This is a genomic window from Enterococcus sp. DIV0170, from assembly GCF_051710765.1.
In the GTDB taxonomy this organism is placed as follows: Bacteria; Bacillota; Bacilli; order Lactobacillales; family Enterococcaceae; genus Enterococcus_A; species Enterococcus_A raffinosus.
The window spans coordinates 2,760,072-2,817,742 of record NZ_JBIOLG010000001.1; the positions used below are offsets into that span (position 1 = coordinate 2,760,072).

The 57,671-nt window shown below is 40.6% G+C and carries 46 protein-coding genes, 1 other RNA gene and 1 pseudogene (2 of these 48 cut by a window edge); 13 read left to right on the forward strand and 35 right to left on the reverse strand.

Annotated elements, in window-relative coordinates; all coding sequences use genetic code 11:
- The 5 genes from IGI50_RS13255 to IGI50_RS13275 form a co-directional block, all read right to left on the reverse strand.
- Positions 1-580, reverse strand: the start of a protein-coding gene (locus tag IGI50_RS13255) for a VWA domain-containing protein (protein WP_438777270.1). It extends 2,198 nt beyond the left edge of the window; only the first 580 of its 2,778 coding nucleotides appear in the window; its start codon is at positions 578-580; its stop codon lies off the left edge, out of view.
- Between the two features lie 567 nt (positions 581-1,147).
- Positions 1,148-4,348, reverse strand: coding sequence for a SpaA isopeptide-forming pilin-related protein (locus IGI50_RS13260; protein ID WP_438777271.1), 3,201 nt, complete (start codon positions 4,346-4,348; stop codon positions 1,148-1,150).
- A gap of 429 nt (positions 4,349-4,777) precedes the next feature.
- Entirely contained in the window at positions 4,778-8,044 is a 3,267-nt protein-coding gene (locus tag IGI50_RS13265) for a SpaA isopeptide-forming pilin-related protein (protein ID WP_438777272.1), read from the reverse strand.
- A gap of 646 nt (positions 8,045-8,690) precedes the next feature.
- Positions 8,691-10,124: a 6-phospho-beta-glucosidase gene (locus IGI50_RS13270; protein WP_438777273.1), complete on the reverse strand. Its 1,434-nt coding sequence runs from the start codon at positions 10,122-10,124 to the stop codon at positions 8,691-8,693.
- 21 nt (positions 10,125-10,145) lie between these two features.
- Positions 10,146-11,537, reverse strand: a complete 1,392-nt coding sequence (locus IGI50_RS13275; protein ID WP_438777274.1) for a 6-phospho-beta-glucosidase — start codon at positions 11,535-11,537, stop codon at positions 10,146-10,148.
- A gap of 218 nt (positions 11,538-11,755) precedes the next feature.
- Here IGI50_RS13275 and IGI50_RS13280 point away from each other — a divergent pair, with 218 nt between their 5' ends.
- Positions 11,756-12,673, forward strand: coding sequence for a MurR/RpiR family transcriptional regulator (locus IGI50_RS13280; RefSeq protein WP_438777275.1), 918 nt, complete (start codon positions 11,756-11,758; stop codon positions 12,671-12,673).
- 44 nt (positions 12,674-12,717) lie between these two features.
- Here the strand turns inward: IGI50_RS13280 and IGI50_RS13285 are convergent, their stop codons facing one another.
- From IGI50_RS13285 to IGI50_RS13295, 3 genes are all read right to left on the reverse strand, one after another.
- Entirely contained in the window at positions 12,718-14,625 is a 1,908-nt protein-coding gene (locus IGI50_RS13285; protein ID WP_438777276.1) for a beta-glucoside-specific PTS transporter subunit IIABC, read from the reverse strand.
- A 134-nt stretch (positions 14,626-14,759) separates the two neighbouring features.
- Positions 14,760-15,602, reverse strand: coding sequence for a BglG family transcription antiterminator LicT (licT, locus tag IGI50_RS13290; RefSeq protein WP_222225954.1), 843 nt, complete (start codon positions 15,600-15,602; stop codon positions 14,760-14,762).
- A 336-nt stretch (positions 15,603-15,938) separates the two neighbouring features.
- On the reverse strand, positions 15,939-16,790 hold the full coding sequence (locus IGI50_RS13295) for a leucine-rich repeat domain-containing protein (RefSeq protein ID WP_438777277.1): 852 nt from the start codon (positions 16,788-16,790) through the stop codon (positions 15,939-15,941).
- A gap of 124 nt (positions 16,791-16,914) precedes the next feature.
- Between IGI50_RS13295 and IGI50_RS13300 the strand changes: the two genes are divergently transcribed.
- The gene (locus tag IGI50_RS13300) at positions 16,915-17,427 is read left to right on the forward strand and encodes a type 1 glutamine amidotransferase domain-containing protein (protein WP_438777278.1); all 513 of its coding nucleotides are present in this window, start codon (positions 16,915-16,917) and stop codon (positions 17,425-17,427) included.
- A gap of 29 nt (positions 17,428-17,456) precedes the next feature.
- On the opposite strand, the gene IGI50_RS13305 is transcribed toward IGI50_RS13300, so the two are convergent.
- From IGI50_RS13305 to IGI50_RS13325, 5 genes are all read right to left on the reverse strand, one after another.
- Complete coding sequence (locus tag IGI50_RS13305; RefSeq protein ID WP_438777279.1) at positions 17,457-17,780, reverse strand: hypothetical protein; 324 nt, start codon at positions 17,778-17,780, stop codon at positions 17,457-17,459.
- Positions 17,781-17,875: 95 nt separating this feature from the next.
- Positions 17,876-18,190 (reverse strand): hypothetical protein, encoded by a 315-nt coding sequence (locus IGI50_RS13310; protein ID WP_438777280.1) that lies wholly within the window; start codon positions 18,188-18,190, stop codon positions 17,876-17,878.
- A gap of 33 nt (positions 18,191-18,223) precedes the next feature.
- Complete coding sequence (locus IGI50_RS13315) at positions 18,224-18,373, reverse strand: hypothetical protein (RefSeq protein WP_438777281.1); 150 nt, start codon at positions 18,371-18,373, stop codon at positions 18,224-18,226.
- 407 nt (positions 18,374-18,780) lie between these two features.
- The gene (locus IGI50_RS13320; RefSeq protein ID WP_438777282.1) at positions 18,781-19,245 is read right to left on the reverse strand and encodes a hypothetical protein; all 465 of its coding nucleotides are present in this window, start codon (positions 19,243-19,245) and stop codon (positions 18,781-18,783) included.
- Positions 19,246-19,335: 90 nt separating this feature from the next.
- A complete protein-coding gene (locus IGI50_RS13325) occupies positions 19,336-19,641 on the reverse strand; it encodes a hypothetical protein (RefSeq protein WP_438777283.1) in 306 nt (101 codons plus the stop codon).
- A 176-nt stretch (positions 19,642-19,817) separates the two neighbouring features.
- On the opposite strand from IGI50_RS13325, the gene IGI50_RS13330 reads away from it, so the two are divergent.
- Genes IGI50_RS13330 through IGI50_RS13345 form a run of 4 tightly spaced genes read left to right on the forward strand, consistent with a single transcriptional unit; the run spans position 19,818 to position 22,672 of the window.
- Positions 19,818-20,405, forward strand: coding sequence for a TetR/AcrR family transcriptional regulator (locus tag IGI50_RS13330; RefSeq protein WP_438777284.1), 588 nt, complete (start codon positions 19,818-19,820; stop codon positions 20,403-20,405).
- A 2-nt stretch (positions 20,406-20,407) separates the two neighbouring features.
- Positions 20,408-21,265 (forward strand): ABC transporter ATP-binding protein, encoded by an 858-nt coding sequence (locus IGI50_RS13335; protein WP_438777285.1) that lies wholly within the window; start codon positions 20,408-20,410, stop codon positions 21,263-21,265.
- On the forward strand, positions 21,262-21,975 hold the full coding sequence (locus IGI50_RS13340; protein ID WP_438777286.1) for a hypothetical protein: 714 nt from the start codon (positions 21,262-21,264) through the stop codon (positions 21,973-21,975). Before IGI50_RS13335 ends, IGI50_RS13340 begins: the two co-directional genes overlap by 4 nt.
- Positions 21,959-22,672 carry a hypothetical protein gene (locus tag IGI50_RS13345; protein ID WP_438777287.1) on the forward strand — a complete coding sequence of 238 codons (714 nt, stop codon included), beginning with the start codon at positions 21,959-21,961 and terminating at the stop codon, positions 22,670-22,672. The genes IGI50_RS13340 and IGI50_RS13345 overlap by 17 nt, the downstream gene beginning before the upstream one ends.
- Positions 22,673-22,717: 45 nt before the next feature.
- On the opposite strand, the gene metG is transcribed toward IGI50_RS13345, so the two are convergent.
- Positions 22,718-24,727, reverse strand: a complete 2,010-nt coding sequence (metG, locus tag IGI50_RS13350; protein ID WP_438777288.1) for a methionine--tRNA ligase — start codon at positions 24,725-24,727, stop codon at positions 22,718-22,720.
- A 135-nt stretch (positions 24,728-24,862) separates the two neighbouring features.
- Between metG and IGI50_RS13355 the strand changes: the two are divergent.
- Positions 24,863-25,003: pseudogene (locus tag IGI50_RS13355) on the forward strand (type II toxin-antitoxin system prevent-host-death family antitoxin); the annotation flags it as partial.
- A gap of 251 nt (positions 25,004-25,254) precedes the next feature.
- Here the strand turns inward: IGI50_RS13355 and IGI50_RS13360 are convergent.
- On the reverse strand, positions 25,255-28,449 hold the full coding sequence (locus tag IGI50_RS13360; RefSeq protein ID WP_438777289.1) for a MucBP domain-containing protein: 3,195 nt from the start codon (positions 28,447-28,449) through the stop codon (positions 25,255-25,257).
- Between the two features lie 410 nt (positions 28,450-28,859).
- On the opposite strand from IGI50_RS13360, the gene IGI50_RS13365 reads away from it, so the two are divergent.
- Entirely contained in the window at positions 28,860-29,921 is a 1,062-nt protein-coding gene (locus IGI50_RS13365; RefSeq protein ID WP_438777290.1) for a glycosyltransferase family 1 protein, read from the forward strand.
- Between the two features lie 198 nt (positions 29,922-30,119).
- Here the strand turns inward: IGI50_RS13365 and IGI50_RS13370 are convergent, their stop codons facing one another.
- From IGI50_RS13370 to IGI50_RS13420, 11 genes are all read right to left on the reverse strand, one after another.
- On the reverse strand, positions 30,120-31,043 hold the full coding sequence (locus IGI50_RS13370) for a dimethylarginine dimethylaminohydrolase family protein (RefSeq protein ID WP_438777291.1): 924 nt from the start codon (positions 31,041-31,043) through the stop codon (positions 30,120-30,122).
- 130 nt (positions 31,044-31,173) lie between these two features.
- Positions 31,174-31,518 carry a DUF2200 domain-containing protein gene (locus tag IGI50_RS13375; RefSeq protein ID WP_438777292.1) on the reverse strand — a complete coding sequence of 115 codons (345 nt, stop codon included), beginning with the start codon at positions 31,516-31,518 and terminating at the stop codon, positions 31,174-31,176.
- Positions 31,519-31,534: 16 nt separating this feature from the next.
- The gene (locus IGI50_RS13380) at positions 31,535-32,086 is read right to left on the reverse strand and encodes a helix-turn-helix domain-containing protein (protein WP_438777293.1); all 552 of its coding nucleotides are present in this window, start codon (positions 32,084-32,086) and stop codon (positions 31,535-31,537) included.
- A 66-nt stretch (positions 32,087-32,152) separates the two neighbouring features.
- Positions 32,153-33,328: an NAD(P)-dependent malic enzyme gene (locus IGI50_RS13385; protein ID WP_438777294.1), complete on the reverse strand. Its 1,176-nt coding sequence runs from the start codon at positions 33,326-33,328 to the stop codon at positions 32,153-32,155.
- Positions 33,309-34,691, reverse strand: coding sequence for a class II fumarate hydratase (gene fumC / locus IGI50_RS13390; protein WP_438777295.1), 1,383 nt, complete (start codon positions 34,689-34,691; stop codon positions 33,309-33,311). The genes IGI50_RS13385 and fumC overlap by 20 nt, the downstream gene beginning before the upstream one ends.
- Before the next feature lie 439 nt (positions 34,692-35,130).
- A complete protein-coding gene (dtd, locus tag IGI50_RS13395; protein ID WP_010745396.1) occupies positions 35,131-35,577 on the reverse strand; it encodes a D-aminoacyl-tRNA deacylase in 447 nt (148 codons plus the stop codon).
- A gap of 17 nt (positions 35,578-35,594) precedes the next feature.
- Entirely contained in the window at positions 35,595-37,802 is a 2,208-nt protein-coding gene (locus tag IGI50_RS13400; protein ID WP_010745395.1) for a RelA/SpoT family protein, read from the reverse strand.
- Between the two features lie 73 nt (positions 37,803-37,875).
- Positions 37,876-38,619 (reverse strand): 16S rRNA (uracil(1498)-N(3))-methyltransferase, encoded by a 744-nt coding sequence (locus IGI50_RS13405; protein WP_438777296.1) that lies wholly within the window; start codon positions 38,617-38,619, stop codon positions 37,876-37,878.
- 1 nt (position 38,620) lies between these two features.
- Complete coding sequence (prmA, locus tag IGI50_RS13410; RefSeq protein ID WP_438777297.1) at positions 38,621-39,568, reverse strand: 50S ribosomal protein L11 methyltransferase; 948 nt, start codon at positions 39,566-39,568, stop codon at positions 38,621-38,623.
- Positions 39,569-39,654: 86 nt separating this feature from the next.
- Positions 39,655-40,131, reverse strand: a complete 477-nt coding sequence (locus tag IGI50_RS13415) for a DUF3013 family protein (protein ID WP_010745392.1) — start codon at positions 40,129-40,131, stop codon at positions 39,655-39,657.
- 1 nt (position 40,132) lies between these two features.
- Positions 40,133-40,759 carry a DNA-3-methyladenine glycosylase gene (locus tag IGI50_RS13420; RefSeq protein WP_438777298.1) on the reverse strand — a complete coding sequence of 209 codons (627 nt, stop codon included), beginning with the start codon at positions 40,757-40,759 and terminating at the stop codon, positions 40,133-40,135.
- A gap of 935 nt (positions 40,760-41,694) precedes the next feature.
- Between IGI50_RS13420 and IGI50_RS13425 the strand changes: the two genes are divergently transcribed.
- Complete coding sequence (locus IGI50_RS13425) at positions 41,695-42,972, forward strand: replication-associated recombination protein A (protein WP_438777299.1); 1,278 nt, start codon at positions 41,695-41,697, stop codon at positions 42,970-42,972.
- Between the two features lie 14 nt (positions 42,973-42,986).
- Here the strand turns inward: IGI50_RS13425 and IGI50_RS13430 are convergent, their stop codons facing one another.
- The 3 genes from IGI50_RS13430 to IGI50_RS13440 all read right to left on the reverse strand — a co-directional run bounded on the left by IGI50_RS13430 (position 42,987) and on the right by IGI50_RS13440 (position 48,776).
- Positions 42,987-44,393 carry an MDR family MFS transporter gene (locus tag IGI50_RS13430; RefSeq protein ID WP_438777300.1) on the reverse strand — a complete coding sequence of 469 codons (1,407 nt, stop codon included), beginning with the start codon at positions 44,391-44,393 and terminating at the stop codon, positions 42,987-42,989.
- Between the two features lie 280 nt (positions 44,394-44,673).
- Positions 44,674-45,141, reverse strand: a complete 468-nt coding sequence (locus IGI50_RS13435; protein WP_010745388.1) for a MarR family transcriptional regulator — start codon at positions 45,139-45,141, stop codon at positions 44,674-44,676.
- 95 nt (positions 45,142-45,236) lie between these two features.
- Positions 45,237-48,776: a hypothetical protein gene (locus IGI50_RS13440; protein ID WP_438777301.1), complete on the reverse strand. Its 3,540-nt coding sequence runs from the start codon at positions 48,774-48,776 to the stop codon at positions 45,237-45,239.
- Positions 48,777-48,896: 120 nt separating this feature from the next.
- Between IGI50_RS13440 and ssrS the strand changes: the two genes are divergently transcribed.
- The 3 genes from ssrS to IGI50_RS13455 all read left to right on the forward strand — a co-directional run bounded on the left by ssrS (position 48,897) and on the right by IGI50_RS13455 (position 49,967).
- Positions 48,897-49,090, forward strand: a non-coding RNA gene (ssrS, locus tag IGI50_RS13445) — 6S RNA.
- A 66-nt stretch (positions 49,091-49,156) separates the two neighbouring features.
- Complete coding sequence (locus IGI50_RS13450; protein ID WP_438777302.1) at positions 49,157-49,441, forward strand: hypothetical protein; 285 nt, start codon at positions 49,157-49,159, stop codon at positions 49,439-49,441.
- Between the two features lie 58 nt (positions 49,442-49,499).
- A complete protein-coding gene (locus tag IGI50_RS13455; protein ID WP_222225975.1) occupies positions 49,500-49,967 on the forward strand; it encodes a universal stress protein in 468 nt (155 codons plus the stop codon).
- Between the two features lie 45 nt (positions 49,968-50,012).
- Here the strand turns inward: IGI50_RS13455 and fucO are convergent, their stop codons facing one another.
- The 6 genes from fucO to IGI50_RS13485 all read right to left on the reverse strand — a co-directional run bounded on the left by fucO (position 50,013) and on the right by IGI50_RS13485 (position 57,249).
- Positions 50,013-51,167, reverse strand: a complete 1,155-nt coding sequence (gene fucO, locus IGI50_RS13460) for a lactaldehyde reductase (RefSeq protein WP_060789560.1) — start codon at positions 51,165-51,167, stop codon at positions 50,013-50,015.
- A gap of 378 nt (positions 51,168-51,545) precedes the next feature.
- Positions 51,546-51,857 carry an L-rhamnose mutarotase gene (rhaM, locus tag IGI50_RS13465; RefSeq protein WP_438777303.1) on the reverse strand — a complete coding sequence of 104 codons (312 nt, stop codon included), beginning with the start codon at positions 51,855-51,857 and terminating at the stop codon, positions 51,546-51,548.
- Entirely contained in the window at positions 51,854-52,687 is an 834-nt protein-coding gene (gene rhaD, locus IGI50_RS13470; RefSeq protein ID WP_438777304.1) for a rhamnulose-1-phosphate aldolase, read from the reverse strand. The genes rhaM and rhaD overlap by 4 nt, the downstream gene beginning before the upstream one ends.
- 60 nt (positions 52,688-52,747) lie before the next feature.
- Positions 52,748-54,025, reverse strand: a complete 1,278-nt coding sequence (rhaA, locus tag IGI50_RS13475; protein WP_438777305.1) for an L-rhamnose isomerase — start codon at positions 54,023-54,025, stop codon at positions 52,748-52,750.
- 36 nt (positions 54,026-54,061) lie between these two features.
- The gene (gene rhaB, locus IGI50_RS13480; RefSeq protein WP_438777306.1) at positions 54,062-55,519 is read right to left on the reverse strand and encodes a rhamnulokinase; all 1,458 of its coding nucleotides are present in this window, start codon (positions 55,517-55,519) and stop codon (positions 54,062-54,064) included.
- Between the two features lie 11 nt (positions 55,520-55,530).
- Positions 55,531-57,249 carry a purine-cytosine permease family protein gene (locus tag IGI50_RS13485; protein ID WP_438777307.1) on the reverse strand — a complete coding sequence of 573 codons (1,719 nt, stop codon included), beginning with the start codon at positions 57,247-57,249 and terminating at the stop codon, positions 55,531-55,533.
- A gap of 121 nt (positions 57,250-57,370) precedes the next feature.
- Between IGI50_RS13485 and IGI50_RS13490 the strand changes: the two genes are divergently transcribed.
- A protein-coding gene (locus IGI50_RS13490; protein ID WP_010745378.1) for an AraC family transcriptional regulator crosses the window boundary here: on the forward strand, positions 57,371-57,671 show its start. It continues 665 nt past the right edge of the window; the window shows 301 of its 966 coding nt (coding positions 1-301); the start codon lies at positions 57,371-57,373; the stop codon falls past the right edge of the window.

Here is a 57,671-nt window from a genome sequence, read left to right on the forward strand (position 1 = left end):
AGTTTTCAAATGCCCCTTTATCAATACGCTCTAAATTGTTTCCATCCGCAAATGATAATGTTTGTATTTTAGTATTGTCTTTGAAAACGCCAGCATAAATATGAACAACCTTGTATGTTACTCCATTGTGCACCACTGTGGCAGGGATAATAACATTTTGGCTTATGCCTGTTTTACTAGCAGCGGAAACTCCCGCCTTACCATCCGACCATACTTGATAAGTGAGCCCATTTTGGGGCACAGTTCCTATAAGGCTCCCCAAAGGTGTAATGCCATCATTTAATGCGGCTAAAGGAGAAGCTGTGAGACTATTTTTTTGATTACTTGTAGTCTTGGCTGCCTCTTTACTATCTTCAGTTTCTTTTGACTCAGAACTAGCTGAGCTTTTTTTAGTTTCTGCCTTCCCTAACGACGGCTTTGTCGTCTCCTTCATAGCGGTCACACTTGATGAACTAGTAGCAGTAGTCTTTTTTGCAAGTGTTTCGAATGAAAAAAAGAGCATAGTTTGTAAAATCAATAGGAAAGATAGTACCACTCTCATCCCTTTATAACGTTTTCTTTTCCCCTTTTTCTTTAACATTTTTTCCACCTTCCATTTTTTATTTTCTTCTCTACACCCGACGACCAGCATATAAAATGGAAAATTAATTTCCTATCACTCTGCAATGTAACTCTTTTCTTATAGAGATCATTATCTAAGAGTGCACACAAATGAACCCTATCTATAAGATGAATTTTTTGCGCTTTCTATTTCAAAAGATAGTTTTAGTATGCCTTTTATGAGTATTAGATTTATTTATCCCTCTATTCGCTCACTGTTTTCTCATATTTATTAACAACCACATAATACCAGATATTAATTCTATCTTTTTTTTATTTTTTTCTACTAATTAAGTTATTAAAATTCGATGCAGCATCATAACAAGAGGATTTGCTTTTTGAAAACTGTTATATAGCTCTTTTCTTTAAGATATTTTTAAATTATTTGTTAATCATTTTTTTAATAATAAATAGAATAGACGAATTGACATCTTCAAAACTAGTATATAAACCACAGATCTTCGCAAATAATACGATTTTTCCCGACTTCATGAATAACTCATCACTTCTGTTACTACATTTGATTGCTATACTTACTATTTTCTATTTATTTTTTTCTGTTTTTTACAAATTCTTTTTTACTTGTATAATAATAGAAACTTCCTACTGTTACGCCTGTAGCTATCAATATTCCCGCGATTAAGAAAAATCCCTTGATTCCTAAATAGCCCGTACTAGGTAAGATTCCTGGTTTCACTTTCTGATTCGTGACTTTCAGCTTGATTGTATTATTGGTACCTATACCACCACTGGAATCACTAACATTTGGATGATTGCTCACCGTAAAACTTCCATCTTGATTAATCACAAACGCAATAGGCTCTTGAATTCGTTGATAGCCTTCAGGATTATCAACTTCTTTTAAAGAATAGATTCCCGGACGTAAGCCAGTAAAAGTGAAGGTCGATCCAGTGCTGATTGTTTCATCATATCCATTCGGCCCTGTTAATTTGAACACTGCTCCCGTCAGCGGATTATCGCTAGGATCAATTTTTTCTACTTTTACCGAAAAGTCTTTCAAGCGATTGGTCGCATGATGATCGTCTGTACTACCGTTCACCTGAAATACAAGGGACGTCGGTGGATTATTTTCGGTCACCGCAATCTCAAAGTCAATCATCTTTTGGAAGCCTTCCGGCACATGGGTTTCTTCTACCGTATAGGTGCCGATCGGAAAATCATTGATGGCAACTTTGCCTGAGGTATCTGGTGTTAGATTCTCCGCTAGTACTTTGCCATCACTGCGTGTTACCTTGAACTTTGGTAAATCTCCTGTAAACTTGGTCGTACCATTCTCCATGAATTTCCAGAACTGATAACTTCCACGTAAAAGTTCATTGGTAATCTTTATTCCATCAGAAACTATAGTCTCAGAAGTGAAACTTGCTTGATTTATAGATGGTTGCATATAGCCAGTAGTTCGGCCCGGTTCAATGACGCGATACGTATTGGCTGTTCCTCCTTCAACTGGCAAGAAAATTCCTTTCCAATGATGCGCTGCATCCAGATCGATGGACTCAACATTCTGCCAAGTTTCCCCCTTTTGTTTTTGAAGAGCGACTGTGACTTTATCTGGTCGCAACGCCCAGTAGTCCGGCTCATCTTGGTGACTATCCCTCCATACTTTTTCAACAGGGATAACAAAATCGTTTTTTAACACCCTTACAGATGGACTCCCAAACTCTATGCGATCTGTCGTACGTTCTGGTGTTGGTTCTAGTATTGTTGTTTCATTTGTTGGATACCATTTGCCAGATTCTGCCGCTGCTTTCACTTTGACTGTATACGTTATTTCTATTTCCTGTTTACCAGTCAGATTAATGTTACTGGTTTCAATCGTACGTTTTCCGTCCTTTAGCTGTGCTGTTGGCATATCCTTACTTTCAATGGTTATCGCTCCATTGTTTACTTGCGTGATTTTAATGGTAGAATCGGGCGCGTTTTTTTCTACTATGTCCACCATATCCCCTAATGGATCATTGATTATCCCTTTGTCTACCGTTCGGATTACTGTGTCATACCAGTTCTTAAAGACTTCTGTCAATTCATCGGGATTACTTACGTCATAATAGAAATAATCCGAAGCCGTATCACTTTCTCCCGTATTGGCTTTCTTTGTCGACATACGGTACAACCCTTTAACTAGCTGATCTGTCGGGTGATCGCCAGAAGCTCCAGCAATATTTACACCGATCGTATGGATTTGGATTCCCTCAACCTCTTTAAGAACCTTCGCTGTCGAGTTTGTTGTTGTAAGGTGACTCGTCAATCCATTGTATGCCGAAGTAAATTTCGTGGTATTCCCTGTCCGGAATGTTGAGTAGCCGTAATAATTCGCTTTTATTCCCATATCGAACTTGCTTACGTATAATTTATCGAAATACATGGTTGGATCAGAGGCTATCGTTTGAGGCAGCCAGCTTCTATTGGGTGCCCCATCTGTTAAAACGAACAATAATTTATATCGCTGACCGATATCTGGCGCATTTTGAAAAATGTCCGCTGCTTCTCTTAATCCTCTTTGGGTGAATGTATGCCCGACAACAAAGGCATTCTTATAATTTGTGACAATTCGATCCCAATCACTATGATTTTTCGACAATTGAGAAGTCGGTTCAGTATCCCCTATGTAATCCGAGAAAATATGTGAACCTATCCGAATCCCACCCTGATTGTCAGGATACAATTCTTTTAATTTTGTAATAATCCTCTCTAAAGCCGCATCAGTATTTTTCTTTCTTGACAGGACTGAACCAGAACCGCTATTCAGCATCGAGGAAGAGGCATCCAATAAAAATACCACGTCAACACCTGGTTTATAAGACGTGTTCCCTTTCACATTCAGCTTAATTTTGAATTCATCAGCCTTCGCTGTTTCTTGGGCATACTTGCGTATACTAATATTAGGATCAGTCGCATCCTCTCCATACTTAATATAAGACTTTGTATGATTATCTGATGAAACGTCCCAAGAACTATCACTGTCCCAGCCTAATTCTCCAGCAATCCCGCCTCGATGATTGATTACATTTGTCTGTCCAATGGGTTGCCAAGAATATGTCGGGTACTTGCCATTCTCGTTATCTTCATATTCAGGAATCTTATTCCCGTAAAGTGATCGATAAGCAGCAGTTGTCGCAGTCATTTGTGGCGCTTCTACTATAGGACCGATAAACGATCCATGTATTGATGAAGTTATTTCACTTTTTCCCTCACTACTAGAAACTTCTACAGATGACTTCGTTGTTTCTTCTACCTTACTCGATGTCAAGATGAACGGTGTTTCTTGTTTCAACGTGTTCTCTTCAATATATTTTTCTCCATCAGCATTTTCTTTTTCGGATGCTTTCTGTTTATCCAATTGTATATAGAGCGTCAATTGTCCTATTGACTTAGAAAGATTAAGCACGAGCTGCTCTTCCTTTTTCTCTGAAAAGTCCTTTTCCATCCACCAACCATCATTTTCAATCATATTCGGCAGCTCTGGATAACCAATGGCTTTATTATTTTCATCAAGAATTTTGAACTTTATCCTTCGTCTTTCCTCCTTTTCACTCTGGTATTTATAGTTCACATTCCATTCATTTGCTTCTTTTTCTTCATTAACGTAGTAGGAAAGAGTTAAATCCTTTTTGTCCATTAATACAATTTCATTCGTCTCAGCATTAACAGGCATAACTTCTAGTGCTATTTTTATAACAATCGAAATAAATAGTACTATTAATAGTAATAGACCAATTTTTCTCATCTTAACTCCTCTTTATTCCACTAAAAAACACTAAATTTAATAGTATTTTCTAATTCACCCGTTGCACCGTCTTTTCCACCCACTATTTACTCACTCCATATTAGCAATCCAATCATAGCAAAAAGTATTTCCGCCTATTTTCTAAACATTTTCCATAAACTTCGTTATTAAAATTAACAGAAACATATTGATACAAAGAATTCATTTTACGAAACCGTTATATATCTCTTTTTTTTTAAATATTTTTAATTTAAATGATACTCATTTTTAAAATAATAAATTTTCAGAATGAATTTTTTTCGCTTCGCTACATGCAGGATCAAATAGATAGTCTTCTGAACATTTAAAAGAAAAAAATAGCCTGAAAGCAGATTTATCCACTTTCAGGCTAGCTATCTCGATCAACAAATTGTCTTAAATTTTGATTGTTTATTTCTCATTCATTTTCTCTCTTGTTTTTACAAGTTCTTTTCTCACTTTATAGAAGCAGAACCCACCTACAGTGCCTCCTGTGACCGTCAGCATTCCCGCAATTAAGAAAAATCCCTTGATTCCAGAATTACCAGTTCTCGGCAAGGTTCCTGGCTTCACCTTTTTGTTTGTCACTTTCAGAGTGATCGCATTATTGGAGCTCGTGCCACCGCTCGAATCACTAACATTTGGATGACTACTCACATTGAAGCTTCCATCTTGATTAATCACAAACGCAATAGGCTCTTGAATTCGTTGATAACCTTCAGGATTATCAACTTCTTTTAAAGAATAGATTCCCGGGCGTAAGCCAGTAAAAGTGAAGGTCGATCCGGTGCTGATTGTTTCATCATACCCATTCGGCCCTGTTAATTTGAACACTGCTCCCGTCAGCGGATTATCGCTAGGATCAATTTTTTCTACTTTTATCGAAAAGTCTTTCAAACGATTGATCGCATGATGATCGTCTGTACGACCGTTCACCTGAAATACAAGGGACGTCGGTGGATTATTTTCAGTCACCGCAATCTCAAAGTCAGTCATCTTTTGGAAGCCTTCCGGTACATGGGTTTCTTCCACAGTATAGGTGCCGATCGGAAAATCATTGATGGCAACTTTACCTGAGGTATCTGGTGTTAGATTCTCCGCTAGTACTTTGCCATCACTGCGTGTTACCTTGAACTTTGGCAAATCACTCGTAAACTTGGTCGTGCCATCCTCCATGAACTTCCAAAATTGATGATTTTCTCGTAGAAGTTCATTGGTGATCGTGATGCCTCCACTCGCGATATTCTCAGAGGTGAAGCTCTGCTGATTCACGACAGGTGCCTTATACCCTTTGGTTCGTGACCCTTCGACTACGCGATAGGTTTTATCGTCACCGCCTTCTACTGCTGAGAAATTCCCTTCCCAATCATTTGAGGCTGTCAAATCCATTGACTCCACGTCTTGCCAATTAGAACCTTCCATTTTTTGTAGCGTGGCGGTTACTTTTTCTGGCCTCAACCCCCAATAGTTCTCTTGATTTTGATGCTTATCTGACCAGATCTTTTTAACTGGAATAACGAAATCGGCTGTTTTTAATCGGACCGATGGAATCCCAAAGTCTAATTTGTCCCCCGTCCGTTCCGGTGTCGGCTTCAAGGTTGTTGTCTTATTCGCTGGATACCAAGTACTGGAGACAAAAGTAGGATCAGAGGTTTTTAAGCGAACAGTATATTCGACCTCTATTTCCTGATTCGCCGTCAGATTAATATTCTTCACTTCAATCTTTCTTCGATCCGAAGAAACTGTGAATTGCGGTTCAGCATCGGCTTCAATAGGCTTCCCTGAGGAGTCTACTTGTTGCCATGTCGGATCACCAACGAGCTCAACCATATCTCCTAACGGATCAGAGATCACTCCTCTATCGACTGTTCGAATAACTGTTTCATACCAATTTTTAAAATAGTCGGTTAAATCATCCGCATTTTCTACATTGTAGAAATGAAAATCTGAAGCCACATCATTCAATGGACCATTTGTCGAATTTGCTTTCTTGGTCGACATTTTGTATAGACCTCGCATCAGCTCCGCTTCTTTATCTCTTTCGTTTACATTAACTGTTAATTCTACAGCAATCGTGTGAATTTCAATCCCTGCATTTTTGATATCCATTGCCGTTGAATTTGTGGTGGTGATATGACTACTGATCAGTCCACGATATTTTGGATAAATTGTTGTCTTAAAGCTACCGGCCCCCAGATCACTTCCAGCATTGTAAGCTCCTTTCGGCCCAGTGTTAAAATTTTCAAAATGAAGCTTATCCACATACATATCATTATTGGGTGTTCCATTATGACTAGTGGTCCAACTAATGTTCGGTGCTCCATCCGTTAGAACAAACAACAATTGTTGGCGACCTGTTGTATCGCCAGCATCATCAAAAATATCTTGCGCCTCTTTTAGTCCACGTTGTGTAAATGTTGACCCCATGGCCTCAGCTCTATCATATTCTCTATACATATTATCCCAGGCGGCAGTACTACTAGATAGAGGAAATGTTCTTTTCTCTCCTTGATCATATCCCCAAGAATTACGTCCATAATCTGAAAAAATATGTGCACCGATCCGAATGTTCTGTGCTGAAGGAACATACACCTCTTTCAGTTTGTCAACAATCTTTCTCATTGCATTTACCGCATTTCTTTTTCGATTATTAAGCTTTCCGGGAAGGGGATCTTCCATTGATCCTGAATTATCCAATAAAAAGACAATATCCACCCCTGGTTTATAGGTCGTATTCCCTCGAACATTCAGTTTGACCTTGAACTCATCTTCCTTATCGGTTTGCTGAGCGAGCTTTCTCAAGGCGACGTTACTATTGTCTAAATCTTGTCCATAATGAATATAGGAATTTGTGTGATTGTCTTGCGTGACGTCCCAACCAGTATTATTATCCCAACCAGTTTGTCCTTCTTGCCCTCCTTGATGATTAATGACATTGGTTTGACCCGTTGGCTGCCAAGAAGGTTCAGGGTAGGTTCCCGTTCTATCGGTGATTTGACCTGGAGTCTTCACTTCATAGTGATTCGCATACATTTTAGTAGTTCCGTTCGTCGAAGCAGCGGCTCTTTGTACTGCGTTTACGCCTTCTTTATGAGGGCCAATGAATTCTTCCGAGGTGGTTTTGGTTGCTTGGGTCGCTGTTCTTTCAGACGACTGAGTTGTTTTGGTTTGGTTTTCTGCCGTGCTTTTTGTTTCCAACACAAATGGTTCTTCCCGTTCTAGGATATTCTCCTTCAGACTGCGGGCCTTTTCCCCCTCCTCATTGGCTGGTTTTTCCTGATCTAGTTGAACGTATACATTTAGTTTTTTGACTGACGAGGATAGTTCCCAAGACAACTGATCCTCTACACTCTCAGAGAAATCCTTTTCCTTCAGCCATCCGTCTTCTTCGATCAGATGATCCATATCCACTGTTGAATAATCGATCGTCTTGTCTTTGACATCCGTCAGTTTGAATTTCAAGCGCTGAGGATAGCCTTTTTCACTCTGACGATCAAACGTTAATTGCCACTTCGTTGTCTCTTTCTTCTCTTCGTATGTATATGAAAGCTTTAAAGATTCGTCATCAACAAGCTCTATTTCATTGGTTTTCGCTTGAACAGAAATAAGCGGCATCGCCATTTCTACGACAATCGAAAACAACAGCAATATCAATATTAGAAATTTCGATTTTTTCATTTGTTTTATTCCCCTTTTTCATCTGTACTCTACCAATCACAACAAAAAATGTGGAAACATCGTTGTTTGTTTCTTAAAGAATCACCCTTCTCCTTTAAAAATCGATTCAAACATTAGAAGATTCCTATCTGATTTTGCTATTTACGATGAGACTTTCTCCACTAAAAATAATATGTTTGCTAGCTAATCCGAAGATTTTTCACTTAATTTCCAAATAATTATTTGCAGTATTCCCCATAATTTCTTATTCTTGCACTTATATACTATCAGAAAATAATTACTCATTTTTTTGCAATTTCCTCGATATTATAGTTATTGAAAATCAAAAAAAGAGCGAATCTCTCTTGTTTTCAATCTCTCAAAGCGTTATCGAGTCCATTTCATTTAAACTGTCTAAAAATTTTTGGTATTCATTTTCAAAATTTTGAATTAACCATTCGATTTTTTTATATCGTTATCCCAATAAAACCTATATATTTCACTATTAATCATTCAAAAAATGAAAAATAAATCTAAATAAAAAATAATTACGAGTTCATCCATTCCATCATTCTCAGATAATTATTGTTGTTTTTTCAGCTTAGATTTCTATAGCTAATTTCAGCAAAAAAAAGAAGCCTGCACGAATGCAGACTTCGATATTTTTTTATTTGTTGCTTAAATCTTCACCATTTGTTTCGATGACTTTTTTGTACCAATCAAATGATTTCTTCTTGCTGCGCTTCAAGGTGCCTTTGCCTTCGTTGTCGCGGTCCACATAAATGAAGCCATAGCGTTTCTTCATTTCACCTGTTCCGGCAGATACTAGGTCGATACAGCCCCAAGTCGTGTAGCCTAATAGATCCACGCCGTCTTCATCCACTGCGTCTCTCATGGCTTGGATGTGCTGCGCAAGGTAGTCGATGCGGTAATCATCTTCTACATAGCCGTTTTCATCCGGTGTATCTACCGCGCCTAGCCCATTCTCAACGATGAACAATGGTTTTTGGTAGCGATCATAGAGATCATTCATTGTAATACGCAATCCTAATGGGTCAATTTGCCAGCCCCATTCGCTGGATTCTAAATATGGGTTCTTCACAGAAGCGAAGATATTTCCAGCCGTTTGCTCCAATAATTCTGGATCTGTCGTCGCTACACGAGAAGAGTAATAGGAGAAGGAGATGAAGTCCACGGTATGAGCCTTCAACAGCTCTGCGTCGCCTTCTTCCATTTTTACATCAATCCCTTTACGTGCCATTTCCTTCAAGGCATAGGCTGGATATTCGCCACGAGATTGTACATCAATGAAGAAATAGTTTTGACGTTCTTCTTGACGTCCTGCCCAGACATCCTCTGGTTTTGGTGTGTAAGGATAATAAGAGCCTGCCGCCAACATACAGCCGACTTGGTTTTCTGGGTCGACTTCATGTGCGATCTTTGTCGCGATAGCGGATGCCACCAATTCATGATGTGCCGCTTGGTATTTCACTTGTTCTTCGTTTTCGCCTTCTTCAAAGTACAGACCGGCGCCCATGAATGGCGCGTGTAGGATCATATTGATTTCATTGAAGGTCAACCAATATTTTACTAACCCTTTGTAACGGTTGAAGATGACGGTACATAAATTTTCGTAGAAGCCGACTAATTCACGGCTACGCCATGCGCCATATTTTTCAACCAAATGCATCGGGCAATCGAAGTGGGTAATCGTTACTAACGGTTCGATCCCGAATTTTTTACATTCTTTGAAGATGTCTTCGTAGAATTTCAAGCCTTCTTCGTTTGGTTCTTTTTCGTCACCTTTAGGGAAGATACGGCTCCACGCTAAGGATAGACGATAAGTTTTGAAGCCCATTTCCGCAAATAACGCGATGTCTTCTTTCCAATGATGGTACATGTCGATGGCTTCTTTTGCTGGATAAAAATGCTCATCATCAAAATCGAACATTTTCTTTTTCCCTGCGATCACCGCAAAGCGATCTTCGCCAACTGGCGCTAAGTCTACGTTTGCTAGGCCGCGTCCGCCTTCGTTATAGCCGCCTTCACATTGATTGGCAGCAGTTGCGCCGCCCCATAAGAAGTCTTTTCTAAATCCCATAATTTCCCTGCTTTCTTTGTTCTATACTTTTTCTAAGTCTAATTCACGTGCCACTTCATCTTGGACTTCGATGCCTTCTTTCTCTAGACGTTCGATGGTTTCCTTGAAGTTTGGCAAGTGATCTTTGTGAGCAATAAATAATTCATCCATGATTCGTTGCGCTGTTTTCCCAGAACGAACCATTGGGTTGATGGTAAATGCTTGTAACGCTGTATTGTAATCGCCGGTAACCGCCGCTTCAATGGTCAGTAATTCCATTGCTTTCATCATTTGCAGCCAGCCGCGTTCTGCTACTGGTAATTCGCCAAATGCGACATTACGTGCGCCTTGTCCACCAATATAAGCAGAAACTTCAACCACACAATCGGCTGGAAGATCTGGTACTGCCCCATCATTTTTAGTAGAAACAACCAATTGCGTGTTCTTGTTCGCATAAATAGAAGCGATTGATTCACAGGCTGCATCAGAGTAATACGCACCGCCACGTTGACCTAATTGTTCTGGTTTGTAATCCAAGTTTGGATCTTTGTATAATTCAAACAATTCTGTTTCTGTTTGTTTTACCTGCTGCGCACGTGTGCCGATCGTTTTGTACTCTTCTAAGGCATGTGCAAGGGTTTCTTCTTCTTGGTAATAGTAGTGGTGGTAGCCGCAAGGGATCATTTGCATTTGTTCCAAAATTTCTCTTGGGAATGGAATGTCATGGATATTTTTCGGCATCCCTGTTTCGTCGCCTTCGTACATTTTGTTGATGATTTCCATTGTGACATCTTTGCCACGATTATCTGTGACTTTATGCCAGTGGAAATGGTTCAAGCCTGCAAATTTATAGATCAATTCATCTGGCTGTTTGCCTAGCATCTCTGGTTCGATCATTTGTGCCATGACAGGGACATTACATAACCCGATCACTTTATCCCATTTACCATAACGAACGACTGCTTCCGTCACCATTCCGCTTGGATTAGCAAAGTTAATCAGCCATGCATCTGGACATAGACGTTTCATATCTTCCACGATGTCTAAAATGATTGGCACTGTTCGGAACGCCTTGAACATCCCACCAGCACCATTGGTTTCTTGTCCTAGCATGCCGTAATACGCTGGAATACGCTCGTCTTTGATCCGCGCTTCCAATAGACCCACACGAAACTGAGTAGTAACAAAGTCTGCGTCCTTCAAAGCTTCTTCACGATCCAACGTGATATGAACTTTTACATCATAGGGCGAAGCATCCCACATCCGTTGAGCCATCGCGCCTACGATCTCAACCTTTTCACGACCTGCCTCAATATCGACTAACCAGATCTCGCGAACTGGTAACTCATCATAGCGTTTGATAAATCCTTCCATTAATTCCGGTGTATAGCTGCTTCCTCCACCAATTGTGGCGATTTTTACTCCTGCTGACATTCAATCGACTCCTTCTGTTTTATTTACAACCTTATTATCTATTACGTAAAATTCTAATTCAATTCATTTACAAGGCATTCCATCTCTATTTACAAATCAGTGATTGAAAACGGTTTATTTTGTAAATATCGATGGAATTATTTTCCTTTTTTCCTCATTCAAGTGCATTTGTGTTTACAAATATTTTATAATAGATGTAAATCAAAGGAGGAATCACTATGCTATTGTCAGAAAAAATGAAGCAAACAGATTTTTCCAACGCGGAAAGTGCCTTAGTAGAATACATTTTGGTCAAAGGAACGGCCATTGAACCGTTGACGATTAAAGAAATCGCAGAAGCAAATTATGTGCATCCGTCCACTTTGATCCGTGTCGCTAAAAAGCTTGGCTATAAAGGCTGGTTAGAGCTGCGGGAAGAATTTTTAGCTGAACAAACGTATCTGCAAACCTATTTTGAAGATGTGGATGCCAACTTCCCTTTTCAAACAAATGACGGCTTAATGACGATCGCAAATAAAATTGCTTCGTTAGAACGAACGACGATTGATGATACGTTGAGCCTGTTGAATCACGATGATCTGCAAAAGGCGAAACAGCTTCTATTAAATGCAAAGCAAATCAAAATCTTTGGCAGCAATGCGAATTTATTGATTTCTCAAGATTTTGCCTTAAAAATGCGCCGTATTCAAAAGAATGTCGTCATGAGTCAAACTATGGGGGAGGATGCCTACGAAGCCTTCAATAGTCAAGAAGATACTTGTGCCATTTTGATTTCTTATACCGGTGAAAATGGTTTTATTATGCAGATTGCAAAAATCTTACAAAAACAAAATATTCCAATTATCGCTCTAACAAGCATCGGTGAAAATACATTGGCTTCCTTTAGTCAGGCCGTTTTACGCATGACTACCCGCGAGCGATTGTATTCCAAGATCGGCAACTTCACGATCAATTCTTCGATCTGCTACCTATTAGATGTCCTTTACAGCTGCGTTTTTGCAGAGAATTATCAAAAAAATCTGAATCACTTGATTGAAGTTAGCGAGCTCGTAGACAAACGTAAAACTAGTTCCGCCATCATGGCTGAATCACCAGAATCATTGATCCATTTTACCGAGTCTTTTCGACCAAATTAAAGTTCGGAGCAATTGCTCCGAACTTCTTTTTTCCTTTTAAGAAACTAAACTAAAACAGTCAATAGTTCATCATCATTACACACATTTTCTTGTTTGTCGGATTCAATGATGTCTAGATAATCCGCTGAATTCGTGATGATCACTGGTGTTTCTACACTATAGCCTGCTGCTTCGATTGCTTGAATATCAAAGGTCACAAGTTTATCGCCGCGCTTGACTTTTGCGCCTTGTTCCACATGGGATTCGAAGTATTTACCATCTAATTGTACTGTGTCTAAACCAATGTGGATTAATAGCTCTAACCCATTATCTGAAACTAAGCCGATCGCGTGTTTCGTCGGGAACATCGTCATGACGGTGCCATCAAACGGTGCGACTACTTCTCCGACTGTCGGATGGATTACTACACCTTTTCCTAAAACACCTTGTGCAAAGGCTTGGTCTTTCGCTGTTGACAATGGCATCATTTGACCAGTTACTGGAGCAGTGACGATCTCTTTGCGAACTTCCATCGCTTTTTGTCCTTCTTCAACTTCTACTGCTTCTTCATCTTTCCAGAAGAAGAATGTTAACGCAAATCCGATAACTGAAGCAATCACGATCGCAATAACTGAATAAATCGCTCCTGATGAATCTCCTGTTTGTTGATTAATATAACTTGGAATACCGAAGACACCTAAACCGCCCATTACATATGAACGCACACCCATCGCTGTCATGAAGGCTCCTGATACTGCACCACCAACCATTGAGAAAATGAATGGTTTTTTCTTAGGAAGAGATAATCCATAGATTGCTGGTTCTGTTACCCCACAGATACCAGAAATAACTGCCGGCACAACCAATGCTTTTTCTTTTGGATTCTTCAGACGGAAATACATTGCCGCTACTGCTGCTGTTTGAGCAAAGCTGGCACCAAACATCCCTGTTAAAGCTGTTGAGTAACCCATAGTTCCCAGCTGCAAGATTGCGATTGGAATAAGACTCCAATGCAAACCGAACATTACCAGTACTTGCCAGAAGAAACCAACGATCAAACCAAATAGGATAGGAGAGAATTTCAACAATCCGTCAAAACCAGTTGCTAACATATTAGTTAAGATGGTAATAACTGGACCAATAACTAGGAAACCGATAGGTAATGCGATTAGCAATAAGAAAAATGGCACGAAAAAGTTTTGAATAACTTCTGGAATGATCTTACGTAACGGACGTTGCAATTTACTTGCCATCCAGACAATTAAGATCGAAGGAATAACACTACTCGTATAATCATTGGCAACGAACGGTAGGCCCATGAATGTCATGTATACTGGGCTTTCGAACATGCTGCCAGAGAATAAAGTGTAAAGCGGCTGGACATCTCCACCGGCAGTCAGCGTGGATAATTGGATAGCTGGATAACATAGAGCTCCCCCGATGACTAACCCAACATACTGATTCACACCGAATTTCTTAGCCGCAGCTACCGCTACCGCAATCGGCAGGAACATGAAGATAGCGTCACCAATGGCATTCAATACAATATAGGTACCGCTCTCAGCTGTTAAAACACCTGCTGCTACAAGCAATGCGTTTAACCCCTTGATCATCCCACCGGCACTTAAAGCACCTAGGAAAGGTTGGAATATCCCACTGATTACATCGATTAATCGGTTAAAAACATTTCCAGAAACTTCTTCTGGTGCACTGCTTTCACCGCCAAGCCCTGTCATATCTACCACGTCTTCATAAACTTGTCCGACATGATTGCCGATAACCACTTGATATTGTCCTGCACTGTGCATGATGGTCACAACACCATCCATGTTTTTCAGCACGTCATCATTCGCTTTGCTTTCATCTTTTAATTTAAAACGTAGACGCGTGATACAATGCGTTAAGCTGTTGATATTTTCTTTGCCGCCTACATTTGCGACAATTTTTTCTGCTAATTCCCGATATTTACCCACTATTCTTCCTCCTTGTTTACACTAAATTCATTGATTTCTTTGATCCATTGATCCATTTTTTTACAGCGTTTAAATGTATGCCCTTTCACTCTTCGATAACCCGGGATGACACGAGAAGTCATTGGGCGCCACATTTATTCACTTACCTTTTGAACCAATCGAGCGATATGAATCGTTAAATACAATTTCTCATCATTTGACATTTCATAAGCATACTTTTTACTAATAAAATCAGCGATTTTCTCTACACATTGATACGCATTCTGATATTTCTTTTGAATGATCAACAGCAGTTCGTTGTCCGTTTCATCCGTTAGCTGACGCTTGTTCATGATGCGAGAAGCGAAAAACCGCAAATGCGTTGTAAAGCGATAAAAGTAGACAGATTCTTCATCCAATTGAACTTTAAAATAATAGCTGGTTATTTGTATAATCTCCTGCATCAACTCCGCCATTAGATAGGCGTCTTCGTTGTCACTTTCTGTTTGCGCATTTACTAAATGCAAGGCGATGTTCCCTGCTTCATCTTCTCCTAGATCAATGTTGAACTTCTCTTTGATCTTCTTCACAGCACTCACACCGACGGAAAACTCATCTGGAAATAAACGTTTGACATCCCACAATAATAAATTCCGGACACGAACGCCTTCTTTGACTCGTTGGATCGCCGCATATAAATGATCCGTGATGGAGATATAGAGCGAGTCATTTAACGGATTCTTTAATGTGACCTTCGCCTCATCAATGATGTCATTGGCGATTTCTACATAGGTGATTGGAACATCTACTAGTAACTCCTGAAACTTATTGAATAAATCACTATTCGCAAGGTGATAGGTTTTGTCGATCGCCGACTCGGTGATCTCATCCCCTATTTTTTTCTGAAAGGCTAGACCACGCCCCATCGCGACGATCTCGTTATTTTTTTGATCGGTCGTGATGACTACATTGTTATTCAAAATCTTCTGAATCTGCATCCAATGCTCCTCCGTTCTGTGACATTCGCTACTTAAAATCATTTCCACTGACTTCGTTCACTTAAAATGATAGATACCTTCGTAATCGTTGTCAAACCCAAGTTTGTTGTTTTTTATAAAGTCACCTCCTAATTTAGAGCAACAAAAAAACCCAATGAGGGCACGACAAATAAATCGTACACATCATCAGGTTTAGCTTGTATTTAAACAATCACTATCCATCATTTGGTCTATTTAATTCAAAGTTAGCTTAACAAATCCAGAAAGCGCTGTCAACAAGTTTTACAAAAAAACTTTTCTGCACAAGAAAATTTGTGAACAGGCGCCTTCTACCTCTTAGAAATAGACAATGCAGCCTTTTCGCCTTAAATCAGCGATCCAGCCAGGTATTACTAGATCGTGATTCCAGCGTAAATCAAGTCTTTGTAAATTTTCTAATTCCAACAATGATTTTGGCAATGTATGTAGTTGATTGCTGCGCAAATCAAGCTCAATCAATGAAGAGGCCTCCCCTATTTCTATCGGAATCGAGGGTAATTGATTGTGACGCAAATTGATTCTTTGAAGATTTTTAGTAGTAGAAAAATTAATTTTAAACGTAGTGAGTGCATTTTTTTCCAGGTCTAAGACTCGCAGCTTCTCCCAATGACTCGCTGGAAAAACAAAGCGAGTGAGTTGATTATCGCATAAGTGAAGTTCACGAAGCTGCTTGAGTTTGCCGATTGATTGTGGCAGATTTCGTAATTCATTCTCCATGATCCGTAGTTCAATCAAGTTATTTAAACTGCCGATGCTCTCTGGTAGTTCGGTCAACTCATTCTCACTCAAATTTAGATATTCAATCGCTGGCAGTTGCGTGAATAGATCAGGCAATTGCTTCAATTCATTGTTATGTAAGTAGACATACTCTTTTAAATTTACAAGATCAAAAAAGGATTCAGGTATTTCCTTTATCTTATTATGTCCAAAATCGATGTTTTTTAATTGAGACAGCTTACTAATTTCATCAGGAATCTCGCTAATTTGATTGGCAGAAATATTGAATATTTCTAACCTCTCCATCTGGAAAACTTCTGTTGGAAAAGCGGTCAATTCGTTATTAAAAAGATTGACCTCTGTATAGGTTTCAGGAGAAGTCGTTAAAGCTGGCAGCTTGGTTAATTCTTGATTCATTGCAACTAATTTCATAAAATATCTCCTTTTTGAATATGACCATTGCAGCAGACCTCGTAGCTTGCAAACAGATTAATTGAATTCTCATTGATTATCCTTTAGGGTTGAAGAGTAGTTAAAAAGAAAGGATGGACAGTCAATGACCAAGAAAATTGCAGCAATCGTCACAGATTTAGTAGAGGATATTGAACTATCCTCTCCAAAAGAAGCATTAGAAAAAGACGGCAATGAAGTGACAATTATCAGCTTCGAAGCCGATCAAGAAATTACTGGTAAAAAAGGAACCAAGTTCAAAAGTGATAAGGGAATCGATGAAGTGAAGCCTGAAGACTTCGATGCTTTATTGATTCCAGGTGGATTTTCTCCCGATCAATTGCGGAGTGATTCGCGTTTTGTCGCGTTCGTTACGTACTTCTTAGACAAGAATGAACCATTATTCGCTATCTGCCATGGTCCTCAATTATTTATCCAAACAGGACTAACAAAAGGCCGCACGATGACTGCCTATGACACAGTACGTCCCGATGTTGGCTATGCGGGGGCAATCGTTAAGGATGAACCGGTGGTAGTCGATAACAAACTTGTTACTAGTCGAACACCAGACGATCTTCCTGATTTTAATGAAAAAATTGTCGAAATATTGCACGCGTAATTTCTAATGATAAAAGGACTAGATTTTTTCTAGTCCTTTTTGCTTTTTCTAAGCCAATGAATTTGGATCAAGACCTCTGCCAGCATCCAAAAAGCGATATAAACAAAGAATACCGCATATAAAGAGACGACTATTCTAACAACCCAGCTTACTAAAAAAAGAACAAAAGAAATCAACCCAATGACAAGATACATTTTTCCATGATAGCGATTGGAAAACGCGAGGTATTCTTTCCGATCTTTCCGAAAGAAATAGGTCAAATCATTCCAAAGCACATGAGGGGTCACTAGCGAAAGACTACCAAAAAGACCTAACACACAAAAGCCAAGAAACAAAATTTGTATCGAAGTCATTCTTTCTCATCTCTTTCTATTAAACAAAAAAGGACAGGATCACAATCAACAGAAAACCAATAAAAAAGGGTGGTACATACTTAAAAACAAACTGACTATACTTTTTTCCAATCCTTCGCTCCATCTCGAATCTCGGATCGTCTCTGTCTTTTCTGAATTCCCAAGGAAACCTCGCGACAAAAAGACCGTTCGTCCACTTTGGCAGCACCGCAATCAGTAGCAAAAGTCCTGTAACTATGATGCCTCCAAAACCAATTTGCTCCAGCATATAACGATCCATACCAATCACCTGCTTTCACATCAACAAACAACAGCATTGACACACATTTTTGATTCATCCGCGTCTTTTTTGTAACCGTTTCTTCTTGCACCCTTAGTTTACCATCAGAAATCGCGTTATTGAAGTTCAAAGCAAAAAACAGCCCTCTATAGACTGTTTTTGCTTATACTGCATAGCCAACTGCGATACAGTTCACTCCATTCGAACCAACGAATGCATTGATAACTGTCCCATTTTGCGGTAGATAGCCATCCTTTTCTTTGTTTTTATTGAACTCTTTGACTGTAAAGACTATTACTCTTTTAAACTTCACAGTGTTTCCTCCCATCATTCATTAAATACTGTTTTCTAAAATTGCTTTACAAATATTTTAATACTTATTTTATCAGAGAAAAAGCATCTATGTAACCGAATTCATTCCCTTTATCGCAAAAAATGAACGATAGCCCGCTCAATCAAGAGCGGGCTATCTAACTAATCAATATTTATTATTCTAAAGTTGAGGGTGTTGACTATTACTAAAAATTAACTATTTCTCGTTTAAACGATGTATTCCCAAATCCTTCTAATACATCCTTGTAACCCTATAGTTACGCCAGTTTGATTAAATTTCATCAAAATGAGTTAAAGTGTCGCATAAAAATATTTTTCGTATTAAATTACTATAACACACTTTTTTACGAGTGAAAAATAGCCAAAGGGGATACTAACTAATTCTTTTCAATTATTTAATAATCTTATCGGTATAAAACTTTCCATTTGAGCCCAGCCTTGTTCCTCAATAATTTTCTTTGGCGTAATAATATGGCCCATCATTGGACGATTCTCAGAGATATCGAACTCAAGATGAGCCGAGTGCGCAATGAATTCTTTAGCTTTTTTGAATAATTCCTGACCAGCGATTTCATCGCCATCTTTATAGACGTAGGTTAAAAAGTACCCGCCCACAAAGTCAACGATGTCATATCCATCAGTTTCTAGCTCATCCGTTAACGCATATAACCAGACCATGCCTCCCTTGCTATGGTCAAACATCAAAAAATCCCTTGGCATAAAAGAATTTTCAGGCCTTGGGGATAGCTTTGAAAAATAGGCATTAAACTTCCCTAGAATACCTTGATCGGAAAAATCAACATTCGTATCTACACCAGAAGATACTGCTTTAAACGATGGCAATTCAATCATTCGAAACTCCATGGATACACCTCTCTTTTCGGTATCCATCCATTTTAACACTCAGCAGTTTCTTTATTCAATCGCCAAAGGATAGCTCTTCTAAAAATTAGAGAAAACGACATCATTGATACCAAAATAATTTAATCCGTATAGAAACAGCACGATGGCATTTGTCAAAAGTGAAATAAGAATGACGGCATAACGAACGGTTAGATAAGGATAACCTGCTGGACGAAAGCTCGTCAGCTTTTTCCCGTGATAGCCAATCGTAATGAAAAGCAAAAGAACCGTCATTATTCCCTGAAAGATCAACCCTATCAAATAAAATATGGAACCCCCATTGTTCAATTGCAAAAAATAGCCTCCTAGGTTCAGCGCATCTATTAAAATTGCGATAAATGGCATAAAATCACCTCTTCTTAATCTTCATATTTTTATTCTACTATCAAAAGCTTAGCACAAAGAATTTTTACAACAGAATAACTTGCTTGCTCCAATACTTATTGACAGATGATACAGGACAAGCTATATTTATATGACCATATATTTTTTTTAGTCATATAAATAGATAGGAGAACTGTATGCCAAAATTTAGCCCTCAAGAAAGGCAGACAATCACCGAGAGATTGCTTCATGTTGCTGAGAAACTTTTTTGTAAGCATGGACTTAAGAAAGTAACCATTGAAGAGATTGCCAAAGCTTCCCTAATCGCAAAAGGCTCTTTTTATACCTTTTATCCCAGCAAAGAAGAACTCTATTTCGAGCTTTTGGTTAATTGTCAAAAGGACATGTGGAGACAATTAGATGCTTATCTATCAGAAAATCGCTCCTTATCGCCAAAAGAGTTGGTTAAAAAGACAGTGATGTTTCTGTTTGAACTGATGAATCAATACCCTTTGATTCAAAAAACGGATAGCGAGACTATGGCGATATTGTTCCGAAAACTCCCTCCAGAAGTCATAGAACATCATTCCAATGAAGATGCTGAAGTATTACAGCTTTTAAGTAATTATGGTGTACGTTTCACTCAACCAATCGAGGTTGTCACAAAGGCGTTTCAAGCCCTTTATGGCGTGATCGTTCTGTTAGAAGAGGAAAAAGAAGCGCTGCGAATGCAAGTATTGTCTGTTATGATAAACGGTCTGGTGAATGAACTAGTGGAGGAATAGTTATGATCCGAGTTGAAAATCTTTTTTATCAGTATCCAAAGAATAAACAAGATACCTTGAAGCAAATCAATTTCGATGTCAAAAAAGGGGAAATTTTTGGATTTTTGGGTCCTTCCGGTGCTGGGAAAAGTACTTTGCAGAAAATTTTGACCGGCACCTTGACTGATTATCGAGGCGAAGTGACTGTCATGGATAGCTCACTGAAGCGGCTTTCCGAAGATTACTATAACAAAATAGGTGTGGACTTCGAGTTCCCCAATTTTTATGGTAAATTCACTGCTTTAGAAAATCTAACCTATTTTTCTTCTTTATATCAACAAGAATCATTAGATCCTCAACCGCTGCTAAGTCGAATGAATTTATGGGAGGATGCTCGAAAGCCCGTCGCACGTTTTTCCAAAGGAATGAAAACGCGTCTCGGATTTATTCGCTGTTTGCTGCACAAGCCTGATCTACTCTTCTTAGATGAACCGACCAGTGGTTTAGATCCGTCAAATGCTCGGATCCTAAAAGACATGATCAAAGAGCTACAGGAAGCAGGAAAGACGATCATCCTTACCACACATAATATGCACGATGCTGAAGAACTCTGCGACCGTGTTGCTTTTATCGTTGATGGCGAGATTCGGGCCTTAGATTCACCAAAAGCTTTTCGACACTCCGTTCAAGAAAATAAGGTCCATTATACGTTCCTTAATCAGCAAAATAATGAAGAACAACGGACGCTACCTGTCAATGACTTATATTCCGATCCTCATTTTCAAGAAATGTCCAAAGCAAAAAAAGTGATCCGCGTTCATTCCATTGAACAAAGTTTGGAGGATGTTTTTATTTCTTTGACAGGAAGGCGGCTGCAATGAGATTCCTTTTGACTACTAAACAAGATATGCAGTATCAAATGCGGTATGGTTTTTATTTTATCTACGGTATTCTTACGCTTTTTTATGTTCTTATACTCAGTCAAATCAATGATCCTGTACTGAGAAGTTTGACTGGATCATTGATTATTCTCAGTGATCCAGCTGTCTTAGGGTACTTCTTTATTGGTGGAATATGGCTGCTTGAACAAGAAGAAGACCTGCACAGTTATATGGCAATCTCTCCTTTAAAGGGCTATGAATATGTATTAGGAAAGATGCTCTCTTTAGGACTTGTTTCTACTTGTTCTGCGACAATCATTGCTGCAATCACTATGACCTGGATCAATCCCTTTGCTTTAGCAGGAATTGTGTTTATTTCCTCCTGCTTTTTCACATTGGTGGGATTGCTTCTGGCTACCTTCGCCAAAACCGTCAACAGTTATTTGATGCTTAGCGTTCCACCAGCCTTGTTACTTTTGACTCCAGGAATAGCCTCATTGTTCGGAATTTCTTTTCCTTTTGCGGAGTTTTTACCGGGAACAATGGTCTTAAAATTAATTCAGTACCTATTTGGTAAGGTCCATGAGCCGTTTCTTTTCAAGATTTTGGGGCTCTCAATTTGGACAAGCGCCCTATTTGTACTAGTAGTTCATCGTGTCACCTCAAAGATCAATCCTTCAAGGAGGAATAGCTATGCGCGCCACTCTTAAAGTTTTTTCAATTGGTTTTCGAGTGATGTTACGTGACCCGATTATGCTGGCATTGATTCCGGCTCCTTTTCTAGTGGGAGTCACCTTTCGCTTTTTCTTACCAATAGTGAATCAGTTTCTAGTTCAACAGTTCTTTATAGCCATCGACAACTATTATGCTTTATCAGATGGGGTAATGCTGCTACTGGCACCTACGCTGTTAGCTACATCCAGCGCCTTTCTGCTATTGGAAGAATGCGATGAGGGAATCAGCAGCTATTATCAAATCACTCCCTCTGGTCGTTTACGTTATTTGTTAGCAAGAATTGGGATACCGGCTCTTTGGGGTTTCATTTGCAGCATTCTTTTAGGGATTGTATTTACTCTTTCATCTCTTACTTTTTTCTCAATCTTTGCTATTTCCATTATTGCTTCATTGTTTAGTTGCGCAGTTGCTATGATGATTGTCGCTTTTTCAGCGAATCGAGTAGAAGGTCTGGCGATTTCCAAGCTCACCGGAATAACTATGATTGGGCTGCTAATTCCATGGTTTATTTTTGATTCATGGCGGTGGTTCCTTGGGTTTCTTCCAACTTTTTGGTTGGGGCAACTAACACGAGAAGACTATTTTGGCGTTTCCTTCTTAGCAGGAGTGTTTACCAGCTTCCTTTGGATTGCATTATTCACTAGAAAATTTCTGACAAAATTGAGCACATAAAAAGGTCGAAACTCATCCTTCTGAGTTTCGACCTTCTTCTATTTTCTATCCAACAATCGCGCCATTCGGCATATCTGCGGGTGCTTCTACCACTTTCAATGTACCATCTGGTGCTTCAGCAGAAAGGATCATTCCTTGGCTGATTTCTCCACGCATTTTACGTGGTTTTAAATTGGCTACAATGATCAGTTTCTTCCCGACCAAGCTTTCTGGATCTGCGTAATATTCAGCAATTCCTGATAAAATTTGGCGGTCTTGCTTATCTCCTGCGTCCAAACGGAACTGTAACAGCTTGTCGGCGCCTTCGACTTTTTTACATTCCATGACTTCCGCCACTTTCAGCTCGACTTTATCAAATACATCAAACTTGATTTCTTTATCCTTCACAGAAACCAATTCTGTTTCTTCTGGATTCCATTTGATTTTTTCTTCTTCCGGCTTGCTGCCTTCAGACATTTTCTCTTTGATATAAGCCACTTCTTCCTCCATGTCTAAACGAGGGAAGATTGGTTTACCCTTTGGTGTAACCTTCGTATTTTCTGGGAATTCGCCAAAATGAATGTTTTCTAAATTCATCATGTCCACATTCAAGCCTAATTGTTCAAAAATACGTTTTGGTGTTTGGGTCATGATTGGCTGCAATAGAATAGCTACGATTCGCAGACTTTCCGCTAAGTGAACCATGACACTGTCTAGTTCTGCTTTACGTTCTTCATCTTTAGCTAAGACCCAAGGCTCCGTCTCATCGATGTATTTATTCGCACGTGAAACCAACGTCCAAACTTCTGCCAACGCGTTGTTGAATTCCATTTTATCCATTGATTCACGGTAACGGCTAACAACATTCGCTGCTGTCGTTGACAATTCGCTGTCAAAATCAGTCACTAGCGATTTATACGCTGGCACAACGCCATCACAATACTTATTGATCATGGCAATTGTACGGTTCAACAGATTTCCTAAATCATTGGCTAGATCATAATTCACTCGCGCAACGAAATCCTCTGGCGTGAATACACCGTCAGAACCAAACGGAATCGCTCTTAATAGATAATAACGAACCGCATCCAAGCCGTAACGTTCAACTAACATTTCAGGATACACGACGTTTCCTTTTGATTTAGACATTTTTCCGTCTTTCATCATTAACCAGCCGTGTCCGTAGATTTTTTTCGGTAATGGCAGCTCTAATGCCATCAACATGATTGGCCAATAAATCGTGTGGAAACGGACGATTTCTTTACCAACCATTTGAACATCTGCTGGCCAATATTTTTGGAATAGACTGTCATCATCAGAACTGTAACCTAAGGCGGTGATATAGTTTGACAATGCATCGATCCATACATAAACCACGTGTTCAGGATTCGCGTTAACCGGGATCCCCCATTTAAAGGTTGTCCGTGATACCGCTAAATCTTCCAAACCTGGTTTGATGAAGTTATTGATCATTTCATTTTTACGAGATTCCGGTTGAATAAATTCTGGATGCTCTTCGTAGTATTCCAATAGACGATCTGCGTATTTGCTCATGCGGAAGAAATAAGATTCCTCGCGAACCAATTCAACTTCATGCCCGCTTGGCGCTTTCCCGCCAATTACATTGCCTTCTTCGTCGCGATACACTTCTTCCAGCTGAGTTTCAGTGAAATACTCTTCATCAGATACTGAATACCAGCCCTCGTATTCGCCAAGATAGATATCGCCTTGCTCCAACAATTGATCAAAGATTTTTTTGACCGCCGCTTGATGGTAGTCATCTGTCGTCCGAATAAATTTGTCGTAGCTGATATCCAACGTCTTCCATAATTTCTTGATGTCCGTCGCCATCTTGTCCACATATTCCTGTGGATTTACGCCAAGTTCATCGGCTTTCTTTTCAATTTTTTGTCCGTGCTCATCGACCCCAGTCAAATAAAACACATCAAAGCCCATCATGCGTTTGTAGCGAGCAATCGCATCACAGGCAATCGTTGTATAAGAATTCCCAATGTGCAGTTTGCCACTTGGATAATAAATAGGCGTAGTAATATAAAATGTTTCTTTCTCTGCCATGAGGCTCCTCCTTTAAAAATAGATTCCTACGTAGTATACCACAAAAGCTAATAGCTTTTAATAAATGGATTGCTACTTGTTGGTCAATTATTTATCTATCAAAACTATCAAAAAAGGAACTGATCGAAGTTATTAGAAGAAGCCAAACCTAACGAGCCAGTGATCTTAACAAAAAATGGCTGCGGAAGACATGCCATTATTGACTTAGACGAATACGAACGTCTCACCGTAGGCCTTGAACCCTTAAAAATCGTAGAGGGGGCGAAAGAAAGCTGATGACGATTTAGATATAATCCTTAATATGTTACTACGAGAAATCAGTATTAGGAAGATTGATAATAATTAAAATTTGCGAACGATCAAAAACATTTTTAAATAATTCAAATAGTATAAACCCCCGACACTTATAAAGCATACTTTTAAACAAATTGTTATCATACTACAAGACACAAAAAAATCCGGAAGAGATGCTCAAAAATTGCCATCTCTTCTGGACTTTCTGAATTAATCTCTTACTAATTGATGATCTATTTCCTAATAACTAGTAGACTACAATAGGTATCGTTGCCATAATTATAGATACCAATACCAATGTAATTATAGTTAGGATCGACCATCGTTGCATAATGCCCTGAACTTTCCTTCCACTTCTCAAAAGCCTTCTCACCCATTACTTTCCCTGAAGTTTCTCTGGAACCTTGTATACGCCATATATTTTCTCCTCGAATACCGCCTATTTCCAAACCCGCATCTGTTATTGCAGTATAGTATTGTCTCGTATCCGGACGAACATGTTCAAAAAGGATTTTCAATTCTTTTGATCGTACTGTTGCAGCCGTATTTAATGTAGAATGTTCTGTTAACATGCCTACAGGGACTATCAAATTGGTTCGTAAATCATTAACTTTTTGCAAAATAGTTTCCTTCATAATTTGCTTTTCTGCATCGGTTAAATAGTTTTTAAAAAGTGTAACCTCAAAATCGAAACTAAGTTCTCTTCCTCCTTTCCCTGTAACAACTGGATAAAGAGGTCTTAAAGATAGGTCATATTTATTTGGGTCTAACTCCAATTTATCCAATGAAGGATTAAATATTTCACCAGGTTTAACTTTGAACGTAACGGATTTCACAATATTACCATCAACTGTAGCATGTAAAGTAATTCTGTCAAATGCTAGATTATTATACACAAACGTAATTGTTGCATCACTAGTCACTGATGAAATTGTTTGAAACGCATTTCCTTTCAAAGTATAACCTTCAATAGTAGGAGCTGTAGCTGTATACGGTTGACCTTTTTCTATACTAGCAGTTGTCGAGGTCTTTATTGGACTATTTTCAATATCCACATACTTCACTGTGATCGTATACTTCTCTATAGCATTCTTCGTATACCTAATTGTCAAAGTCTCCGCTTTGCTTACCGATGTGATACTCTTTGTCTTATCTGCTGCTACTACCGTGTAGCCGTCTATCGTAGGCGCTGTGATCGAGTAAGGTTGGCCTTTTTCTACGTTCGCAGTCGTTGCAGTTTTTATTTCTTTTCCAGCTTGATCTACATATTTGACCGTAATCGTATATTTCTCGGGTGTATTCTTCGTATAAGTAAATGTAACGGTCTCATTTTTACTTACCGAGGCGATATTTTTAGTCTTATCTGCTGTTTTTACTGTATAGCCGGTGATTGCTGGCGCCGTCATTGAAAACAGATTCCCATATTCTATCGGATGCGTTGTTGCGTTTTTTATACTGTTTCCACTTTCATCTACATATTTAGCGGTGATCGTATATTTGTTCTTCGTATAAGTAAACGTGACGGTTTCATTCTTACTTACTGAAGCGATATCTTTTGTTTTATCCGCTGCTTTTACTGTATAGCCGGTAATCGTTGGGGCAGTCATTGTAAATCGATTCCCATGTTCTATAGTTTGTGTTGTTGTGCTCTTTATACTGTTTCCGCCTTCATCTACATATTTAGCAGTAATCACATATTTGTTCTTCGTATAAGTAAACGTAACAGTTTCATTTTTGCTTACTGAGGCGATATCTTTTGTTTTATCCGCTGCTTTTACTGTATAGCCTGTGATTGTTGGGGCGGTCATTGAGAATTGTTCCCCGTATCCTATCGTATGTGTTGTCGCGGTCTTTATACTGTTTCCACCTTCATCTACATATTTAGCAGTAATCACATATTTGTTCTTCGTATAAGTAAACGTGACGGTTTCATTCTTACTTACTGAAGCGATATCTTTTGTTTTATCCGCTGCTTTTACTGTATAGCCGGTAATCGTTGGGGCAGTCATTGTAAATCGATTCCCATGTTCTATAGTTTGTGTTGTTGTGCTCTTTATACTGTTTCCGCCTTCATCTACATATTTAGCAGTAATCACATATTTGTTCTTCGTATAAGTAAATGTAACGGTCTCATTTTTATTTACTGAGGCGATATCTTTTGTTTTATCCGCTGCTTTTACTGTATAGCCTGTGATTGTTGGGGCGGTCATTGAGAATTGTTCCCCGTATCCTATCGTATGTGTTGTCGCGGTCTTTATACTGTTTCCGCCTTCATCTACATACTTAACCGTAATCTTGAATTCCACTATAGAATTACTAGTGTAAACAAATATGATTGTTTCATCTTTGTTTACAGACTTTATTACCTGAGAGCCGGTCCCTTGCACTGTATAATCGGGGATTTCTTGTGCCTCTGCTGTGAAAGTTTTCCCTTCTTCTACTGTTTGTCTTGATGCCGGTCTGATGTTCTTTCCGTCCTTATCCACATACTTAACGGTCACTATATATTTAGTCCCTGGTGTTGCATTTTTCGTGTATTTGAACGTTACTGTTTGATTTCCATTAACGGTTATTTTTTGACTCGTTGGGGTCTTGGCTGTGTAACCTGCGATACTTTTTGCAGTCGCTGTATAGGATTTTCCTTTTTCGACACTTGCTGTTGTGGCTTTTTCTATTTCTTTTCCTGCAATATCCACATACTTAACAGTCACTGTGTATTTTGTAGGTGCTACTGTATTCTTTGTATAATTGAAGGTAATCGTCTTATTTCCATTCACTGTAACAGTTTGCGAGCTGCTTCCCTTCAACGTATAACCGCTGAAGCTTGCAGCTTTTGCGGTATAGGATTTTCCTTTTTCAACCTGTGTTGTTGCCGACTTTAAGGTTTTCCCATCAGAACCAATATGCCTCACTGTCACCGTATATTTAGTGACTGGCGTTGTTTTCTTTATCCCATACCAAGCAATTCCCTCATCTCTCCAGCCAACACGCAATAAATTCTTTTGCTCCACATAATTCACCGTGTAATTATGAGAACCTGCCTTTGCATTTGGATTATAGGCGCGATAAAGCGGCACGGTCATCTTAGTATCCGAGTACCAGCCGATCCCTTCATATCTCCACCCTACTTTCACCAGATGATTCTTTTCATTTGCATTCATCGTGTAATGATGATCCCCTGCATTTGGATTGTACAATCGGTAAACGGCATGGCCAGAAGAAGGTGCGATCCAGCCGATCCCTTCATACCTCCACCCAACTTTCACTAAATGATTCTTTTCACCTGTCGTCGCAGTATAAAAATGCTCACCTGAATTAGGATTATATAGCCGATGCATGTCTGCTGCATGAGCTTCTTCGCCAGTTGCAATGAGTACTGAAAAACACAACGACAACACCAAAAATATAAACAACTTCACCTTTTTCATTATTTATACCTCTTTCTCTTTTGTAAAAACCAAAAAATAACGTTTGTTATTCATTTTAAATGCACTGCATTTATTTTTCAAGAGTATTTTTTACAATAAACATTCTGTATAAACTAATATTTTTTATTTATTAAAACAAGAAAGACATATGATGTATAAAAATATATATTTTCAGAATTTTCGAAAGAAGCAACTGAGCAATATTATTCATAATCACATGCAAAATATTAGAAAACGTTATTCATCGTTCTTTTATATTCCCTATACGCAAAACAAATCCATATAATAACCCATTTTCTATTTTAATAAAATTAATTTTGAGTTATTTTTAGCATGTTTTGGGTGTATCATAGAAGAGAAGTGAATAAAAAAATTGACCAATAATCTTAGCCCAAAAGGAGAGAACACGTATGCCAACGAAACCATTGAGCCAAATCGCACTTTTTAAAATGCACAGGGAGAACCTTCAGAAGAGAATAGTGAAATTTTATGAAGAATCACAGGACGCGGATGCTGTTATCCAATACCTTATTGCCGTGCTGATTCGCCAATGCTTGTGCATCAGTGATTTCTCAGATTTTTGCAGTGAATTAGTCCGAGAAATCTTTCTTTCGGCAGAACCGTCTGATGTGCTGCGAAAGGCTTGTCCCTTGTTCCGTGACTATTTCAGCAGCGGCAAGGAGTGGGAACAGGTCACTCACCGCTTATATAAAAATAAAAACGAATACCATCGCTACAACAACCGACTGAGCGATTGCAAGAAATATGTCTTTAGTAAAACAACCCCGATAGAAGAAACCGATGGGCAGCAATATAAAATCATCTCCACCTTTGAAGACGCTGTTGGCAAGCTGCACACCTGGAGTCTGCAGGATGCCGATAAGCATTCCTCTTCCATCAAGATCGATGCGGTCTTGGAACTAATGTCTACGTTAACGATCTTTGAAAAGGACGGGATTCGCCGGTTTGTAAAGTTGGAAAACTCCGATATCATGAACTGCACCCGTTATCCTAAGATCAGAAAAGGCGAAGTGGTGGAGGAAATAGAAGCAGAGACTCAGCCAAAAGCAGAAATGACAGCGTTAACAAGCTTCAGCGTCGATACAATGACAGACGAGGAAAAACTAGAACTAGTCAAACAGTTGTTACCAGAAGGCGTCGTCTTAACCGACACACGAATGGCAGAGTTAGAGCAGGAAAAAGAAGAGAATAGTGCACCAGATACGGAAAGTTCCGCAGTCTCGACCAACGACCAAGCTAACGGAGCAAGCCAAGCAGCAGTGAAGGAACCACCAGCCAAGAAGAAATCCTCGATGCCAAGGCCGATGGCTCTCTCAGCTGAAAAATCCCCTTCTATGAACTATAAGAAACCAAAAAGCGCGAAGCAAAAGAAACGAGAAAAGGATGATGAATTGATGAAGCGGACAAAAGTGGGAAAGAGGAATTCGAGGAAACGAAAGAAGCGGAAATAATACGCGGTTAGTGATCTGAGGAATTTTTTTAATGAAAAAAACAACATCGGTTTGATGCTTATTTGTCTTGCAAAAAATGGCACAACTATTGTTAAATCGTTCTTTATATAAACAAAAAGGCAGCCTATCCCCACCAGCATAGTTGCGGTAGGGATGGACTGCCATAAGTTTAAAAAAAATTACCTTGTCACTGTTTCCTTATTCTCGTTTTAAGGGGAAGGTCATGCAGTGGATACCACCACCTAATTTCAATGACTCTGTGATGTCTAATTCAAATACTTCGATCCCTCTTTTTCTCATTTCTTTATTTAATTCTTTATTTTGGGCTAAGGAGACCACTCTTTTGTCACCGATAGCTTGAACATTGTATCCGTGGTGGAAAATCTCTGCTTCTCCTCCAGAAATTAATTCTATCCCTAATTTTTCTAACAGTTCAAGAAAATCTGCTGGCAGCCCTTCTTTATAGCCGATAGCAATATCAGGTGTTACCAAATTGAAGCACATATCCAAATGTAGGTATGCGGGCTCCGTTTGCACGGCATGAACGGAATAACCTAATGGCTCTAATAATTCACGAATTTGCATGACCCCACCCATATTTGTCCGATCTGCTATGCCCACAGCGATCGTCTTTTCATTTAAAAAAGCAAAGTCACCACCTTCAAACGTACCCTCTCCAGTGATTTGTCCAATCATCGGGACTCCAGCAGTCTCCATAGACTTTTGAAAGAAATTGGTTTCTTGCTTTCGAATTGCGTGCTTAAACTTGCCCAATATATAGCCTTCTCTTACACAGCCGCCAAGATCCCGGGCAAACATCGCATGAGGCATTTCCCCTGTTGTCTCTACAACCGTCACCTCAATACCAAGCTTCTCGTACAGTTTTTGTAATTGGAGAAATTCTTGTTGGATCAACGTTTCATCGATTTGCTTTAAATCCCATTTTTTAGCAATTTCATTAATTTGCTCTGCTTTATTAACATGTTTAGGTTTAGATAAAAGAACTTTTTTTAATCTGCCGGTACCATTCTTTACATACATGTCTTCACCCAATTCCCTTTCAGTTGATTTTTGCTGCATGCCTTTTTTAGCTTGATTTACTTCTTGCCATTTATTAATCATCCTATCTCCACTATAACGAATTATAAAAATAAATTCACGTGATCATCATTTTCTTAAATCGCAAAATAGAAAAAGGGGTTTTCTTGATTTATCATATAAAAAAACGAGCCTATTAGACTCGTTATCACTTCTATTTACGTAAGATTTTCTCCATCTTTTTCCCCTTAGCCAGTTCGTCCACCAGCTTATCAAGGTAACGGATTTTTTGCATCAATGGATCTTCAATCTCTTCCACCCGATACCCGCAGATGACACCTTTAATCAACTCAACATTTTTATTCAGATGAGGAACCTCCGCAAAAAAAGTCTCCATATCAACCCCACGATCGATCTGTTTCTGCAATCCTTGTTCATCATAGCCGGTCAACCAATAAATAATCTGATCAAGTTCTTCCTTGCTTCGCCCTTTTTTCTCAACCTTTTGGATATACATTGGATAAATCGAGGCAAAGCTCATTTTGAATACTTTACTCATTTCGTGGTCCCCATTTCTATATAAAATATAATACGAGTAAAAAGATACAGGTAATCACGACCATCCATATCTCCACAACTTTCACTTGTTTCATTTCTTTGTAAAATTTGTCTTCTTTGTTTTTCAATCGGGCAATTTTCCATTTAAATGCAAACAACGTTATCAAATTGGTCAATGAAGCAGCTGTGACAAAATATAGTATGCCGCTATGAACGATTTTTGCTGGCAGATACATCATCAGAATCAAAATAATTCCAGTCAAGACAGGCCCTACATAGTAAAGACCCGCTATATTTGCCAGCTCTTCTTTTCGTTGAATTTCTTTTACCACAGCCGAATCTTCGACTAATAAATCATCCAAGGAAACTTGAAAGACTTTTGATAAATGCAGCACACTTTCTATATCAGGAAGTGTTCTACCTGTTTCCCAATTTGAGATGGTTCGTTTTGATACCAGGATTTTATCTGCTAATTGTTCCTGTGTCCATTTAGCAGTCTGACGTTCTACTTTGATTCGTTGGCCAATTTCCTTTTGATCACCTTCTATAGCTGGATTTATTGCTTCCAAACTACTCTAACAATTGAATACTGTCGATAGAAAGTCCTTTCCACCCTTGATAGAGCAAGGATTTTACTATCGTGTCACACCATCTTCTCTGGCAGCTTCCGCGACCTTCATGGTTATCAAATCCACCACACTTTTATCAAAAGCAGATGGGATAATGTAATCTGACGTTAATTCTGAATACGGAATCGAGTCAGCGATGGCATGAGCACAAGCCAATTTCATACGTGCAGTAATTTTTTTTGCTTCAGCAGTAAAGGCGCCACGGAATAAGCCTGGAAAAGCTAAGACATTATTGATTTGATTCGGAAAATCAGAGCGTCCTGTTCCCACCACAGAAGCACCACCAGCGATTGCTTCTGCATACGTAATTTCCGGTTCAGGATTCGCCATAGGAAAGACAATATTGCCATCATTCATCGAAGCAACCATTTCTTTTGTTACTAGATTCGGTGCGGAAACACCGATAAAGACATCCGCACCGACAAAGGCTTCCGCCATCGTGCCAGTAAAATCTTTTGGCGTAATCAGCTCTAAGATTTCCTTTTCAACGAATGTCGCATTTGTCATTCCCTCATTTAACGCGCCATCCTTGTTGAAGGCAATAATATGTTTTACACCAAGATCAACCAGCATATGAATGATCGCACTACCGGCCGCCCCTGTTCCTGAGATCACTACCTTTAAATCCTCTGCGTCTTTTTTAACGAGCTTTAATGCATTAATCAAGGCTGCGGTCACTACCACAGCGGTACCATGCTGGTCATCGTGAAAGACGGGAATATCTAGCGCGTCAATCAAAGCACGTTCAATTTCCACACAGCGAGGAGCGCTGATGTCTTCTAAATTGATTCCGCCAAATGTCGGTGCCATCGCTTTAACAATTTGAACAATTTCCTGCGGATCTTTCGTATCCAGACAAATCGGCACCGCATCAATATCAGCAAATTCCTTAAAGAGCAACGCTTTTCCTTCCATTACAGGCAAAGCCGCTTCTGGTCCAATATCCCCTAAGCCTAAAACCGCTGTTCCATCTGTCACTACTGCGACGCTGTTGCTTTTCCAAGTATAGTCATAGGCTTTCTTTTTATCCTCAGCGATTTTTCGACAAGGCTCTGCAACCCCTGGTGTATAGGCTAAAGACAAATCCTCTTTGTTTTGTACTTTTGCTCGGCTCGTTACTTCGATCTTTCCGCGCCATTTTTTATGGGCGGCCAATGCGTCATCATAAATAGTCAATGTCATTCTCTCCAATCATTTTTTCTGGACGAACCCAGGCTTCATACTCTTCTTCCGATACATAGCCTAATGCTAAGGCAGATTCCTTTAGTGTTGTTCCTTCATTGAAGGCTTTTTTCGCAATTTCTGCTCCCTTGTCATAGCCAATATGCGTATTTAACGCGGTTACCAGCATCAATGATTGATCTAGTAGTTCCGCCATCCGTTCCTCATTTACAACGAGTCCCTTCAAGCAGTTCTCACTAAATGAATGGAGCGCGTCTGTTAATAAGCGAACACTTTGCAGCAAATCAAAAGCAATCAGCGGTAAATAGACATTCAACTCAAAATTCCCCTGAGAAGCGGCAACACCGATAGTCGTGTCGTTCCCCATCACTTGAACGGCAACCATCGCTAATGCTTCACATTGGGTCGGATTAACTTTTCCTGGCATAATCGAGCTGCCGGGTTCATTAGCCGGTAAAGTAATCTCCCCTAAACCGCTGCGAGGACCGCTTGCTAACCAGCGAATATCATTCGCCATCTTCATGCAATTCGCCGCTAACGCCTTTAAGGCACCGCTGACAAACACTACAGCGTCGCGATTTGCTAAAGCATGAAACTTATTAGACTCACTGATAAAATGAATCCCTGTTTCTTCTTTTAGCGCTTCGATGAAGGCTTCTTCATACGTTTTTGAGGCGTTCAGCCCCGTTCCTACAGCTGTTCCACCGATGGCTAGCTGACGAAGCTCAGCTAGACTATTGATCAACATATTTTCGTTATGCTCTAAGGCAGCACGCCAGCCGCTAATCTCTTGAGCAAAGGTCACCGGGGTTGCATCCTGCAGATGTGTCCGTCCAATTTTGATCACATGTTTGTTTTTTTCTTCCAATTCTTCCAGTACAGCGATCATTTCATGAATAGCCGGCAAAAGATTTTTCTCAATCGCAAAAGTCCCTGCAATATGCAGAGCGGTGGGGAAAACATCGTTAGAGCTTTGGGACATATTCACATCATCATTAGGGTGAATCGCCAAATCTTTTTGGCTCGCTAAATGAGCAATGACTTCGTTGGCGTTCATATTGCTTTGAGTCCCGCTACCCGTTTGCCAAACCACTAATGGAAACTCATCCCAGTGCCCTCCCTTTAATAGCAAGTTAGCTGCATGTTGGATGGCTATCGCCTTTTCTGCTGCTAATTTCCCCGTTCGTTGATTGGCCGTCGCCGCCATTTTTTTGACTAGTACTAAAGCATGCAATAATTCCGGCGGCATTTTTTCTCCGCCAATTTTAAAATTTTGACGGCTTCGTTCGGTTTGTGCCCCCCACCAAGCCTCTTTTGGCACTTCAATCGAGCCCATTGAATCCTGTTCTGTCCTCGTTTCCATCAATTCGACACTCCTATTTTGAATCATTTTGTTCAATTATCTCTTATTTCTTCTAGAAAAGGTAGAGGAAACTCCACTTTACTCCCTTCCTTTTTCTGGAATATTCGGAAAATGACCTTATTTACGTTTACAGACAATCCAATCACATAATTCGAAAAATGTTCACCTTTCATAGGTTGGTTTTCTTTCATACTTTAAAAACTGCAAAAAATTGGACTTGCGGTTAGTTCATTCGTGCAGTAATCCTTGTACACATGTAATTTTGCTAAAGTGGGAAATGAAACTAACAGCTAGCTCACTGGTAGGGTATTCCTTTTTCTAAAGCCCGCAGAAAAAGGGTTTATCTTCGTACGCATACGATTCTACTAATCTTGCTAAAGCAAGAAGTAGAACTCGCAAAAAAAAGTACAAAAGTCTTCTGACTTTTGTACTTTACTTGTTACTTATCTCTTGTATCGAAAAGAATGGTGATTGGACCGTCGTTGACTAATGCGACATCCATGTCGCCGCCGAATTCTCCAGTTTCTACTGTTAATCCTGCTTGGCGTAATCCGTCATTGAAATACTCATATAATGGTATCGCGGTTTCTGGACGAGCCGCTTTTATAAAACTTGGTCGATTACCTTTTTTAGTATCCGCATATAATGTAAACTGTGACACACTCAGCACACTGCCGCCGACATCCTGCAGAGACTGATTCATTTTTCCTTCTTCATCTTCGAATACACGTAATAGTGGAATTTTCCGAATCAGATAATCTGCATCTGCTTTTGTATCTTCTTCGTGGATACCTAGGAGAATCATAAATCCACGATCAATTTTGCCTACGATCTTTTCATCGATCGTCACGCTTGCTTCACTCACTCGTTGAATAACTGCTCGCATAAAAGCCTCCTTGTTCTCTAGCCCTTCGTCCGTTTCACACTGTAAACATCCGGTATTGTCTTGACCTTATCAACAATTGAATACAAATGATTCAAGTTTTGAATTTTAAAGGTCAAATTAATCACCGCCAAACGATCCTTCGTAGGTTTCGCTTCAACACTGACTAATTTCTTTGTCATACCACTAACAATGTTCAAGACATCATTCAATAGACCATCACGATTAAAGCCATAAATTTCTAAATCCGCATTGTATTCTTGAACAGAATTGGTTGTATCTTCCCATTCCACTTCAATCAGCCGTTGCTGGATATCTTTTTGCTTCGTAATATTTGGACAGTCTGTCCGGTGGATCGAAATCCCGCGACCTTTCGTGATATAGCCAACGATGCTATCTCCAGGAACTGGATTACAGCAATGACTGATGCGAATCAATAAATTGTCGATCCCTTGAATGACGATGCCACCCTCATGACGAACTTTGATTTTTTCTGGTTCTTTGGGATTATTGACCATTTCGTCAACGGCATCCCGTTGTTTTTGTTTCATTTGTTCGCGGCGTTCCTTCTCCGTCAAACGATTGGCGAAGGTTAACGCACTCATTTCACCAAAACCGATCGCCGCATACAAATCTTCTTCGCTATGGAAATTGAATTTATCCAATACATCCGCAAGCTTGTCTTTGGTCAGCATTTCCTTCGGTACAAATCCAAGATCATTGATGCACTTAACCACCGCATCATGGCCCTTCGTGACATTTTCTTCCCTGTCCTGTGTTTTGAAGAAGCGCTTGATTTTATTTTTCGCTTTGCTGGTTTTGACTAAATTCAACCAGTCGCGACTTGGGCCAAAGGAATTGGCTGAAGTCATAATCTCGATGATGTCACCATTCTTCAGTTTATAGTCCAGCTGTACCATCTTGCCATTTACTTTGGCACCGGTCGTTTTATTGCCGACATCGGTATGGATACTATACGCAAAATCCAAGGGGCCAGAGCCTTTTGGTAGCTCCGTGACATCACCCTTCGGTGTAAATACATATACTTTGTCGCTGAAGATATCGCCTTTGACGCTTTCCATAAATTCAGAAGCATCGTAGCTTTCGTCCTGGAGCTCAATAATTTCTCGGAACCAGTCTAACTGTTTGTTATCCTGTGTCGCTTCAGTCTTATCTGTCTTGCCTTCTTTATATGCCCAGTGAGCTGCAACCCCGAATTCGGCGATTTGATGCATTTCATGCGTACGAATCTGCACTTCTACCGGATTGCCGCTTGGTCCAATGATGGTTGTATGCAAGGATTGATACATGTTCGCTTTAGGCATCGCGATGTAATCCTTGAATCGTCCCGGCATTGGTTTCCATTTTGTATGAATCGCTCCTAAAACTGCGTAACAGTCCTTGATGGAATCAACAATGACACGAATAGCTAACAAATCATAGATTTCATCAAATTGTTTCTTTTGATCCCGCATTTTGCGATAAATAGAATAGATATGTTTTGGACGACCGTAGATATCCCCTTCGATCCCCAGCTCCTGTGTCGCTTCCTTGATCTCATTAACGGCTTCCTCTACGAAGGCTTCGCGCTCATCACGTTTGCTGCGCATTAAATGAACGATACGGTAATATTGCTTAGGATTCAGATACCGCAGCGCAGTGTCTTCCAGTTCCCACTTGATCCGGCTCATCCCTAAACGATCAGCCAGCGGTGCGTAGATTTCTAAGGTTTCACGAGCGATCCGACGCTGCTTATCATCCCGCAAATATTTTAACGTCCGCATATTGTGTAAACGGTCCGCCAGTTTAACCATGATGACGCGTAAATCCTGTGCCATCGCCAACAGCATTTTACGGTGATTTTCTGCTAGTTGTTCCTCATGTGACTTATATTTGATCTTCCCTAATTTGGTGACACCATCAACTAATGAGGCTACATCTTCACCGAATTCGACTTTCAAATCCTCTAAAGTAACCGGTGTATCTTCTACCACATCGTGTAAAAAGCCTGTCGCCACCGTGTGAGGGTCCATATGTAGATCAGCCAAGATTCCTGCTACTTGAATCGGATGGATGATATAGGGCTCTCCTGATTTGCGAATTTGAGGCTTATGGGCTTCATAAGCAAAGTCGTAAGCCTTTTGTACAAACGCCACGTGCTCTTTTCCCATGTACGTACTAACCATCCTGATGACGTCAGGACCGGTCAATTCAACTTCTTTTGCCATGTGACGTTCCCCCTTTATTTTCTGAAAATGATTGCTCTTATTATACAAACTCTAGTAAGCTTTTTCAATCAAATCAATGTTGCAATTCAAAATAGAAGCTCGCCGCGCTCAAAAGATAAAAAGGTGCTGTTTCTGTCCGTAAAATTCGTGGACCTAAGCCGCAGAGTTTCGCTCCGGCTACTTGGAATTTTTCGATTTCCTTCGGTGTCAATCCGCCTTCTGGACCGAAAACAACCAGCAATTTTTCACCAGCTGTCATCTGTTGAAAAGTCTGAACTAATTGCGCCTGCTCACCTTGTTTGGCGGATTCTTCATAAGCGATCAGAACCGCGTCATATTCAGAAAAGCTAGCAATCAGTTCCTTTTCTGAAGCAAATCGAACCGTAGGCAACGCTTGGCGATGGGATTGCTCCGCTGCTTCTTGGGCGATCTTAGTTAAACGCTGCTGCTTTTTCTTTTGCTTCTTCGCGTCCCACTTTGCCACTGAGCTTTCTCCCGGAAAAGCGACAAAATCATGAGCACCAAGCTCCGTTCCCTTTTGTACGGTCAACTCCAATTTTTCACCTTTGGGAAATCCGCTAGCGACCGTAATTTGAATAGGAAGCTCTCGTTGCATTTTTTCTTTCTCAACTTCTTCTAGTCGCACGCGATCACTATCAATCGCGACAATCTTTGCTTTGATAGCTGTTTGATCATTAAAAACGAGAAATACCTGATCGTCTACGGACATCCGCATCACCCGAGACATATGATGATGGGGCTCTCCACTGATTTCGACGATTGATTGATAGGCTTGATCAATAAAATAGCGCTGCATCTCAGTCTTCCTCTGGCTTCTTCAAGATGATGGCGAACCAATCTTTTTGTTGGAAGATTCGATCTACTTCAAAGCCTTGTGCATACATTTCTTCCAGTACCATATCTTTTTTATCTTCAATGATCCCCGAAACGATCAACGTTCCCTCTGGCTTCAATAAGCGCCAAGCATCTTCCACCATCAAAACAATGATATCCGCTAAGATATTCGCGACGATCACATCTGCCTCTTGCTCTACCCCAACCAATAAATCATTGGCAGAGACATGGATATTTTCTGTATTCGCATTTAGATCCACATTTTCCTGTGCAGAACGAACAGCTACCTCATCTAAATCATAGGCATAAATATCTTTTGCTCCATATAGCGAGCTGGCGATGCTTAATACACCCGAGCCAGTTCCAACATCTAGGACTGTTTCACCGCCTCGCAAGACCGTCTCCAATGCTTGCAAGGTTAGATTCGTCGTCGGATGTGTCCCCGTTCCAAAAGCCATACCGGGATCTAGGGTAATGATTTTTTCGTCTTCATGTTGGGCTTCGTATTTTTCCCAGCTTGGTACGATCGTTAAATAGCGCGTTACACGAACTGGATGATAGTATTTTTTCCAAGCCGTAGCCCAGTCGCTTTCTTCCACTTCACTGACTTCCACGTTATTCTTACCAATATTCAAGCCAAACTCTGGTAATTTTGTAATGTTGTCCTTGATAAATGGTAGAATTTCCGGCAAGAAAATTGTTTCTGGGAAATAGGCCATGACTACCGCACCTTCTTCTAAGCTTGCGAATGTTTCTTTATCCAAAAGTTCGCCATACTGATCTTCTTGATAGTTCTCAAAGTCCAATGCATCTTCGATCGCTACCCCAGATGCGCCAGCCTCCATTAAAATATTCGAGACCGCCTCGACTGCCTCGCTTTCCGTTGTTACTTTGACTTCATTCCATTTCATAATTATCGCCCCTCCTAGTTCCTATCATCCACTTATTTATTATTCTCACTGATCACGCCCTAGTAATAAAGAAGACGTGGAACATTTTAATAGCTTGGGTATGGCAGGTAACTGCTGTCTGTTGGTTTAATTGACGCCTTGAATACCGCCTCATCCCACGTCATTTCAAAAATCGCGTCTTCACTATCGTCCGCCAAAAAGTCTAACAAGTCACTCTGGCCCTCTTCGATCACATCTTTCAAATAATCCACCACAGCTGTTAGTTCGTTTTTCTTCATGCCTTTTTTGCCTTCATAAGGAATCACGGCTAAAAAGTCTTCCGAATCATAAACTGATTTCTCAGGATCAACCAGCAAAATCGCGTCTTCAAATTCGATAATCTCTTCCTCAGAGGCTACGCCATCCACATCATCGATCTCAATCTGTCCTTTATTTTCTCCATAAATACGAAAAGCAATTTCAAAGCTGCGGTTCCGAGTATCCCAGTCTAACGCCAGCTCATAATCGGGAATCTTTTTGTTCAAATAGCTGTCTAAATAAGTAATCATGGTTTCTTTTGCCATTTTACTTCCTCCATCCATTGTTTTCTTCTATTGAAGCTTTGCGCTGATTGGTTATGTAAGGATTGCCATGGACAACATAGCGCAATGGGCGTTCTGTCCAAATCCCCTTATTAGGAATCCCAATTCGAGGCAATGCATCAATTTGTTTGGGAATCCGGCGTTTCTCTGGAAGCAAATGCAACGGACTGGTAAAAATTGATTCGCCGTATAATTCTTTGGTAATTCCTAACGCCTCGACCAGCTTTCCTGGTCCATCCGAAATGGCCGATCCTCTGCGTCCATGACGATTTGAAATCATCTGCTCGATTCCTTCTGCTGGCTCAATCCCGCGAATCATCACCCCTTGAGGCATTCCTACAGGCTGTGTGATCATATTCAAAATCAAATGGGTATGCATGGTGTATAAATAAATCGTCCCTGGTTTTTCGTACATGGCTCGCACACGCAGGGTATCACGCATCCCATAACTATGCGCCGCTTCATCATCTGGACCAAGATACGCCTCACAGTCAACGATATAGCCAGCTAATTTCCCAGCAGGTGTCTCATGCTCTAAATACATTCCCAATAAATATTGGGCGATATTTTCAGTCGATTCCGTATTAAAATAATTGATTAATTGCTCCATTTTTCTCACCTTCTACATGATACACAATAATCCAGCCGCATGCTACGCTCAGCGATCAAAACTCAGCAAACACAAAGGAAAAATGTTATAATCAGAACATACATTTGCCAGTCCAACTTTTCGCAGTTTGATATAGAACAAAGGAAATTCATTTCTTAACCGTATAAACAAAGAGCGCTGTTTAGTTGGATGGTACGCGCAGTGAAAATCAGATTCATTTTTCACGGGTTTTGAAAAATGATTCCCTTTTTTTGAACTAGCTGCCAGTCCAACTTTTCGCAGTTTGATATAGAACAAAGGAAATTCATTTCTTAACTGTATAAACAAAGAGCGCTGTTTAGTTGGATGGTACGCGCAGTGAAAATCAGATTCATTTTTCACGGGTTTTGAAAAATGAATTCTTTATAGTGAGCTAGCTGCCAGTTCAACTTTTCGCAGTTCGATATAGAACAAAAGAAATTCATTTCTTAACTACATAAACAAAGAGCGCTGTTTAGTTGAATGGTACGCGTGGTGAAAATCAGATTCATTTTTCAGGGGTTTTGAAAAATGATTCCCTTTTTTTGAACTAGCTGCCAGTTCAACTTTTCGCAGTTCGATATAGAACAAAAGAAATTCATTTCTTAACTACATAAACAAAGAGCGCTGTTTAGCAGAATGGTAGGCGTACGAAAATCACTGGAATTTTACGTTAGAAAAATTCCAACTATAATTATGACTAGCTTAGCAATATTAGGATTGAAAACAATATGAGATGCACTAACTTAACTAAATTGCATGAAGCTAATTAGTACGCGCACGAAGATATCAATTTTTTAGAAATCACTCATTTGCGTGAATTTCTAATTTTTCATATGGGATTAGACCTTTTTCGTAACAAGCTCGTTTTCACCACAAGAGTGAATCCCTTAACTCAAATTTCAAGGAGGTTTCTTATGCAACAGCCTTTAGCTTTTCGCATGCGTCCCCGCAACTTAGATGAAGTAGTGGGACAGCAGCATTTGGTCGGTACAGGAAAAATCATTCGCCGCATGGTAGATGCTCGGATGCTTTCTTCCATGATTCTGTATGGTCCTCCTGGTACAGGAAAGACCAGTATTGCCAGTGCTATTGCGGGCTCAACCAACTATGCGTTTCGTATGTTGAATGCTGCTACCGATACAAAAAAAGACCTACAAATCGTCGCCGAGGAAGCAAAAATGAGCGGGACAGTTATTTTATTACTAGATGAAGTGCATCGCTTAGACAAAACCAAACAGGATTTTCTTTTGCCGCATTTAGAAAGCGGAAGGATTATTATGATTGGTGCCACCACAGAAAATCCGTACATAACGATCAATCCCGCGATTCGAAGCCGAACTCAGATTTTTGAGGTAAAGCCGCTAAATGAAGAGGATATTATCATAGCGGTTACCTCTGCTTTAGCTGATAAGGAGCGTGGATTAGGTGAATATCCTGTCGCACTAGATGAAGAGGCCTTGAACCACTTAGCTCGTGCTACAAATGGGGATTTGCGCAGTGCTTTGAACGGTTTGGAGCTGGCAACTAAGTCAACGCCAAAGGACAAAGATGGCAACATTCATTTGACGCTTTCGATCATTGAAGAATGCGTTCAACGTAAAGCACTGACCCACGACAAAGACGGTGACGCTCATTACGATGTCATCTCCGCGTTTCAAAAGTCGATTCGCGGCAGTGATGTCAATGCCGCTTTGCATTATCTAGGTCGCTTAGTCGAAGCTGGTGATTTACCGATTATTTGTCGGCGCTTAATGGTGATTGGCTATGAAGATATCGGCCTAGGAAATCCGCCCGCTGCCGCTCGAACCGTCCAAGCTGTGCAAGCAGCGGAGAAATTGGGCTTTCCTGAAGCACGCATCCCTCTGGCTAACGCCGTGGTGGACCTCTGTCTTTCACCTAAATCGAATTCTGCCTACACAGCCTTGGATGCTGCAATCACGGATATTCGCATGGGAAATGCCGGTGAGGTCCCTGACCATTTGCGAGACAGTCATTACAAAGGAGCCAAAGCACTTAATCGAGGAATAGGCTATCAATACCCTCACAGCTTTGAAAATGCTTGGGTCGACCAGCAATACTTACCTGATAAGATCAAAGATGCTCATTATTATGAACCGAAGGCTACCGGGAAATACGAGCAGGCACTTGGTCAGCAGTATCAGCGGATCGAAGAATGGAAGAAGAAAAAATAAACCACTGTCGGAAATTACTCGACGGTGGTTTTCGCTTTATTTGTTAGAAAAATACTAGGGAGAAAAATGAGGATCAAGACAATGACTGAGACAAGAAATCCCGTGTGGTAGGCTGATAACTCATGGGCAATCGTTGGCTGAGAACCTTGTAATACAGTTGCCACAACCGTGGCGATCATCGCCGAACCAAAGCTTGAGCCTAGATTTTCGATAATGTTGATTCCCACACCAGCATCTGGCAATTCTTCATCAGCCAAGCCCGTATAGGCATCACTAGTTAGGGGTAAATTGATTCCGCCGAAGCTTGTGCCGCGAATGAATAAAATCAAAGCGATCCAAATCATACTGGTATGATCTGTGACAAAAAGCAATGGAATCGTTCCTATCAAAGAAATAATTAAACTAGCAATGACGACATACTTTGCGCCAAGCCTATCAATCATTTTACCAATCATCGGGCGCGTCACTAGCATCCCTATACCTTGGGGAATCAGTGCGATGGCAGCTCCCATGGCTGAAAAATGACGAAAGTTTTGGAAGAACAAGGGCAGAATCAGCATCGGACCCATAATCGCGATATTAGCAAAGAATAAGCCAATGCTGGCAGCTTTAAAGCTCCTGTGAGAAAAAATAGTCAATGGCAAAACCGTGGCGTGCTGCTTACGATAATCGTAAAAAATGTAAACAAACAGCAGCAATACGCCCAGTCCTGTCCAGAGCAAAGACTCGCTATTCTTAAAGGTCGCGTGATCGGCGGCTTTTGTAATTCCGTAGATCAACGCGGCACTCATTACTGACAAATCGAGAATGCCAAAAATATCTAGCTTGCTTTCTCGATTGAAGGGTTCAAAGCTGGGCAATGTCCGCATCATTAGTGGCGCGGCGATCAAAATGATAAACACATTGATAAAGAATATCCATCGCCAAGAAGCTGCTTGAACAATGAAGCCGCCAAGTACTGGACCAAGGATTGGTCCAAAAATCATCGGTGTACTGACGATCGCCATGACACGACCAATCTTTTCAGGCCCTGCTGTTTTAACTAACAGAGTCGACATTAATGGCGTGATGATCCCAGCGGTAAATCCTTGAAGCAGACGAAAGACAATAAAACTAGTAACATTCCAGCTAATACCAGCAAGCACAGAAGTACAGCCGAAAAGAACTACCGCACTGATAAAAATTTTTTTGCCGTCAAAACGGTTCATCAACCAGCCTGCGATGGGAACAGCGATGGCCAATGCGAGAACATAGCCAGTGATCGCCCATTGAATGATTGCCAGCGTGGTATGAAAATTTTTGGTCAATTGATCAATGGCAATATTCACCATTGTAGAATCGAGCATTGGAGCAATGGCGCCAAGAGCGATCGCCCAGGCCGCCGATAAAACGTTTTTTGGTAATTTTGTTGATTGAGTCATAGAGAACTCCTTTCTTGAGTTGAAAAATTCATTTCAAAGCGGAATAGCTAGATCCGTCGCTTTGTCGTCAAATGAACCTTCGCTTATCGCTATCTATTCCGTTTAGTTTAACTTCAAGGAAACAGGTTGCTTCTTGCTGCAGAAAAGAAGTTTTTTTGTTTCCCGGGAAACTATAACTTCATTTTGTTTCCTTGTCAACTAAATTATTTCAAAAAAAGACCTCCAAGAATTAGATTTTTGGTCTAACTTTTGGAGGCTGTTTCATCATTGACTGCTATAACTAATTGATCGTAAGTCCTTGTTTCTTAATCTCCTGGTCTAAGTGCTGATTATAGCGTGCAAGAAATTTTAGGAACGCATCATACTGCTCGTCTGTAATCGGTTCGAAGACGATCGCGTCACGATCCTCAAACTCTTTATGAAGCTGCTCATGAATAGCAAAAACTCTCTGCCCTTCTGCTGTCAGCTTAAAATAAACTTCTTTTTTGTTCTCTGCTTTTTGATAGCTTTCGATATACCCTTTTTTTACCATTTTCTTGGTTAGCTTACTGATCGCTCCCCGCGTCATATACATCGCTTCTGCCATTTTTGTGACATTCGGATCTGTATGTTTGCCAATAAACTCCATGCAATGAACCTCAGAGGCAGTATATCCTGCCAAAGCCGTCTCCATCTTCACCTTATCCAACCATGCGCGTTTATTAAATACTTGGCTGAATCCTTCCAAAACTTCTTCTCTTTTGTTCATGCGTCATTCCCCTATTCATCCTAAATGACCCCTCATTTGGCCTTCCGATGCGTGCACACTCATTCTAGGATAATTTTGTTTCTATATCAACAAAATCATTCGACGTTTGTTGTCAGAGTCCAGTGAAACGTCATTGATTCCTCACCCAGCTTCTGCTGTTCTTTGGGAATGGTTAGGAAGAGCCCTTTTGATTCGTCCCACTCTTCAAAGGTTGTATTCAAAGAACCTGTCTGCTGGAGTACTGTTACCGGTTCCTCCAATGATAGAAGCTTTCCATCTTCCTGAAAATAAAGTTGTCCGCCTTCTGGGGCTTCAGCTTGTAGTGTCAATTTCCACGGGCTCTGCTCTATACGTGTGTCTTTTATCTCAAGATGGCCAAGAATAGTCGGGTAAAAAGCTGTTTGTTTGCCTAATTTGTGCTGTCCGAAATCGATCAAATCTGGAACCGCAAGTAGCTTAAGGGACCCTATATAATGAAAGTGCGCTCTAATTTGATAGTATGTTCTTTCCAGTGGACGCCAGTAATTCTCCGTCAATAAGATATTCTCCCCACTGCTTCCTATCACCTCGGCTTGTTGAAGGGAGAACTGTTCCGTATCGGTAAATCTTAATTCTGGGGAAACGGTGCTTTCAGAAGGAATAATTAATTCACCGCTTCGCTTATTAGCCACACCCCAAACGTTTAAAGGCAATGGCTGGTTGTTCGGTTTCAGAGTGAGATTATGCGTAATTTCTCCTGACTCACTTGCGACTTGGTAATCAATGATCGTGGCAGAAACTGCCAAGCCTATTTGACCATTAGAGTCTCCGGTAAATGCTTGCCCTTGCTCATCAAAGCCAATAAAATTTTCAGGACCCAGCGAGCTGTTCTCTCCGACAAAGGTCATTATAGGATAGCCTTTTTGCTGTGCGAAGTTTCTGCCTGTCACCTCATGAAGCGTTTCAGGTATTAATAAGCGCCACCTCAATTTTTCCTCTGGCAGTAATTCTCGCAGAAAAATATTATTTTCTCCCGCTGGTGAATGCAATTCAGTGTTTTTCGCGGTCATCAGTCGACCTGTTTTTAACTCCTCCACGTTTAATCTCGCATTTGCGATTAAAGAAAGTTCTCCGAATTGATCGAAAGTTTGTCCAAAATTTTCATTGGTAGCACCACTGCCATTTAAAATCCTTTTTGCGGACACGTTGTTTTCTAACGTTAGTTGGGTGAAATTTTGAATTTTTTCAACAGGTATGTCAGCTTGAGTGCCGCCTATTTTTACCCCAACCTTCGCGGGACTGTTCTCAATCAATCGATTGTTAAAGGTTGTCGAATCGCTGCCAATAATGGTTTGGACTGATTGAGCTGCTTGAATTTCGATAGACAGTTCGTGGGTTAGACTGCCTGCATAGCTGTTTTTTAGCATCCCCTGAACCAACGAAAATCGCCCATTTGGTGCACGCATTTTCATGTTGATTGCAGGTGTATAAACTGAAGTGGGATTTTCTCCACCGTCTCCTAATACTTCAACTTCCGCAAAACTCTGCTCGGTTGTTAACTCAAATGCAAGCTGCTTATCGATGCCTCCGAGGCGATTGGTTATTTCTGCCATTCTGGGTCTAGCGGCTGAAATTCCTAGTCCTGCTGCTAATTCTACAGCTCCTGTTATGGTCAATGCTACGTTTCCATTTAGTAGACCGTGTTTGGCAATCCCGCCCATGATTTGCGTTGCCTCGTTGCTCTTTGAAAATTTCCCACCGCTAATAATGGTCTCAACATTTCCCTCGATCATGTGATTCGATCGCAACCCATAGGACGCCGCTACCGATCCTAAAATCTCTCCGCCAGATATCCTTGTCTGAATATCACCAATTAGTCGTCGATCTTGATTGCTGCCTGCCACCGCATAATTTTCGACCTTCCCGCCAGTAATTTCCAGTCGACTATTCCCATAAATCCGATAGCAACCACTGCCAGCGCCAAAAATAGCACTGACTTGCCCCTTTTCGAGCCGAGAAGAGCAAGTTCCTTCAATTATCCCGTTGAAGCTTCCGCCATAGGCATAATTCAATAGCGCCTGCTTAATGACTAATTCAGTCTTTCCGTTTATGTACAACGTGTTCCCCCATGGCTGTTGATTCTCTCCTCCTCCTGCAGAAGTACTGAAGCCGTATGAGGCGCCTAAATTCCTCTCATTGGTTAGCTTCGTTGGCTCCAGCCCCATCTCTTGCGCATAGACTCCCCACCGTTTGCTATAAACAAGTGTTTCTTGTCCTAGCTCCAGCTGAACGTCCCCATTAATCACTCCTGCAACCCCCGCACCACAAACATTATTCTCAACATTGCGCCCGCCACTGACACATCCGCCTAATAAGCGGGTTACAACGTTTCCCTCAACGAAAAAACGGGTATTGCTCTTTGCTAAAGAAAAGCGTTCTAAAGGAGCCAGTTGATCATAAGCAAGCTCTTCCGCAGTTCTCTTTTGCGGATCTGTTAAATCGACCACAGGTGTGAGACTTTGTGAATTCGTTAAGCTCCGCTTCTCCAAGTCCATTCCCCCAGCGCCGTCAATTCGATTAAACGACCCCTGTGAAGCCTTTCCTGCATAAATCTGATTTTCGATATCTCCATAGATTGTTCCGCTGTATTGATTGCCGCCAACAAAATTTCGCTCACCTTTTTGAAATTGTCGTGTGTCAATCACCGTCGTAATCGCCTGCTCCTGTCCATGAATCTCACCAACTTGCGAGCCGCCAATCAGAATCCCTGTATCAGAAAAACTGCCCTTACCAGTGATCAATGTATTCACTGCACCTGTTTCGCCAAAGGCTGCTCCACCAACAAAATCTCCTAAGGTAAAGGCCGTTGACTCAGACGTCAGCTGATTATCAATCGTTCCTTTCACATTGACAGGTTCATCGGCTGTTCCAAAGCCGCCTCCATAGTAATTCATTAACATACCGTTAAGCTGTTGAACACGAGTACTCACATTTCCGATGATTTCTCCCTTCAATGAACCGCCACACAAGCGCTGAATGTCCCCCGTCAAAGATAGCAACTGAATTGAAGGGCTACCCGTTAGCGTGCCTGCTTCATTTCCACCATATATTTCCCATGACCCGCCTGTTACTCCTTGAAAAACAAGGATAGGATTTCCTACTAGATTTCCATCACTACCGCCAAATAATTGCGTATGATCGCTATGCTGAATATTCTCAAAATAAAGCTGATGACCGTTCCCATAAATTTTCGATGCTTTTAAATTTAAGGTTTCGAAATGACTGTCTTGACCAAAGAAACACGTTTTAGGTAAAGATAAGTGACTGTCCGCTCCAGCTCCTTTAAAGGTCAAGCTTGCAGGCAGACTAGCAAAGTTGATTGTTTCAATGGTTGGGTTAGACAAGCTTTCATTATTACCAACAGCTGTTTGACTTAAATCAAGTGCTCCATCAAATTGAATCATATAGTGCTCCTCTGTTCCAAATTGATATAAGTCAAAGAGAAGTTCCTTCATTCCTGCTGCGCTTAACGGGTATTCCTTTTGCTGGTCAATCGGAGGAAAAAGTTCTAGAGATTCGGCTTCCGCCTGTGTCATGAATGGACCGAAGAAAAAAATGACTAAGTAAATAAAAAAATAAGCGAATTTTTTTGACATATGAGCCTCCTTTTTTATACAATATACGTATAGAAGACGTGAATCATTTGAAGTGTTTCAAGTTTATTCTTGCAAGCCACTTCGTTGCGTCTCAATAATGACTGTGCTATGATTGAGATGGAAATTCTGTGATGTGCGCGTTGCCTATTTCAGTGTTGACCGAACATTTTTATTGATATCTTGGGATCCGTCTTGTGTCAAAGTTGGTAACATGCCTTTTCATTTGGTAGTTCGACGCTTAGACCATGGAACCCACCTGCTAGATTTTGCGGGATCAATACTATCGGGTGAATAACGGCATCGACGGAATTTTCCATTTTTTATGGATTGAAAGCAATTTGCGTTCTGCAAATTGCTTTTTATTGTATTGGAGGAAGAAAATGATCCGCATTTTATTATTTTTACTTGCACTTATTTTATTGATCTGCAGCTATTATTTGATCAAAAAACCTCAAGGATTTTTAGTTCTTTTCAGTGAAGACACACAAACAGAATCCCGCAGTTTTTTACGCCAGTTTGGCTACATTTACGCCTTGCTGGGAATGATTGGCATTGTTATCGGCTTTATCAATCAGCGAACCTACTCTATGATTTATTTAATTGTTCTCTTGGTGGTGGCAGCACTCTTCGCTTTATTGATGGGATCGAAAACAAAAAAAGGTTAACAGTACCAATTTCAAGAATTTTGATTTAAAATATAAATGAGAAAAGGAGTTGGGAACGATGGATCAACAATATAGTAAAATTATGGTGGCAGTCGACGGTTCTAATGAAGCTGAATTAGCCTTCAAAAAAGCAGTAAACGTCGCAAAACGAAATCAGGCTGAATTATTACTCGCTCATGTCATTGATACACGCGCGTTTCAAACAGTTTCTTCTTTTGATAATGTTTTAGCAGAGCAAGCGACAGATATGGCTAAACAAACGCTAGACGATTATGAAGCTCATGCAAAAGATGCTGGTGTTGAGCACATCAGTAAAGTCATTGAATATGGTGCACCAAAAGTGATGATCGCTAACCAAATCCCTGAGAACAATCAAATCGACTTGATCATGCTTGGTGCGACTGGATTAAACGCCGTTGAACGGTTGTTTATCGGTTCAGTTTCTGAATATGTTATCCGCAACGCGGATTGTGACGTATTGATTGTTCGAACAGACTTAGAAAATAAAGTTCCTGAAGAAGACTAATAAACAGGATCAAAAAAGCCAACCTTCGCGAAGGTTGGCTTTTTCTTATAGCATCGACTTGTAAAGGGCGATGATTTCCTCCAAAGTAGCGTCTCGTGGATTTCCTGGTGAACAGACATCTCGATAAGCATCCTCAGCGATTTGTTGGATATCCGCTTCCTTCATTCCGATTTCTGTCAGATTTTGTGGAATGCCCACGTCAATCCCCAGCTGCTTCACCGCCTGTACTGCCGCATCACGAACTTCCGCTAACGACATATCCGCCGCGCCTTCCACATCCATCGCAACAGCAATTTCACGATATTTTTCTCCTGTATAGTCCTTATTGAAGTCCATGATCAACGGTAACAAGGTGGCACATGCTACGCCATGAGGGGTGTCATACCAAGCGGATAACGGATGCGCCATTCCGTGAACCAATCCTAGTCCAACATTTGAAAAGCCCATCCCGGCAATGTACTGTCCTAAGGCCATTTTTTCCCGAGCCTCTTGATTGCCTGCCACTGAATCCCGTAAGGCGTGACTGATGATACCGATGGCTTTAATATGAAGCATATCCGTCATTTCCCAAGCACCTTTTGTTATAAAGCCTTCGATTGCATGAGTCAAAGCATCCATTCCTGTTGACGCACACAAACCGGTGGGCATTCCCATCATCATATCACTGTCAACAAACGCCACGACTGGAATATCATGGGGATCGACACAAACAAACTTGCGCTGCTTTGCTTTATCTGTAATCACGTAATTGATTGTTACTTCAGCCGCTGTTCCCGAGGTTGTCGGTACCGCTAAAATCGGCAGCGCAGGATTTTTCGTATCCGCCGGTCCTTCTAAGCTAAGAACGTCTGAAAAATCAGGATTTGTATTAATGATCCCGATCGCCTTCGCTGTATCAATCGGCGATCCGCCCCCGATCGCTACAATGTAGTCCGCTCCTGCGGCCTCACAGGCCTTCACTCCCGCTTGAACGTCTTCGATCGAAGGATTCGGCACAATTCCGTCAAAAATCTCATAGCTTAACTCTGCCTCATCTAAAATTGCCGTAACCTTTGTCGCTACTTCAAATTTCAATAAATCCTTGTCTGTCACGACCAATGCTTTTTTGAATCCACGTTTTTTTGCTTCATTGGCTACCTCTTGGATCGCTCCTTTACCAAAATAAGACGTTTCATTCAAAATCATTCGATTTACTACCATAGTATCTCTCCTTTATTGTGTTATACTTCACAATCAATTATCCCATAAAATAAAAGCGCTTTTCATGGCTAGTGATTGCAAATTTTTGCCATAAAATAAGACGAATTTATTGAAACAGGTCCAACTATTTTGATCACCCACTTATTTACAGAAACGGATGCTCCTGAGTCAGACCTCTTTCAAAACTTGATTTCGTCACTACACTTTATCGAAAGTTCAAAGCCGGATCATTCGTTACACAGCACAAAACTTCATGATAAATTTTTAAAACTTTTTCCCCGTCTTTCTCCCAGCTGTGAACATCTGAGTCAACTGCCTATTCATTTTAGCCAACTGTATATTGAAACTAGCATCCCCTGTTTGTATTTCTGGTCTCTTTTACAATTCAAATACTTGCTCTAAATCGACAGTCACTGGCGAACTATCCGGATTTGTTTCCATTACATCTGCCATGAAATCCCACCATTTACGATTGATTTCCGTATTGGCGGTCTTAGACCACTTCTCCTCATCTTCGATTTCAAGATAGCCAAACAAAAAAATTGTTTCTGGATCGAAAAAAATCGAATAGCTGGTCGCTCCATGCTCTTTTAACATTTCCCGCATCTCAGGCCAGAGTTCCTGATGTCGTCTGGCATATTCTTCCTTCATGCCTGGATAAAGTTTCATTCTCACTGCTTTTTTGATCATGCATTCAACACCGTCGCTTCAAAAAATTCTGGATTCGGTGTGATTCCAAATTGTTTCGCTAAGGCGAGAAAGTTTTCATCGCTGATTGTTTGTCTGATGCCACCTTGTGCTTGAACATACGTGTAAACTTGTGCGGCTTTTTCCGCGGTTTCGATCAAGCCAAAGGTTTCATCGATGGTCCGACCTGCGCCATACACGCCATGAAATGACCATAGAACTAAACGGGCTTGACGCATTTTTTCTGCAGTCGCTTCGCCGATCTCATTTGAGCCTGGAACCAACCAAGGCAATACTTGCACGCCCTCAGGGAAAACGACTAGACATTCGGTACACATTTCCCAAAGAGTTCGAGTGATTGCTTTAGATGTCAGTTCATGGCTGAAAGTCATCGCTAAAAGATGAGTCGCGTGGCAATGCATAATCACCCGATTTTCTGGATCAACTGCTAAACGTGCGCTGTGGCTCATTAAATGAGCAGGCAATTCACTTGTTGGAACACCGCCATCTGTATATCCCCATAGTAGATCCACACTTTGACCATCTTCTGCCACTCGCAGGATACCTAGGTTGTTCGCAGGATCTTGGGCGACATTTTTAAAATATTTCCCAGAACCGGTTACGATAAAATATTTTCCTTTAAGAGCTGCTCCATCAAAGTCCATTGGAATATTCCGCAACACCTTCATAGGATCTATATACTCAGTGACTTCTGCTTCCTCCAATAAATACGACACATTGCCGCCATTTCTTTCATCCCAACCTAAACGATACAGATTGCTGGTTACTTCCACCATTTCTTTCACAAAAGACGCTTCTAAAATATTATTCACGATCGATTCCTCCAAGTTTTTATCTAACAAGGCGGGGCCATGTCTCTCCCCGCCGACTAGTTATGCGTGTGCCATTTCTTTGCCTCGAGCTGACAAAATATCTCTTTCATAGTCCATGACTTCTTCGTACCAATTCATACCGACTGGAGCATTGTTCAATTCACAGAAGTAGTTCCACACATCCGCATAAGGAAAGTCCTTCAATTCTTCTGTCAGCGCCAAACGTTGCGTGTAATCAAGGTCCAGTTCCATTTCCTTTAACTCTTCAATTGGTTCTAGCATCGCCTTCAATAATGCTTTTTGGGTGTTGCGTGTTCCGATGACCCAAGCAGCTACGCGGTTGATCGTTGCATCAAAGAAGTCCAAGCCGATAGTGGTCTTCGCTAATAAGTCATTGCGGACAATTTCTTTGCCGATTTCTTGCAATTCGTCGTCCATGATCACTACATGGTCAGAATCCCAACGAACAGGGCGCGAAACGTGGAGCATAATGCCCTTAGAAAATAGCGCCAGTGAAGTCAATTTGTTTGAGATGACTTCCGTTGGATGGAAATGTCCAGCATCTAAACAAATCAATTTGTCACGAGTTAAGCCATAACCCATATAGAATTCATGGGAACCTACTGTATAAGCTTCAGCACCAATTCCAAATAGTTTGCTTTCAACCGCTTCTTGCGTGTATTCTTCGTTCAAGTCTTCAGCGAAGATTTCATCTAATGATTCCATCATGCGTTTGCGTGGATTGTAGCGATCAATCGGATTATCTTTCATCCCATCTGGCATCCAGAAGTTGTTGATACAGGTTTGACCGGTTTCTTTTCCAAGATATTCTGCAATTTTACGGCTGCGCTTGCCATGTTCGATCCAGTAGTCGCGAACCTCTTGATCTGGATGTGCCAACGTCATCCCATCTTTCATCATAGGATGAGAGAAAAAGGTCGGGTTAAAGTCTAAGCCAACACCCTGCTCGTTGGCCCAATTCGCCCACTTTTCAAAATGTCTTGGTTCAATCTGATTTAGATCGACTGCTTCATCAGTGTCTAGATAAATGGCATGCAAGTTGATCTTGTGATTTCCCGGAATCAATGAAAGAGCCTTTTCGATATCTTGGCGTAATTGATCAGGAGTACGAGCTGCACCTGGATAATCTCCAGTTGCCATGATCCCTCCGGTCAACTCGCCTTCAGGATTTAAGAAGCCTTTGACATCATCCCCTTGCCAGCAATGCATTGAAATTTTTACCTCCTGTAATTTTTTCAATGCTTCATCAGTATTCACTCCGATTTCTGCATAACGAGCTTTTGCTTCTTCATAACGCGCTTCTACAGTTTTTGTCATTTTGATTCTGCTCCTTTTTCTTTTCAATCTAGTTTTTTATACAAATGCTTTTGTTAAGGCATGGTACTTTTCAATGGCTTGATGATTGTCTGTTTGCGGTTGAAATTCTTTCATTGGGAAAGATTTTTTGATGCCTTCGCGGCCTTCTGCCAATGTTCCAAAACCATTTGTCGCTACCATCTGAACTATGATGTTGCCGATGGCGGTTGCTTCCCCTGGTCCTGCTAAAACATTGATCCCACAGGCATCCGCCGTTAATTGATTCAAGAAGTCATTATTTGACCCGCCCCCAACGATATGGAGTTGAGTAATCGTACGTCCGGTGATTTTTTCAAGCTTTTCTAGTTCTACTTCATAACACAGTGCTAAACTGTCATAGATACAACGAGCAAGTTCGCCTGCTGTCTCAGGTACTTTTTGATTCAGTTCGCGGCAATACGCTTGAATCTCAGTAATCATATTCTCTGGATTCATGAAGCGCGGATCATTGACATCGATCAGGCAGACAAATGGCTCTTCCTGACTAGCCAGCTCAGCAAGCTCTGGATAAGAATAGCGATAATCCTGCAGCCTTGCGACTTCTTGGATCAGCCACATTCCCATAATGTTCTTCAAGAAACGGATCGTTCCTTGAACACCCCACTCGTTGGTAAAGTTCGCATCGAAGGCTTCGGCAGTCGCAATCCCTTCCTCCATTTCTACCCCCATCAATGACCAAGTGCCTGAACTGATGTAGGCCCAATTGTCGCCTTTTCCTGGTGTTCCCACGACTGCTGACGCTGTATCGTGAGAAGCAATCGTGATCACTGTTGCATCCGGCAGATCATAATCTGGAAACTTTTCTCTCAGGATCGGTCCTAGGATTGAACCTGGTTCAGCCAACTCTGGGAACAATTCCTTTTTCACATCAATAGCAGCAAGAATCTCCTCATCTAGTTTCCGTGACTCCAAATTCATCAGCTGCATCGTGGACGCGTTTGTTTTTTCTAATACAGCATTGCCAGTGAGAACGTAGCCTAAGTAATCCGGCATCAGCAATAATTGTTTCGCTTTAGCCAGTTTTTCTCGATCTTCTCTTAGTAATTGAAACACCGTATTAAACGATTGAAGCTGGATTCCTGTTTTTTCATAAAGTTCTTTGAGGGAAAAGTTAGCATCGAACGCTTCCATCGCGCCTGCTGTACGATGATCACGATAACTGATCGGTTGACTCAATGCTTGCCCCTCTTCATCCAGCAAACAATAATCCACGCCCCAAGTATCGATCCCGACATAACATTCTTCGATCCCTCGCTGCTTCACCTTTTCCAAGCCAATCAAGATTTCTTCCACCAAATGATCAGCGTTCCAATGATCTGTTCCCTCACTATCAGAAAAACCATTTTTAAAACGATGAACTTCGTTTAGAGTAATCTTGTCTTGAAAGTCTTTTTCCGCCAGCATCAAGCGTCCGCTAGATGCGCCAATATCAACAGCTATATAGTTTTCGTTCATCTCTTTTCTCCTTAAACAGGCTCTTCTACTTGAGCAATACTTTCTTTTTCAAAAGCTTTTTCTCTCACATACATGCCACTAGCGCCAAAAACGAAATACAAGAATGTTAATAGTAAAGAAATAGTTCTGAAGGTTGGATCAGCCATCAATCCGATAAAGCGCAAGATCGTAACGATCAAAATTGCTGCTAAAAATATAAAGGATGTCCCCTGTAGCATCCGAGCCAACTTAGGAACTTTCGCCTGACGATTGTCCGCGATATCCTTTTCCTCCTCTTGAATGACTTGCAACAAGGCAGCTTGAATCTTTTCTTCTTCAAGTACTTCTGATGAATAGTCCTCTTTGGCCCCCATTGATAAAGCCAAGATGGCATAAGCCACTATCGCCAGCAAATACGTTGGTAAAAATAAGAAATAAGAATGGATCAGATTCGTCATTGTCATGATGACCACAAAGGCCAATGAGATCAGCCATGCACTCAACGCAGCTTTATTCACTTGATCTTTCCGATACATCGACCAGTAGCGTGTAGCCCCTAATTTAGGTAGTATCCAGTGTTCTGTTATTGCGATCGCCCCGATAGATGGAACAACTAACACAATAATGTTGACGATTGTCATCACATTGGCAGTAATAGGGAACGTAGCAGCAATGGTCATGATTATCCCAACTGCATAGGTTAATTTTTTTAAATCAACATTAAAGATCGTTTGAAATGCTAATCCAGCTCGATAAATACTCGGATTAGCTGTTGTCCACCCAGCGAAAATGACTGCCAGTAAGCCCATACCGCCGACAACTGCATTTGTTACAGCTCCCGAATCAAGAACCAGTAGTGATTTTCCTAGCATAATTGATGCCGCCGCTCCGATGATACCGGCGCAGCCCCAAGCGAAGAAATGACCAATATACATTCCGACGCCGGATACATAGCCATAGGTCGACTTTCTAGCAAAACGAAACAACGACATGTCATTCAGACCACCGTGATAAGCTAAGTTACACATCCAGGCGAAAGCAATGACATGCGGCAAACCTAACTGTGGATTCCCTGGTAATGGCGTTCCTGTCCAAACAGTCGCGTTCATTAAATTCATAAAGTCACCAAAAGAGTGGATGCCTTGTGTTCCAGCTGCACTGAACAACGTTGGAAGTGATAATATGGCACCTACAAAGAAAACCAAAATCATCCACGGTGCACTGACCGAAGCAAACTTTGCTACAGCATCGAAGCCGTTTGCCGCAACCACAGTAACAATGATCCCTAAAACAAGTACGATTAAAATAAATGTGATACTTGTCGGATACCAATTTGTTTGCAAAGGTACGTTAAAAATCTCTCGCACCGCTGATGCCGATACCGTCAACATGGAGGCCGCCATTGCTATGGAGGCAAGGCCCCAGATAAAGTTATAGACTTTTTGCATATATGGCCCTAGAACTTTATTCAAATAAGAATATAAAGTTAATCGTGTATCTACAGCGATTGGCGCGCAGACAAGGGCATACGTAAGTGTTGCTAACAAATTCCCAATCAGTAATCCAATAAAAATATTTGTTGCGCTGACTCCCCAAGTAACCAAGGTTGCACCAATGACAAATTCGGTCGCTGCAATATGTTCTCCACCATATAATCCAAAGAAATTTCCCAACCCAGACAATTTCTTGTTTGAAATTGGCCGATCTTCAATCGGAATCTGTCTAGCCATCTCGCGATAATCTTTTTTCATGACTTTCTCCTTTAGTTGTTTTTCGTGCGTTGCAACTTACAACCTAAGATTACTTTGATAGCGTTTACAAAACAATGGCAAAATGTTAGCATATGAGTATCAAAAATACAGGTGATAAAAAATGAAGAAAATTGAAGAATACTTTTTACCTTTAAGTGATGCTGAAAAAGTTCAGAAGAGAACAAAGAGATGGCTGGATGAATTTGACGAAGAAAAATCAAGTTATTTAAAAATCAAGAATGAGCTTTTTTTAGAAAACAAAACAATACTAATCCGAAAACATCGAAGATTTGCTGCTTATCCGCTGCATTCCCATCAATTTATGGAATTTAACTATATGCTTCAAGGAGAATCAAGGCAGATTGTTAACGGGAAAGAACTACTTTTACAGGAAAAACAATTATTGCTTTTGGATCAAAATT

Bases quoted from the DNA above. Each gene is read 5' to 3' on its own strand.
- IGI50_RS13450 (WP_438777302.1), top strand. From the start codon at position 49,157: ATGATCCGCATTTTATTATTTTTACTTGCACTTATTTTATTGATCTGC.
- rhaB (WP_438777306.1), bottom strand. From the start codon at position 55,519: ATGAACGAAAACTATATAGCTGTTGATATTGGCGCATCTAGCGGACGC.
- rhaM (WP_438777303.1), bottom strand. From the start codon at position 51,857: ATGATCAAAAAAGCAGTGAGAATGAAACTTTATCCAGGCATGAAGGAA.
- fumC (WP_438777295.1), bottom strand. From the start codon at position 34,691: ATGGAAACGAGGACAGAACAGGATTCAATGGGCTCGATTGAAGTGCCA.
- IGI50_RS13485 (WP_438777307.1), bottom strand. From the start codon at position 57,249: ATGAAAAAAGATTATCGCGAGATGGCTAGACAGATTCCGATTGAAGAT.
- metG (WP_438777288.1), bottom strand. From the start codon at position 24,727: ATGGCAGAGAAAGAAACATTTTATATTACTACGCCTATTTATTATCCA.
- IGI50_RS13440 (WP_438777301.1), bottom strand. From the start codon at position 48,776: ATGTCAAAAAAATTCGCTTATTTTTTTATTTACTTAGTCATTTTTTTC.
- IGI50_RS13325 (WP_438777283.1), bottom strand. From the start codon at position 19,641: ATGCCATTTATCGCAATTTTAATAGATGCGCTGAACCTAGGAGGCTAT.
- fucO (WP_060789560.1), bottom strand. From the start codon at position 51,167: ATGGTAGTAAATCGAATGATTTTGAATGAAACGTCTTATTTTGGTAAA.
- IGI50_RS13340 (WP_438777286.1), top strand. From the start codon at position 21,262: ATGAGATTCCTTTTGACTACTAAACAAGATATGCAGTATCAAATGCGG.
- IGI50_RS13415 (WP_010745392.1), bottom strand. From the start codon at position 40,131: ATGGCAAAAGAAACCATGATTACTTATTTAGACAGCTATTTGAACAAA.
- IGI50_RS13280 (WP_438777275.1), top strand. From the start codon at position 11,756: ATGCTATTGTCAGAAAAAATGAAGCAAACAGATTTTTCCAACGCGGAA.
- IGI50_RS13385 (WP_438777294.1), bottom strand. From the start codon at position 33,328: ATGACATTGACTATTTATGATGACGCATTGGCCGCCCATAAAAAATGG.
- dtd (WP_010745396.1), bottom strand. From the start codon at position 35,577: ATGCGAGCAGTTATTCAACGAGTGAGTGAAGCAAGCGTGACGATCGAT.
- IGI50_RS13335 (WP_438777285.1), top strand. From the start codon at position 20,408: ATGATCCGAGTTGAAAATCTTTTTTATCAGTATCCAAAGAATAAACAA.
- IGI50_RS13265 (WP_438777272.1), bottom strand. From the start codon at position 8,044: ATGAAAAAATCGAAATTTCTAATATTGATATTGCTGTTGTTTTCGATT.
- IGI50_RS13370 (WP_438777291.1), bottom strand. From the start codon at position 31,043: ATGATTAATAAATGGCAAGAAGTAAATCAAGCTAAAAAAGGCATGCAG.
- prmA (WP_438777297.1), bottom strand. From the start codon at position 39,568: ATGAAATGGAATGAAGTCAAAGTAACAACGGAAAGCGAGGCAGTCGAG.
- IGI50_RS13425 (WP_438777299.1), top strand. From the start codon at position 41,695: ATGCAACAGCCTTTAGCTTTTCGCATGCGTCCCCGCAACTTAGATGAA.
- IGI50_RS13365 (WP_438777290.1), top strand. From the start codon at position 28,860: ATGCCAACGAAACCATTGAGCCAAATCGCACTTTTTAAAATGCACAGG.
- IGI50_RS13275 (WP_438777274.1), bottom strand. From the start codon at position 11,537: ATGTCAGCAGGAGTAAAAATCGCCACAATTGGTGGAGGAAGCAGCTAT.
- IGI50_RS13430 (WP_438777300.1), bottom strand. From the start codon at position 44,393: ATGACTCAATCAACAAAATTACCAAAAAACGTTTTATCGGCGGCCTGG.
- IGI50_RS13260 (WP_438777271.1), bottom strand. From the start codon at position 4,348: ATGAGAAAAATTGGTCTATTACTATTAATAGTACTATTTATTTCGATT.
- licT (WP_222225954.1), bottom strand. From the start codon at position 15,602: ATGCAGATTCAGAAGATTTTGAATAACAATGTAGTCATCACGACCGAT.
- rhaA (WP_438777305.1), bottom strand. From the start codon at position 54,025: ATGACAAAAACTGTAGAAGCGCGTTATGAAGAAGCAAAAGCTCGTTAT.
- IGI50_RS13375 (WP_438777292.1), bottom strand. From the start codon at position 31,518: ATGAGTAAAGTATTCAAAATGAGCTTTGCCTCGATTTATCCAATGTAT.
- IGI50_RS13300 (WP_438777278.1), top strand. From the start codon at position 16,915: ATGACCAAGAAAATTGCAGCAATCGTCACAGATTTAGTAGAGGATATT.
- IGI50_RS13320 (WP_438777282.1), bottom strand. From the start codon at position 19,245: ATGATTGAATTGCCATCGTTTAAAGCAGTATCTTCTGGTGTAGATACG.
- IGI50_RS13405 (WP_438777296.1), bottom strand. From the start codon at position 38,619: ATGCAGCGCTATTTTATTGATCAAGCCTATCAATCAATCGTCGAAATC.
- IGI50_RS13345 (WP_438777287.1), top strand. From the start codon at position 21,959: ATGCGCGCCACTCTTAAAGTTTTTTCAATTGGTTTTCGAGTGATGTTA.
- IGI50_RS13435 (WP_010745388.1), bottom strand. From the start codon at position 45,141: ATGAACAAAAGAGAAGAAGTTTTGGAAGGATTCAGCCAAGTATTTAAT.
- IGI50_RS13420 (WP_438777298.1), bottom strand. From the start codon at position 40,759: ATGGAGCAATTAATCAATTATTTTAATACGGAATCGACTGAAAATATC.
- IGI50_RS13270 (WP_438777273.1), bottom strand. From the start codon at position 10,124: ATGGGATTTAGAAAAGACTTCTTATGGGGCGGCGCAACTGCTGCCAAT.
- IGI50_RS13295 (WP_438777277.1), bottom strand. From the start codon at position 16,790: ATGAAATTAGTTGCAATGAATCAAGAATTAACCAAGCTGCCAGCTTTA.
- IGI50_RS13400 (WP_010745395.1), bottom strand. From the start codon at position 37,802: ATGGCAAAAGAAGTTGAATTGACCGGTCCTGACGTCATCAGGATGGTT.
- IGI50_RS13330 (WP_438777284.1), top strand. From the start codon at position 19,818: ATGCCAAAATTTAGCCCTCAAGAAAGGCAGACAATCACCGAGAGATTG.
- IGI50_RS13305 (WP_438777279.1), bottom strand. From the start codon at position 17,780: ATGACTTCGATACAAATTTTGTTTCTTGGCTTTTGTGTGTTAGGTCTT.
- IGI50_RS13360 (WP_438777289.1), bottom strand. From the start codon at position 28,449: ATGAAAAAGGTGAAGTTGTTTATATTTTTGGTGTTGTCGTTGTGTTTT.
- IGI50_RS13455 (WP_222225975.1), top strand. From the start codon at position 49,500: ATGGATCAACAATATAGTAAAATTATGGTGGCAGTCGACGGTTCTAAT.